This is a genomic window from Streptomyces sp. NPDC047974 (genome assembly GCF_040653375.1).
GTDB lineage: Bacteria > Actinomycetota > Actinomycetes > Streptomycetales > Streptomycetaceae > Streptomyces.
Window position 1 is genome coordinate 6,326 of the sequence record NZ_JBEZNU010000015.1, and the last position, 54,876, is coordinate 61,201.

Sequence of the window (54,876 nt, forward strand, 5' to 3'; positions counted from 1 at the left end):
GCCTCCGGGCGGTCGAACTCGGACGGCTCATGAGCCAGAATGACGGACGTGCCTTTTCTGTTGCTGATCGAGGACGACGACGCCATCCGCACGGCTCTCGAACTCTCCCTGTCCCGGCAGGGCCACCGGGTGGCCACCGCCGCGTCGGGCGAGGACGGCCTGCAGTTGCTCAAGGAGCAGCGCCCCGACCTGGTGGTGCTCGACGTCATGCTGCCCGGCATCGACGGCTTCGAGGTGTGCCGGCGCATCCGCCGCACCGACCAGCTGCCGATCATCCTGCTCACCGCGCGCAGCGATGACATCGACGTCGTCGTGGGCCTGGAGTCCGGCGCCGACGACTACGTCGTGAAGCCGGTGCAGGGGCGGGTCCTCGACGCCCGGATCCGGGCGGTGCTGCGGCGCGGCGAGCGGGAGTCGACGGATTCGGCGAGCTTCGGGTCGCTGGTCATCGACCGGGCCGCGATGACGGTGACGAAGAACGGCCAGGACCTGCAGCTGACCCCGACCGAGCTGCGCCTGCTGCTCGAACTGAGCCGGCGGCCCGGACAGGCGCTGTCCCGGCAGCAGTTGCTGCGCCTCGTGTGGGAGCACGACTACCTGGGCGACTCGCGCCTGGTGGACGCGTGCGTGCAGCGGCTGCGCGCGAAGGTGGAGGACGTGCCGTCCTCGCCGACCCTGATCCGTACCGTGCGGGGTGTCGGCTACCGGCTGGACGTCCCTGCGTGACCGGGGGGAACAGGGGGGTCTTCGCGCGGCTGCGGCTGTCCAGCCTGCGCCTGCGCCTCGTCGTGGTGTTCGCGCTCGTGGCGCTGACGGCGGCGGTGTCGGCTTCGGGGATCGCGTACTGGCTGAACCGGGAGGCGGTCCTCGGGCGCACCCAGGACAGCGCGCTGAACGACTTCCGGCAGGAGATGCAGAACCGGGTGGCGACGCTGCCGCTGCGGCCGACCCAGGAGGATCTGCGGCGCACGGCCGAGGACATGACGGCGGGCAGCGCCGGCTACCAGGTGCTGCTGCTCGGTGAGCGGGCCGTGGGCAAGCCGATCGTGGCGGCCTCGGACCCGGACGTGTTCACGCTGGCCGACGTGCCGGTGTCGCTGCGGGAGGCGGTGGACACCCGGCGCCCGGTGACGGACGCGAACCCGTATCCGTACCACCTGTTCTGGCAGCGGATCGAGCGCGGCGGGACGCCGTACCTGGTGGGCGGGACGCGGATCGACGGCGGCGGGCCCGCCGGTTACATGTTCAAGTCGCTGGCGGCGGAGAAGGCGGACCTCAACTCGCTCGCGTGGTCGCTGGGGATCGCGACCGGGCTCGCGGTGATCGGTTCGGTGCTGCTCGCGCAGGTGGCGGCGACGACCGTGCTGCGGCCGGTGCGCAGGCTGGGCGAGGCGGCCCGGCAGCTCGGCGAGGGCAAGCTGGACACCCGGCTTCGGGTCTCCGGCGCGGACGAACTGTCCGATCTGTCGCGGACGTTCAACAGCGCGGCGGAGAACCTGCAGAAGAAGGTGGCGGACATGAGCGCCCGGGAGGAGTCCTCCCGGCGGTTCGTCGCCGACATGTCGCACGAGCTGCGGACCCCGCTGACCGCGCTGACGGCGGTGACGGAGGTCCTGGAGGACGAGCAGGACTCCCTGGACCCGATGATCGCCCCTGCGGTGGCGCTCGTGGTGTCCGAGACCCGGCGGCTCAACAACCTGGTGGAGAACCTGATGGAGGTGACCCGCTTCGACGCGGGCACCGCCCGGCTCGTCCTGGACGACGTGGACATCGCCGACCAGATCACCGCGTGCATCGACGCGCGGGCCTGGCTGGACGCGGTGGACCTGGACGCGGAGCGCGGCGTCGTGTGCCGGCTCGACCCGCGCCGGCTCGACGTGATCCTGGCGAACCTGATCGGGAACGCGCTGAAGCACGGCGGTTCCCCGGTGCGGGTCTCGGTCCGCACCGAACCGGCCGCCGAGGGCGAGGAGGACCTGGTCATCGCGGTGCGCGACCACGGTCCCGGCATCCCCGAGGAGGTGCTGCCGCACGTCTTCGACCGCTTCTACAAGGCGAGCGCGCAGCGGCCCCGCTCCGACGGCTCCGGTCTCGGCCTGTCGATCGCCATGGAGAACGCGCTCATCCACGGCGGGACGATCTCGGCCGCCAACTCGACGGACGAGGACGGCACGGTGGACGGCGCGGTGTTCGTGCTGCGGCTGCCCCGGGACGCGTCGGCGGTCGCCCGCGACCTGGGCACCGGCACCCGGCAGGGCGAAGGGGTGGACGAGTGAGGCTGCGTACGGTGGCGGTGGCGGCGCTCGCGGTGTTCGTCACGGGGTGCGGGATCCGGACGACCTCGGTGCCGGTGGACGCGGGCGCGGCCCCGTCCCGGGTGCCGTGCAACGTGGCGGAGGCGGCGGCGCCCGCGACGGGGGTGCCGGTACGGGCCTTCCTGGTGTGCGGTTCGCAGCTGGAGCCGGTGGACCGCAGGTCGCCGCAGCCGGAGGACAAGGCGAGCGGCGATCCGGTGCGGACGGCGTCGGCGCTGCTCGCGCAGCTCCTCGCGGAGCCCTCGGAGGCCGAGCGGCAGGCCGGTTTCACCACGGCGGTACGGGCTCCGCTGTCGGTGGCGGGCGGCCGGGCGGGCGACCCGGAGGGGACGCTGCGGCTGAGCCGGCAGCCGGAGGACCTGGCGCCGGCGGCGCTGTCGCAGCTGGTGTGCACCTTCGCGGAGAGCTCGGCGGGCGTGGGCGGGCACACCGTGCTCCTCGCGGGCCCGGGGGCGTACCCGCCGAAGCGCTACCGCTGTACGACGGAGCTGCGGGAGCGGCCGGAGTCGGCCCCGCCGACGGCGCCCGCTCCGACGCCCGCGGGCTGAACCGGAACCGTTCGCGGCGCGGGCGGCGTCTTGGGGGGCGTGCAGCGTCAAGGTTCGGGCGGGAACGCCGCCGTGGTCGTCCGCGTGATCGGGTCCGTGCTCCTGGTCGCGCATCTGCTGCTCGTCGCCTGGGGCGGTCTGCTCCCACGGGACGTGGCCTGGGTGACCGCCCCGAACACGGTGCCGCTGGCCGGGCTCCGGGCCGATCTGGCCCTGGGACCGGCCGAGGCGGCCCGGCTGATCGCCGAGGGACTGCTGCTGCTCGCCCCGCTGGGGGTGCTGCTCCCGATGTGCGAGGGGCGGCTCGACGTCTCGGGGTGGGGTTCGCTGACCCGGACGACGGCCGCGGGGGCGCTGGTGTCGCTGGCCCTGGAGCTGCTGCAGACGGCGGTGCCGGGGCAGGTCGTGGACGTGGACTCGGTGCTTCTGAACACCCTCGGGGTGGCGCTCGCGCATGTCCTGGTGGTGCCGGTGGCGCGGCGGCGGATGCGGCGCCGGCAGGCGTCCCGGGAGCGGCGCCCTCAGGGTCGGGTCGTGACCGGGAACGAGCGGGCTCAGGGTCGCACCCCGAGGATTCCCAGGGTTCCGATCGCCCGGTAGACCGACGTCGAAGGGCGGGTACGGGCGGCACCATGGAGTCATCGGGAGGCCCGTCGGAGCGGCCGCCCGGATCCGACGAAGGAGCCCACCATGGCCGCACTTGTCCGCCCGCGTGAAGGCCGGATGATCGGCGGAGTGTGCGCGGCGCTCGCCCGGCGCTTCGGCACCTCCGCCCTGACGATGCGGGTGATCTTCCTGGCCTCGTGCCTGCTGCCCGGCCCGCAGTTCCTCCTCTACCTGGCGCTCTGGCTGCTGCTGCCGAGCGAGTCGCGGACGAAGGCGGCGGCCTGGTAGCCGTCACGACCCCGCCGTACGCCGAAGGGGCGCGGACCCGGATGGACCGGGTGCGCGCCCCTTCGGCGTGGGGTGGTGCGGGTCAGCCGATCGGCAGGCCGCCGGCGCCGAGCGGGAGGCCGCCGAGGAGTCCGGTGGCCGCACCGAGCGGGGTGGCGCCGAGGGCGCCGGTGGCGGCGTCGGTCGGCAGGTTCTGGGTGGCCTGGCCGGCCGCCTCGGGGAGGGTCTTCACACCCTGGTCGAGGCCCTGGCCGAGGGCGCCCTGACCGGCGGCGAGGGACTCTCCGGCGCCGTCGGGGAGCTGGGTGAGACCGCTGCCCAGCGGGGCGACCTGGCCCACGGTGGACAGGGCGTCCACGCCGTCCAGCGGGGCCGCGGAGGCCGTGCCGGCGGCGGCAGCGGCGAAAGCGGCACCGAGGGCGGCGACACCGAGCTTCTTGGCGGCAGACTGCTTCATCTGAAAATCATCCTTGGCTTGGAGGGCTGAGCTTCGGGCCATCAGGAGAACAAATCCGGAACAGGGGAATCCGGACATGCAGAGCAGCTCCGCAAACTAACCGCCCCGCCTCCGCTCCGCAAACACCGGAAAGCCGCCGGGTGTCGTGCTCCCCGGCGGCCTCCGACCCCTCCCTTGCGCCCTTCTCAGCCCTCCTGGCCGGAAGAACCGCTGGTCGTGGCGGTCTGACGGAAAAGCCACTCGGATTTCAGTTCGGCATATCCGGGCTTGATCACGTCGTTGATCATGGCCAGTCGTTCATCGAAAGGAATGAACGCTGATTTCATCGCATTGACAGTGAACCACTGGAGGTCGTCGAGTGTGTAGTCGAATGCGTCGACCAGGAGCTCGAATTCCCGGCTCATGCTGGTGCCGCTCATCAACCGGTTGTCGGTGTTCACCGTCGCACGGAAGTGGAGCTTGCGGAGCAGCCCGATGGGGTGCTCGGCGTACGAGGCGGCGGCGCCGGTCTGGAGGTTGGAGGTGGGGCACATCTCCAGCGGGATCCGCTTGTCGCGGACGTACGCGGCGAGGCGGCCGAGCCGCACCGAGCCGTCCTCGCCCACCTCGATGTCGTCGATGATCCGGACGCCGTGGCCCAGCCGGTCGGCGCCGCACCACTGGAGCGCCTGCCAGATCGAGGGCAGGCCGAAGGCCTCGCCCGCGTGGATGGTGAAGTGGTTGTTCTCCCGCTTGAGGTACTCGAAGGCGTCGAGGTGGCGGGTGGGCGGGAAGCCGGCCTCGGCGCCCGCGATGTCGAAGCCGACGACGCCGTCGTCCCGGTAGCGGTTGGCGAGCTCGGCGATCTCCAGGGCGCGGGCCGCGTGCCGCATCGCGGTCAGCAGGGCGCCGACCCGGATCCGGTGACCGGCCTCGCGGGCCCGCCGCTCGCCCTCGCGGAAGCCCTCGTTGACCGCCTCGACGACCTCCTCCAGGGTCAGGCCGGCCTCCAGGTGCTGCTCGGGGGCGTACCGCACCTCGGCGTAGACGACGCCGTCCTCGGCGAGGTCCACGGCGCACTCGGCGGCGACGCGGAAGAGCGCCTCCCGGGTCTGCATGACGGCGCAGGTGTGCGCGAAGGTCTCCAGGTACCGCTCCAGGGAGCCGGAGTCGGCGGCCTCGCGGAACCAGATGCCGAGCTTGTCGGGTTCGGTCTCGGGCAGCCTCGAATAGCCCTGCTCACGGGCGAGTTCGATGATCGTGCCGGGGCGCAGGCCGCCGTCGAGGTGGTCGTGGAGCAGCACCTTCGGGGCACGGCGGATCTGGTCCGCGGTGGGGACGTGGGATGTCTGGCTCGTCATTGCCGCACTCTAGCCCCTACGCGCGTAGAACGCCCCCTGTCGGCGCCGGAGATGACGCGGCTTTCTCGGGTGCGCGACCGGGCCCCGGCTGCCTACGCTGGCCGCATGAGCACCCCGTCCGGCCCGGTCGCCGACCCCGCCACGCCCTCCGCCGACCCCGCCGCGCCCTCCGTCGTCGACCCCGCCGAACTCCGGCGCATCCACGGCTTCGTGTCCGCCTTCACCCGCCGGCAGGCCGCCCGGACCGTCGACTTCCCCGGCGGATTCGCCGCGCTCGACGACGCCTACGCCCTGTCCCACGGCAACAACCACCTCCTCGTGGACGGCCCGACCGACCCCGAGGCCCTGCCCGGCCGCGCCGACGAACTCCTCGCGCACCTGCCCCACCGGACGGTGTACGTCCTCGACGGACCGACCGCGGCGGCGTGCGCGCAGCCGCTGACCCGGGCCGGGTACACCTGCGCGACCGTCCTCCTCATGCGCCACGAAGGACCGGTGCCCGAGCTCGGCGGCGCGCGCGAGGTGGACCTCCCGGCCCTCAGGGGGCCCGTCGCCGAGAGCTGGCGCCGCTTCGTTCCGGAGGCCGCCGACGAGGTGATCCGGGACCTGGTCGAACGCCGGGCGGCCCGCCTCCGGGGCGCGCCCGACGTACGCTTCCTCGCCTCGCACGACGAGTGGGGCGAGGTGGCCGCCTGGGGCGACCTCTACCTGGACCCGGCCACGGGCGTGGCCCAGATCGAGGACCTGGTGACGGCCGCCTCCCACCTGCGGCAGGGCCATGCCGGAGTGGTGCTCGACACGGCACTGCGCGGCGCCGCCGACGCCGGCTGCGAAACCGTCTTCCTCACCGCGCTCGCGGACGACTGGCCGCGCCGCTGGTACGAGCGGCGCGGCTTCGTCCCGGTCGGTTCCGTGCACTGCTTCGAACGGGCATAGACCGGAGGGAAGTTCGCCCCGGGGACGATACGTAACAGAGACCGCGCGTACGACTGCCGTACACCTCCGCTTCTGAGACTGTTCTGTCATGGCGCAGTACGCACTCGTGGGGACTGCCGACGGCCGGAGACCCCGGCTCGGTCGGCCTGTCGGGGTTTCTCGGTCCGCGGCGGCGGTGGGGGGCGTGGCGCTGCTCCTCCCGGACGGCGAACCGGTCTCGGGCCGCCGGGCGTCGGCCCGGGCGCACGCGGCCGTGCTGCCGCTCGGGCGTGAACTCGCCCGCGCGGGACGGTCGGAGGGACTGGTCCCGCAGGTGGTGCGCTACCGGGGGCGGGGCTGGAACGGCACCGACGCCGAGCTCGCGGCGGACGCCTCCTGGGCGGTCGCCGAGGCGGTGCGCCGCTACGGGGACGTCCCGGTCTGCCTGATCGGCCACGGCATGGGCGCCCGGGCGGCGCTGCGGGCGGCCGGGCACCCGGCGGTCGGCGCGGTCCTGGCGCTCGCCCCCTGGCTGCCCGAGGACGACGTGGCCGCCGAACCCGAGCCCGTGCGGCAGCTGGTGGGGCGGCGGGTGCTCATCGTGCACGGCACGAACGACGCCCGCACCGACCCCGAACTGTCCTTCCGCTTCGCGGTCCGCGCCAAGAAGGCGAACCGCGAGACCTGCCGCTTCGAGGTGCACACGGACGGGCACGGGCTGCGCCAGTACGCCGACGAGGTGCGGGCGCTCGCCGCCGACTTCGTCCTCGGCGCGCTCTTCGCCCGCCCGGTCACCCGGCCGCTGACGGACGCGATGGCCGCCCCGCCGCCGATCGGGCTCCGGATGCCGCTGGCGGCCGGCTTCGGGTCCGGCTCACGCCGGGCCTGAGTCCTCCGGCGGCGGCTGGGACCCCTTCGGGAGGAGGTGGCCCCGGCGGCTCAGGAGGAACTTCTTGAAGGCGGCCACCGGGGGCGTGTCCGGATGGCCGTCCAGCCAGGCCACCCCGACCTCGCGGACCGCGCGCGGCGCGGTCACGGTCAGTTCGACGACGCCGGGGCGGGCCACGGCCGGCGGCGGCAGGAGCGCCACCCCGAGCCCCGCGGCGACCAGGCCGCGCAGGGTCTCGGCCTCCTCGCCCTCGAAGGCGACGCGGGGCGTGAAGCCGGCCTCCGCGCACAGGTCGTCGGTGATGCGGCGGAGCCCGTAGCCCGGTTCGAGGGTCACGAAGGTCTCCTCGGCGGCCTCGGCGAGCCGGATCCGGCGACGGCCGGCGAGCCGGTGGTCGTCGGGGACGACGAGCCGCAGCCGCTGCTCGTCGAGCCGGCGCCCGACCAGGTCGGGGGCGTCCGGCACCGGCGAGGTCAGACAGAGGTCGAGCTCGCCGGCGCGGAGCCGTTCGATCATCGCCTCGCCGTAGTTCTGGACGAGGGTGAAGCGGACCCGGGGGTGGTCCACCCGGAAGGCCCGGATCAGCGCCGGGACGGTCTCCGAACCCATGGTGTGCAGGAAGCCGAAGGCGACCCGCCCCGCGGCGGGGTCCGCGTCGGCCCGTACGGTGTCGGCGGCCCGCTCGACCTCGGCGAGGGCCCGCTCCGCGGCGGTGAGGAAGCGGCGGCCGGCCGGGGTGAGCGCCACGGTCCGGCCGCGCCGGGCGAACAGCGCGACGCCCAGGTCCGCTTCGAGCCGGACCATCGCCCGCGACAGCGTCGACTGGGGCACGCCCAGCTCGGCCGCCGCCCGGGTCACGTGCTCGTGCCGGGCGACCGCGGCGAAGTACGCGAGCCGCGGAGCCAGTACCGGCCCCATGTCTTCTTCGTTACTGTTCGGTGACAGCCACGGCTGTGACCTGTACTCATGCGCCACGGGAACGATTACAGCAGATCCATGCATTGGACGCATGAAACGGAGCGTCCTACGTTCGTGGCATGCCTTCCGCCAGTACCAAGGCGGACGCCGCCACCCCCGCGTCCGCCGACACCGCAGCCGACACCCGCCTCGCGCCCGGCGCCCCCGGCCACCGCCGGATGAGCCTCGCGCTCTTCGCCGCCGGACTCGCCGCCTTCGCGCTCCTCTACTCCACCCAGGCCCTCCTCCCGGCGATCTCCGCCGAGTTCGGCGCGACCGCCTCGGCCGCCTCCTGGACGGTCTCCGCCGCGACCGGCGCGCTCGCCCTGTGCGTGCTGCCGCTCAGCGCGCTGTCGGAGCGCTTCGGCCGGCGCACGATGATGACCGCCTCCCTGACGGTCGCGGTCGGCGTGGCGCTCCTGGTGCCCCTCGCGCCGAGCCTGGAGGTGCTGATCGCGCTGCGGGCGCTGCAGGGCGCGGCGCTGGCCGGACTGCCGGCCTCGGCGATGGCGTACCTGGCCGAGGAGGTGCGGCCCCGGGCGCTGATCGGCGCCATCGGCCTCTTCGTCGCGGGCAACTCGATCGGCGGCATGAGCGGCCGGATCGTCACCGGCTGGATCGCCCAGCTGTGGGGCTGGCGGGCCGGGCTCGCCGCGGTGGGCCTGACCTCGCTGCTGTGCGTGCTCGCCTTCCGGGCGCTGCTGCCGAAGGCCCGCCACTTCACCCCGGGCACCCTGAACCCGAAGGCGCTCGCGGCCACGGTGAAGGGGCACCTGGCGGACCCGCTGCTGATGCGTCTGTACGGGATCGGCGCGCTGTTCATGACGGTCTTCGGCGCGGTGTACACGGTGATCGGCTACCGGCTCGCGGAGGCGCCGTTCTCGCTGCCGCAGGGCGTGATCGGCTCGATCTTCCTGGTCTACCTGGTGGGCACGGTCTCCTCGGCGGCGGCCGGGAAGCTGGTCGGCCGGCTCGGCCGGCGCGGGGCGCTGTACCTGGCGGTCTCCACGACCGCGGCGGGGCTGCTGCTCTCGCTCTCCGACTCCCTCGCGTCGGTCCTCGCGGGCCTGGTCCTCATCACGGCCGGCTTCTTCGCGGGCCACGCGGTGGCGTCCTCCGCGGTGAGCCGGACGGCGAAGACGGGCCGCGCGCAGGCCTCGGCGCTGTACCAGTCCGCCTACTACCTGGGCTCCAGCGCCGGCGGCACGCTCGGCGCGATCGCCTTCCACGCGGGCGGCTGGGCCGGGACCGTCGGCATCGGTCTGGTGGCGGTGCTCGGCGTCGTCTCGATCACCCTGTACGGCTCGCACAGCGCGCGCGTCGAGTCCCGCCGGATCCGTCCGGTGACGGCCTGAGCACGCCGGTGTGACCGTACGGTCACAGGGCCGGTCCGGGTGCAACCGACCCGCTCCCCCGCCCGTCCCCTATGTCAGGACTCTAGGGGGAGTTGACGATCATGAACCGATTCGCGCACCGGGCGGGGAAGAGAGCCGGCATAGCCGCCGGCCTCACCTCGCTGCTCGTGCCCGCCGCCCTCGTGCTGGGGGCCTCGCCGGCCCAGGCCGCGTCGTGCAACGTGACGACGGGGCCGTACCAGAAGCAGGTCGAGAAGTTCCTCGGCCGCACCGTCGACGGGCGCCAGTCGTCCGCCGACTGCAAGGCCATCCAGGACTTCCAGCGCAAGCACGGCATCACCCCGACCGTGGGGTACGCCGGCCCGCTGACCTGGCGCACCATGAACACGATGATCCAGCAGAAGGCGGCCGGGACCAACCCGAACAAGGACCGCAAGTGCCCGACCAACAAGGGTCGGATCGCCTGCGTGGACCTCACCCGCCAGCTCAGCTGGATCCAGGACGGCTCCCGCCTGAAGTACGGCCCGGTGCCCGTGCGCACCGGCAAGGACGGCACCGAGACCCGTACCGGCCTGAAGAAGATCTACTGGCGGAACATCAACCACTGGTCGACGATCTACCACGTCTCCATGCCGTACTCGCAGTTCTTCGACGGCGGACAGGCCTTCCACTCGACGACCAAGTCCATGTGGAACCCGCCCGGTTCGGGCGGCTGCGTCAACATGCGCTCGGCCGACGCCAAGGCGTACTGGAACCTCCTGCGCAACGGCGACGACGTCTACGTCTACGGCCGCAAGCCGGGAACCTGACCCGGCTGTCGGCGCGCTGCGGTAGCTTCGCTCTCACCGGTGCCGAACGCCGGCGCCGGTGAGGGGTGAGTGGGGACGCGATGGGCGAGACCGCCGTGGTGACGACCGATGAACTCGACAAGTACCGGCGCGAGCTGACCGGTTACTGCTACCGGATGCTGGGCTCCTCCTTCGAGGCGGAGGACGCGGTGCAGGACACGATGGTGCGGGCCTGGAAGGCGCTCGACTCCTTCGAGGGGCGGTCGTCGCTGCGGTCCTGGCTCTACCGGATCGCCACCAACGTCTGCCTCGACGCGCTCAGCGCGGGCAACAAGCGGGCGCGGCCGATGGACCTGTCCGGACCGACGCCGGTCGCGCAGGCGCAGCTCGTGAAGCAGCCGGAGATCACCTGGCTGGAGCCGATCCCGGACGGGCGCGTGCTGCCGGCCGCCGGCGACCCGGCGGAGGCGGCGCTGCACCGGGAGACGGTGCGGCTCGCGTTCGTCGCCGCGCTCCAGCACCTGGCGCCGAAGCAGCGGGCCGTCCTGATCCTGCGCGAGGTCCTCGCGTGGAAGGCCGCCGAGGTCGCCGAGCTGCTCGACACCTCGGTCGCCTCGGTGAACAGCGCGCTCCAGCGGGCCCGGGCGACCATCGCCGAGCAGGCCCCCGCCGAGTCCGACGCGGCGAACCCGCTCGACGAGGAGCAGCAGGCCCTCCTGGAGCGTTACGTGGCGGCGTTCGAGGGCTACGACATGCGGGCCCTGACCGCGCTCCTCCACGAGGACGCGACCATGACGATGCCGCCGTTCGACCTCTGGCTCCGGGGCCACGACGACATCGTGGGCTGGATGCTCGGCGTCGGCGACGTGTGCCGGGGCTCGAAGCTGGTGCCGACGGTCGCCAACGGCTCACCGGCCTTCGCGCACTACCACCCGGACCCGGAGGGCGGCTACAGCCCGTGGGCGCTGATCGTCCTGGAGCTGCGGGACGGCAAGGTGGCCGGGATGGACTTCTTCCTGGACACCCCGCGCTGGTTCCCGCTCTTCGACCTGCCGGAGCGGCTGGACGCCTGACGGTCCTCGCCCTCGGGACAGCGCCGGTGGGCCGTCGTACCCTGAACCCATGCCGACGGTGCGGGTCGAGGGGCTGAGGGTCGCTTACGACCGCGCGGGCGAGGGTCCGCCGGTCGTGTTCCTCCACGGTGCGGCCTCGGACGCCCGCCTCTGGCGGCCGCAGCTCGACTCCCTGGCGGACGCGTTCACGGTCGTGGCCTGGGACGAGCCGGGAGCGGGCCGCTCCTCCGACCTGCCGGAGTCCTACGGGCTCGCGGACTACGCGCACTGTCTGGCCGCGGTCGTGGAGTCCCTGCGGCTCGGTCCGGCGCACATCGCCGGTCTGTCCTGGGGCGGCACCCTCGCCCTGGAGTTCTACCGCCGGCACGCGGACCTCGTGAGGACGCTGGTGCTCGCCGACACCTACGCGGGCTGGAAGGGGTCCTTGTCGGCGCAGGAAGTGCGGGCCCGGGTCGAGGGCGCGCGCCGGATGCTGGACGCTCCGCGCGGTGCGTTCGATCCGACGCTGCCCGGACTGTTCGCCGGCGAGCGGCCCGCCGCCTACGTACCGCTGTTGGACGCGATGGGGGCCGACGTCCGCCCGGACACCATGCGGGCGCAGTTGCTCCTCATGGCCGAGACGGACCAGCGGGATCTCCTGCCCGCCGTCTCCGTGCCCACCCTGCTGATCTGGGGAGAGCAGGACGTGCGCTCGCCACTGGCCGTGGCGCGGCAGTTCCGGGAGTCGATCCCGGGTGCCGAGCTGGTGGTGATCCCGGGCGCGGGACACGTCAGCAACATGGAACGGCCCCAGGAGTTCGACCGGGCCGTGCGCGCCTTCTGCCACGCCCACTCCTGAGCCCGTACGGGGGCGTGCGAGGTCACCCACCACGTCGGATGATCTCGTCGAGGCCGGTGAGGCGGAGCAGGCCGGTGAGCTCGGGCCCCGCTCCGTCGAAGGTGAGCCGGTGGCCGTGGCGACGGGCCGTGAGCACGAGCCGCGCCAGGGCGTCGACGGCGGCGAGGCCGTGCGCCTCGGCGTCGACCAGGCACCGCACCTCGCCCGGCGGCGCGGCGGCGAGCCCCGCGCAGAGCCGGGCGACGTCCTCGCGGGTGGGCGCGGCGGGCAGGGTGACGACGAGGGGCTGACTGGTGTCCACGCCATGGTGACCGGCCCGAGGGCCGGAACTCATCGCGGCAGGCTCAGGCGGAGGGGAACTCGGCGGTGTCGAGGGTGAGGTCGAAGGGGGCGGGGAGGTGGATCTTCTCGCCGAACGGGGCCGCGCTCAGGACGCGGTAGACGTCACCCGTCGGCTCCCCGTAGAGGGTGACCGTCGGCCCGCCCGGCGCCCAGCGATCGACCAGAAGGTAGAACGGTACGCCGGCCGTCGCGTAGCCGGCGGCCTTCGCGATGCGGTCGTGGTTCGCGTTCGACTGAGAGGTGATCTCTACGACGAGCTCCGCTTCCGCGGCCGGGATCGAGTGGCCGTCGAACTCTCGCAGGGCCGCCTTGGGCGCGACCAGCAGGTCGGGGATGTACATACCCGCGCGTGCGGGAATCGCGACGGCCTGCGTCTGATAGACGCCCAGGTCATCCGGGATCACCCGGTACAGCCCGCGCTGGATCTCCTCCGCGATGCTGTTGTGCTGGTTGGCAGGTGACGGTGCCACGGTGATGATCCCCTCGATGATCTCCACCTTGCAGCCCTCGGGCCACTCCATCTCGTGCCAGAGGCGGACGACGTCGTCCCAGCCCTGCCCGGCCTCGACAGCGAGTGCGCTCATGGTGTGCTCCTCGTTCGGTCGTCACCGATCCCAGCATGCCGAACGGGACCGGCGGAGGTCCACCGGTCCCGTTCACCCGAAGGTGTCACCGGCACATGCCGGAGCCGTTACGCGATGCGGTCCAGGACGATCGGGGTCGGGGTGAAGGCGGTGCCCTCGGGGGCGATGTCCCAGGCGGCGTCCAGGGACTTCAGGGCGTAGTCGAACTTCTCCGGGGTGTCCGTGTGGAGGGTCAGCAGGGGCTGGCCCGCCGTCACCGTGTCGCCCGGCTTGGCGTGCAGCTCGACGCCCGCGCCCGCCTGCACCGGGTCCTCCTTGCGGGCGCGGCCGGCGCCCAGGCGCCAGGCGGCGATGCCGATGTCGTACGCGTCGAGGCGGGTCAGGACGCCGGAGGCGGGGGCCGTGACGACGTGCTGCTCGCGGGCGACCGGGAGGGTCGCGTCCGGGTCGCCGCCCTGGGCCGCGATCATCCGGCGCCAGACGTCCATCGCCGAGCCGTCCTTGAGGGCCTTCGCCGGGTCGGCGTCCTTGATGCCGGCCGCGGCGAGCATCTCGGCGGCGAGGGCGACCGTCAGGTCGACGACGTCCTTCGGGCCGCCGCCCGCGAGGACCTCGACGGACTCGCGGACCTCCAGGGCGTTGCCGGCCGTCAGGCCGAGCGGGGTCGACATGTCGGTGAGGAGCGCGACCGTCTTCACGCCGCTGTCGGTGCCGAGCGCGACCATGGTGGAGGCCAGCTCGCGGGCGTCCTCGATGGTCTTCATGAAGGCGCCGGTGCCGACCTTGACGTCGAGGACGAGGGAGCCGGTGCCCTCGGCGATCTTCTTCGACATGATCGAGGAGGCGATGAGCGGGATCGCCTCGACGGTGCCGGTCACGTCGCGGAGCGCGTACAGCTTCTTGTCCGCGGGGGCGAGGCCGTCGCCGGCCGCGCAGATGACCGCGCCGGTGGTGTCGAGGACGTGCAGCATCTCCTCGTTGGAGAGCAGGGCGCGCCAGCCGGGGATGGACTCCAGCTTGTCGAGGGTGCCGCCGGTGTGGCCGAGGCCGCGGCCGGAGAGCTGCGGGACGGCCGCGCCGCAGGCGGCGACGAGCGGGGCGAGCGGGAGGGTGATCTTGTCTCCGACGCCGCCGGTGGAGTGCTTGTCGGCGGTCGGGCGGGAGAGCGCGTCGAAGTTCATGCGCTCGCCGGAGGCGATCATGGCCGCCGTCCAGCGGGCGATCTCGTCGCGGTTCATGCCGTTGAGCAGGATCGCCATCGCCAGGGCGGACATCTGCTCGTCGGCGACCGCGCCGCGGGTGTAGGCGTCGATGACCCAGTCGATCTGCTCGGGGCTCAGCTCGCCCTTGTCCCGCTTGGTGCGGATGACGGAGATGACGTCCATGTCGTGGTGCCTCTTTCTACGCGCATAGAGGGGGGAACGGAAGGAGCGGCCCTTCCATCGTGCCGGAAGGGCCGCTCCGGTGTGCTACTTGGCGAGGTGATCGGGGCCGAACGCCTGCGGCAGCATCTCCGCCAGGGTGAGGAACCCGGCGGGCGTCTCCAGGACGAGCTCGGGTCCGCCGAACTCGTACAGGAGCTGCCGGCACCGGCCGCAGGGGACGAGCGACTCGCCCCGGCCGTCCACGCACACGAAGTGGGTGAGCCGGCCGCCGCCGGTGGCCTGGAGCTGCGAGACCAGGCCGCACTCGGCGCAGAGGCCGAGGCCGAAGGAGGCGTTCTCGACGTTGCAGCCGGAGACCGTCCGGCCGTCGTCGACCCGGGCGGCCGCGCCGACCGGGTAGCCCGAGTACGGGGCGTAGGCGCGGGCCATCGCGGCCCGGGCCTCCGTCCGCAGGGCCTCCCAGTCGGGCTCGGCGGCGGGCGTCGTCACTTGCCCTGGCCCTTCCGATAGGGCAGGCCGTCCGCCTTGGGCATCCTCAGCCGCTGTGCCGACAGGGCGAGCACGAGCAGGGTGGTGACGTACGGGGCGGCGTCGACGAACTGGCTCGGGACCTCGTCGGTCAGCGCGTACCAGAGGAAGAAGCCGACCGCGAAGACGGCGGAGACCACGGCGGGCACGTACTTCTTCTTGTACAGCTGCCAGGCGGCGGCGAGCACCAGGAGCAGGGCGACGAGCAGCAGCAGCGCGTGGACGTTCTCGGCGCCACCGCGCAGCTTGAGGCTGTCGGTGAAGCCGAAGAGGCCGGCGCCGAGCGCCATGCCGCCGGGCATCCAGTTGCCGAAGATCATCGCGGCGAGGCCAATGTAGCCGCGGCCGCCGGTCTGGCCCTCCTGGTAGATGCCGGTGGCGACGATCGCGAGGAAGGCGCCGCCGAGGCCGGCGAGGGCGCCGGAGGCGGTGACCGCGATGTACTTGTACTTGTAGACGTTGACGCCGAGGGACTCGGCGGCGACCGGGTTCTCGCCGCAGGAGCGGAGCCGCAGGCCGAAGGCCGTGCGCCACAGCACCCACCAGGTGGCCGGGATCAGGAGGATCGCGACGACGGTGAGCAGCGAGAGGTTGGTGACCAGGCCGCCGAGGATGCCGGCGATGTCGGAGATCAGGAACCAGTGCTTCTGCTGGAGGTCCTGGAGCCAGTCCGAGAGCCCCGGGATGGTGATCTGGGTGATCTGGTCGATGCGCGGGGACTGCTTGGAGGAGCCGCCCTCGGCCTCGCCGAACGTGAAGTTCGACAGGTACATCGTGAAGCCGGCCGCGAGGATGTTGATCGCCACGCCGGAGACGATGTGGTTCACGTTGAAGGTGACCGTGATGATCGCGTGCAGCAGACCGCCGATGGCGCCGCCGATCAGGCCGAAGAGGACGCCCACCCAGGGGCCCCACTGGTAGCCGGCCCAGGCACCGAACCAGGTGCCGAGGATCATCATGCCTTCGAGGCCGATGTTGACGACGCCCGCGCGCTCGGACCACAGGCCGCCGAGGCCGGCGAGGCCGATCGGGACGGCGAGCTGGAGCGCGCCGGAGACCTGGCCGACGGAGGTCAGGTCGTCGGCGCCGGAGATGACGCGGACGAGCGAGAAGAGGACGAGGCCGGCCGCGACGATCAGCAGGATCCACGGCCAGGTGAGCTTGCGGCGCCCGGTCTTCTTCGGTGCGGCGCTCGGCTTGGCGGCGGTGGCGGTGCTCATGCCGAGACCTCCTTGTCGGTCTTGATGGCACCACCGGCGGCGAGCTCCTCGCCGACCTTCTGCTGCTGGCGGCGGGTGCCGTAACGGCGGACGAGTTCGTAGGAGACGACCACGGCGATCACGATGATGCCCTGCATGATCTGCGTGATCTCCTTCGGGTAGCCCGAGACGTCCAGGTTCGAGGACGCCTTGTCGAGGAACGCGAAGAGCAGGGCCGCGAAGAGGATGCCGACCGGGTGGTTGCGGCCGAGCAGCGCGATCGTGATCGCGGTGAAGCCGACGCCGACCGGGAAGGAGAGGCTGTACGTGTGGGTGTCGCCGAGCAGCGTCGGCATGCCGGAGAGGCCGGCGAGCCCGCCCGAGATGAGCATCGAGGTGAGGATCATCCGCTTGGCGTCGACGCCGCTGGCCTGGGCCGCCGACTCGCTCTCGCCGGTGGCGCGCAGGTCGAAGCCGAAGCGGGTGCGGTTGAGGACGAACCAGTAGACGACGCCGAGGGCGAGGGCGACGAAGGTGAAGCCGTAGATCACGCCGTTGCCCTGGCCCATGTCGATGCCGGGGAACCAGCCGGACTCGGCGATCTCACCGGTGGTGAGGTCGTTGGAGCCCTCCGGCTGGACGCCGAAGTTGTCCGGCAGGATCAGCCAGGCGATCAGGGAGGTCGCGATGGCGTTCAGCATGATCGTCGAGACGACCTCGGAGACGCCGCGGGTGGTCTTCAGGATGCCGGCGATGCCGGCCCAGAAGGCACCGGTGAGGATCGCGACGACCACGATCAGCAGGATGTGCAGCGGGCCGGGCAGCTCGACCGCGGCGCCGACCACGGCCGAGACCATCGCGGCGAGGCGGTACTGGCCGTCGACGCCGATGTTGAAGAGGTTCATCCGGAAGCCGATGGCGACGGCCAGGGCTGCCAGGTAGTAGATCCCCGTCTGGTTGACGATCAGGACCTGGATGTCCGAGTAGCCGGCGTTCTCGATCATCAGCTGGATCGGCTCGATCGGGTCGAGACCCGTGGCGAGCAGCACCAGCATGGTGAGCACGAACGAGGAGACGAGCGCGAGCACCGGGCCGGCGGCCCCGATGATCAGCTTGTCCTTGTCGATCTTCATCATCGGGCGTCACCGTCTTCGGACTGCTCGGACTGCTCGGGCTGCTCTTCGCCGCCTTCGAGGTGGCCGCTGGCGGCGCCGGTCATGGCGGAGCCCAGCTGCTCGGGCGTGATGGTGGCGGGGTCCGCGTCCGCGACGAGCTTGCCGCGGTACATGACCCGGAGGGTGTCGGAGAGGCCGATCAGCTCGTCGAGGTCGGCCGAGATCAGCAGGACGGCCAGGCCCTCGCGGCGGGCGTCGCGGATCGCGTCCCAGATCTGCGCCTGCGCGCCGACGTCCACACCGCGGGTGGGGTGGGCGGCGATCAGGAACTTGGGGTTGTGGCTCATCTCGCGGCCGACGATCAGCTTCTGCTGGTTGCCGCCGGAGAGGGAGGCCGCGGTCACGTCGATGCCCGGGGTGCGGACGTCGTACTCGCGGACGATCCGCTCGGTGTCCTGGCGGGCGGCCTTCGGGTCGAGGATGCCGCGCTTGGAGTTGGGCGCCTCGGTGACGTGGCCGAGGATCCGGTTCTCCCAGAGGGGGGCCTCCAGGAGCAGGCCGTGGCGGTGGCGGTCCTCGGGGATGTAGCCGATGCCGCCCTCGCGGCGCTTGCGCACCGGGAGCGCCGAGATGTCCGCGCCGTCCAGGCTGATGGCGCCGGCGTCGGGCGAGCGCAGGCCCATCAGGGCCTCGATCAGCTCGGTCTGGCCGTTGCCCTCCACGCCCGCGATGCCGAGGATCTCGCCCTTGTGGATGGTGAGCGAGACGTCGTCGAGGAGCTTGCGGCCGACCGCGACCTCCTCGTGCACCGTCACGGCGGCGGCCGGGTCGGCCGGGGCGGCGGTGGTCAGCGGGGCGCCGGTGGCGCCGCCCTCCAGGAGGGTCAGCCCCTTCACCTGGAGCATGGCGACGTCGGTGACGGTCGACTCGCGGGTCTCCGGGGAGGGCAGCTCGCTGCCGACCATCAGCTCGGCGAGCTGCTTGGTGGTGGCGGTCCTGGGGTCGGCGGTGCCGACGGTGGTGCCGCGCCGGATGACGGTGATGTCGTCGGCGACCTTCAGGACCTCGCCCAGCTTGTGCGAGATGAAGATGACGGTGAGGCCCTCGGCCTTGAGCTCGCGCAGGTTGTCGAAGAGCGCGTCGACCTCCTGCGGGACGAGCACGGCGGTCGGCTCGTCGAGGATGAGGATCTTGGCGCCGCGGTAGAGCACCTTGAGGATCTCGACGCGCTGCCGGTCGGCGACGCCGAGGTCCTCGACGAGCGCGTCGGGGCGGACGCCGAGGCCGTACGCGTCGGAGATCTCCTGGATCTTCCTGCGGGCCTTGGCGCCGATCCCGTACAGCTTCTCGCCGCCGAGGACGACGTTCTCCAGGACGGTGAGGTTGTCGGCGAGCATGAAGTGCTGGTGCACCATGCCGATGCCGCGCGCGATGGCGTCACCGGGGCTGGCGAAGCCGACCTGCTCCCCGTCGATGGCGATGGTGCCCTCGTCCGGCTTCTGCATGCCGTAGAGGATCTTCATGAGGGTCGACTTGCCGGCGCCGTTCTCGCCGATCAGAGCATGGACCGTGCCCTTGCGGACGGTGATCGCGATGTCCTTGTTGGCGACGACGCCGGGGAAGCGCTTGGTGATGCCGTGGAGTTCCACGGCAGGGGGGCTGGACGCGTTGATGACGCACTCTCCTTGGCCGAAAGGAGTGGGAGCGGAGGGCAGGGCGGGGCGAAGTTATCGTGCCGGTGCGACATCTACACGCGTAGCGCTGCCGAAAAGTGAAAACCCGTACGGGAATGGGCCCGGGGCCCGGTCCTGGTGGGAGTCCCACCGGGGCCGGGCCCGCGGGCAACTGGTCTGGAGCCGCGCGCCTTACGGGGCGGTCTTGACCGTGATCTTGCCGTCGATGATGTCCTGCTTCGCCTTGTTGACCGCGGCGATGAGGTCCGTCATCTCCTTGTACTTCGGGTTCGAGTCGGCGAGGCCGACACCGTCGGTGGCGAGGCCGTAGCGGACCTCACCGGTCTGCGGCTTGCCGTCCTTGACCGACTTGATCAGGTTGTAGACGGAGTCGGAGACGTCCTTGGTGACCGAGGTCAGGATCGAGTCCTTGTACGCGGCGAGACCGGCCTGGTTGTACTGGTCGGAGTCGACGCCGATGGACCACTTGCCGGCCTTGGAGGCGGCCTCGATCGCACCGGAGCCGGCGAGACCGGCGGCGGCGTAGACCACGTCGGCGCCCTTGTCGAGCTGGCCCTGGGCGGCGGCCTTGCCGAGGTCGGGCTTGGCGAAGCCGTCGAAGTTCGGCGGCTGGGTCAGGTACTGGGTGAGCACCTTCGCCTTGGGGTTGGTGTCCTTGACGCCCTGGACGTAGCCCGCCTCGAACTTCTTGATCAGCGGGACCTCGACGCCGCCGATGAAGCCGACCGTGCCGCTCTTGGACGCCTTGGCGGCGGCGACGCCGGCCAGGTAGGAGCCCTGCTCCTCGTTGAAGACGAGGTTGGCGACGTTCTCGCCGGTCACCGAGGTGTCGTCGATGATGCCGAAGGTGGTCTTCGGGAACTGCGCGGCGACCTTCTTGATGGCCGGGGCGTAGGCGAAGCCGACGCCGATGACCGGGTTGTTGCCGGCGCGGGCCAGCGAGGTGAGGCGCTGCACCTTGTCGGCGTCGCTCTCGCCGGACGACGGCTCGGCCTCGGCGCCCTTGACGCCCAGGTCGTCCTCGGCCTTCTTCAGACCCGCGTAGGCGGCGTCGTTGAAGGACTGGTCGCCGCGGCCGCCGATGTCGTACGCGATGGCGGCCTTGGCCGTCTCCGGGTCGGAGCCGGAGCCGCCCTCGGAAGAGGACTTGCCACAGGCGGTGACGGAAAGCGCGAGCGCCGCGGAGGCGATGCCCACGGTGGTGATCCTGGTGATCCGGCGCAAGAGGAGGGTCCCTTCAAGACTGACCGAAAGCGCCTCTTCCGGCGCTGGCTTTGCGGCGATCGTAACGCGCGTAGATGTCAGTTAAAGACCCGTTCATGAGTCGTTACCGTATCGACGCGAACCCACGGGTCACAGTACCCGTACACACTTCGCGATCAAGGCGCAACCCCGTGTCATCAGCCGAGATGGGGGCGCCGCCCCCTCGCACGGCGGGAGGGGGCGGCGCAGGGCCGGGCCGGTGTCAGCGCGTGCCGTCGGCGTCGATCAGGGCGGCGGCGGTGAAGAGCTCCACGGCGGTCTGGACGCACCGCTCGTCGACGTCGAAGTCGCCCGCGTGCAGGTCGCGGACGCGGGGGTCGCCGGGGGTGCGGACGCCGAGCCGGGCCATCGCGCCGGGCACGTGCTCCAGGTACCAGGAGAAGTCCTCGCCGCCCAGGCTCTGCTCGGTGTCCTCGACCGAGTCGAGGCCGCGGCGGGCGGTCATGGCGTCCCGGAGCAGCTCCACGATCACCGGGTCGTTGACGACCGGGGGGACGCCGCGGACGTAGTTCACCGTGGACTTGGCCCGGTGCAGGGCCGCGACCTCGTCGACGGCGGCGTGCACCAGGTCGGGCGCGTCGTGCCAGGCGGGCAGGTCGAGGCAGCGGACGGTGCCGGAGAGCTCGGCGTGCTGCGGGATGACGTTGGGCGCGTGGCCGGCCTCGATCCGGCCCCAGGTGACCGAGAGGCCGGAGCGGGCGTCGACCCGGCGGGCGAGGACGGCGGGCACGTCGGTGGCGATCCGGGCGGCGGCCGTGACCAGGTCGGTGGTGAGGTGCGGGCGGGCGGTGTGGCCGCCGGGGCCGTCGAGGGTGATCTCCAGGCGGTCGCAGGCCGAGGTGATGGGGCCGGTGCGGATGCCGATCTTCCCGACGTCGACCTTCGGGTCGCAGTGGACGGCGATGATCCGGCCGACGCCGTCGAGGACGCCGGCCGCGACCGCGTCGGCCGCGCCTCCGGGCAGCACCTCCTCGGCGGGCTGGAAGATCAGCCGCACCGGGCGCGGCAGCCGGCCCTCGCGCGCCAGTTCGGCGAGGACGAGCCCGGCGCCGAGGACGGTGGTGGTGTGCACGTCGTGGCCGCAGGCGTGGGCGCGGTTGGGCACGGTGGAGCGGTACGCGACGGTCTTGGCGTCCGGGATCGGCAGGGCGTCGAGGTCGGCGCGGACGGCGAGCATGGGGCGCCCGCCGTCCCAGGTGCCGATGTCACACATGAGTCCCGTGCCGCCCGGGAGGACGCGCGGCGCCAGGCCGGCCGCCTCCAGGCGGGCCTTGAGCGCGGCGGTGGTACGGAACTCCTGGTTGCCGAGCTCGGGGTGCATGTGCAAATCCCTGCGGAAGGCGATGAGTTCGCCACGCAGGGAGGAGGACAGCGTTCCGGGCAGGGTGACGGATCCGGGCTCACGGGACTTCAACTGGTTCACCCTTTGAAGCGTAGGCCCATCCGGTGATCAACTGCCTGTCGATCACGAAAAGTTCAGCCCGTTAGGGTAAAGAATCTCGGTTTACCGCGCATGGGACACACTCCGTATGGGTATGGTCACCCGAATTCGAGCCGGTCGACCGCGGAAGCGTTCCGCGGAGTGAGACGGTCCGCCCCCGACGCCGTGCTGGCGACGCCCGCCAGGAAGCCCTGCGCGCGCGGCGACGCGGTGGCCTTCAGCCACTCCGGCGCGATCTCGCAGACCGCGACCTTCACCCCGGTGCCCGCCAGGGCGAGCGGCAGGGTGTGCACGACCGTGGACGGGAAGCTGACGATGGTGGCGCCGATCGGTCCGCGCCGGGCGATCAGCTCCAGCGGCAGCTCGGGGCGGACCACCTGGAGCCCGGCCTCGACCGCGATCCGGTGCAGCTTCTCCGGGGTCTCGCGGCGGTGCGCGAAGTAGCGGGTGGCGCCGTGGGCGCGGGCGAGCTCCCCGACGACCCGCAGATAGTGGTCCGCGTCGACCACGCCGGTCTCGACGAGCGAGGTGCCCACGAGGTCGGCGCCGCGGGCGAGCGGCGGCGGGCCGAACCGCTCCCGCGTCCACGCGTACGCGTTCTCGGTGACCTCGGTGCCGGGCGGCGCCTGCACGGGCAGCGAGGTGAAGATCTCGACGGTCCTTCCGGGGCCCGGGGCGAGCCGACGCCGGGCCAGCGAGGTGACCGGGGCGAGCAGCAGCTCGCGCGGCCCCAGGTCTCCCTTGCGGTGCCAGCGCACCAGCCGCTCCCCGCCCGCGAGCTGGGCGGCGAACTCCATGGTCGCGGTGCCGTCGTCGACGACCGTGACGTGCCGCGGACCGAAGAGCGTCAGCAGCAGCTGGACGTAGCGGGAGAAGGGATCGCCGACGATCACCCGCTCGGCGGCACGCAGCGGCCCGCCCAGCTCCCGCAGGGTGCGCACCAGCGCGCCGCGGCCGGCCCGCGCCTCCTGCCAGTGCACCTCGAAGCCCTCGTCCCGGGCGAGCTGGGCCATCCGGCGCAGCTGACCGCGCGACATGGGGTCGTTCGGCGAGAGGACGACGATCCTGAGGTCGTCGGAGGTGCCGGGGTCCGGCGCCGGGACGGTGCCCGGCGCCGGGGAAGGAGCGGGCGCGGGGGCGGCGGCCGGGGCGGTGCCCCGGCCGCGCGCGTGCGCCCACTCCAGGACGTTCAGGAGCTGGACGGGGCTCTCGACGAACGCCAGGCGGCCGGTCATGCGGAGACGGGCTCCAGGACGCGGCGGAGCTTCTTCATCGGGCCGAGCTCCGACTCGTACACCTTCTTCACGCCGTCGCCGAGGGCGGTCTCGATGGTGCGGATGTCGCGGACGAGGCGCTCCAGGCCCTGCGGCTCGACGGAGGCGGCCTGGTCCGAGCCCCACATGGCGCGGTCGAGGGTGATGTGGCGCTCGACGAAGGTGGCGCCCAGGGCGACGGCGGCGAGGGTGGTCTGGAGGCCGGTCTCGTGGCCGGAGTAGCCGATCGGGACGTTCGGGTACTCCTCCTGCAGCGTCTGGATGACGCGCAGGTTCAGCTCCTCGGCCTTGGCCGGGTAGGTGGAGGTGGCGTGGCAGAGCAGGATGTTCTCGCTGCCCAGGACCTCGACGGCGTGGCGGATCTGCTTCGGCGTCGACATGCCGGTGGAGAGGATGACGGTGCGGCCGGTGGCGCGCAGCTCGCGCAGCAGCTCGTCGTCGGTGAGGGAGGCGGAGGCGACCTTGTGGGCGGGGACGTCGAACTTCTCCAGGAAGGCGACGGCCTCGGTGTCCCACGGGGAGGCGAACCAGTCGATGCCGCGCTTCTTGCAGTGCTCGTCGATCCGGCGGTACTCGTCCTCGCCGAACTCCACGCGGTGGCGGTAGTCGATGTACGTCATCCGGCCCCAGGGGGTGTCGCGCTCGATGTCCCACTGGTCGCGCGGGGTGCAGATCTCCGGGGTGCGCTTCTGGAACTTGACGGCGTCACAGCCGGCCTCGGCGGCCACGTCGATCAGCTTGAAGGCGTTGTCGAGGTCGCCGTTGTGGTTGATGCCGATCTCGCCGCAGATGTAGACGGGCTGACCGGGACCGGCGGTCTTCGGGCCGAGGGTGCGCAGACGGGAGTTCATGGTGGTGCTTCCTTCAGTTCGGGAGAGGGGTGGGGGTGTTCAGCTCGGGTCCGAGGAGCCAGGCGGCGATCTCGCGGATCGCTCCGAAGCCGCCCGGGGTGGCGGTGACCGCGCGGGCGGCCGCCCGGACGGAGTCGTGGGCGCTGCTCACCGCGACGGGCCAGCCGACGAGGTGGAAGCAGGGCAGGTCGTTGACGTCGTTGCCGGCGTAGAGGACGCGCGCCGGGTCGATCCCCTCGGCCTCGCACCACTCCTTGAGGGCGAGGTCCTTGCGGTCGATGCCGTGCAGGACGGGGATCTTCAGCTTCCGGGCGCGGGCGGCGACGACGGGGTTCTGCTCGGTGGAGAGGATGAGGACGGGCAGTCCGGCGCGGCGCAGGGCCGCGATGCCGAGGCCGTCGCCGCGGTGGGCGGAGACGAACTCCCGGCCCTCCGCGTCGAGGTGGACCCGGTCGTCGGTCTGGGTGCCGTCGAAGTCGAGGACGACCGCGTCGACGTCGGCGAAGGACGGGGTGGCCGGCTCGTCGAGGAGCGGGGCCAGGGCCTTCGCGCGGGCCAGGTCGTGCGGGTCGTCGATCTCCAGGACGCGGGCCGGGTCGGTGACGACGAGCGCGGTGCGGCCGAAGAAGCGGTGCCCGTGGGTACGGAACCCGGCCGCGTCCATCGCGTAGACGGCGCCGGTCTCCAGGTACTCGGCCTCGCGGTCCTGGCGGCGCGGGCGGTGCGCCTTGTCGTGGTTGACGCCGGTGGCGCCCGTCGCGCCGTCGGCGCTGTCGGAGGGCTCGCGCCAGAGGAAGCCGTGCGAGGGGGCGGCGGTGAAGGCCGTGTCGGCCTCCCCGTCGACGATCCGGGCGACCGCCTCGGCGACCTCGGCGGAGGTCAGGAAGGGGCTGGTGCACTGGACGAGGAGGACCACGTCGGCGGTGCGGCCCGCGGTGGCCTCGAAGGCGTCCAGGGCGTGCAGCACGGCGGACTCGCTGGTGGCGGTGTCGCCGGCGATGGCCGCGGGGCGCCGCACCGCCTCGGCGCCGAAGGAGCGGGCGGCGGCGGCGATGGCGTGGTCGTCGGTGGAGACGACGACGTCGGTGACGCCGACGGCGCCGAGGCAGGCCCGGACGGCCCGGCCGACCAGCGGGATCCCGGCGACCGGGGCGAGGTTCTTGGCGGGGACGCCCTTGGAGCCGCCGCGCGCGGGGATGACGGCGAGCACGGTGGGGCTCGGCTTCTTCGTGGGCATCACAGTTCTCCCAGGCGTCGGACGACGGGGGCCACGCGCTGCACGCCGTGGCGGTAGGCGCCGCGCGCCGCCTCGCGGACGATCCGGCGCAGCCCGCTGTCGCGGGCCGGCGGCGCGGTGACGTCCAGGCGGTGGCGGGCGAGGAGCCCGGGCAGGTACCCGGGGGCCGTCTCCGCGGTGTAGTAGGGGCTGATCGGGGGCAGTGCCGGCAGGGCGAGCAGCTTCGCGACCCGCTCGCGGGCGGCGTCGAAGGCGGAGTCGTACCCGCCGTCGGAGGCCACGCCCTGCCGGGACAGCCACTCCTCGTCGGGCTCGGGGACCTCGCCCCGGTCGAGCCGGTCGAAGGAGCTGAGGAGGCCGGAGCCGATGAAGTGGTGGTTGCCGTTCACCTCGCGGACCCCGCAGTCGGTCAGGATCGCGGTGGGGATCCGCCGGTGCAGGGCCTCCAGGGCGGCCGTGGAGGAGACGGTGACCAGCAGGTCGGTGCGGTCCAGGACCTCGCCCATGTGCCCGTACACCAGACGGAAGTTGGCGGGCGGATCGAGGTCGCGCACCAGCCGCTGGTACGGGTGCTCCTCCAGGTGCGTGGTGTGCTCGCCGGGCTTGGAGCGGAGCTTGAGGAGGACCTCGCGCTCCGGGTGCAGCCGGGCGTGCCGGACCAGGCGCTCCAGGACGTACGCCCGCTCGTTCCGGGTGACCGGGACGGAGGGCTGGGCGGCGAACACCAGGGTGTCGCGGCCCTCCTCGCGGCGGTGCGGGGCGCCGCCGAGGAACGGCAGGGCGGCCTCGACGACCGACTCGGCGCCCGCGCCGACCCCTTCGTACACGGCGCGGAAGCGCTCCGCGTCGTGACGGGAGTTGGCGAGGACCACGTCGGCGCCGTGGCGCAGGAGCAGTCCGTCGGCCAGCTTCTCGTAGACGACGCCGACGTAGCCGGTGACGATCACCGGCCGGCGGTCGAGACCGAGGTCGGCGAGGCCCTGGAGGACGGCCCTGACGGTGCCGCCGACCAGCGCGAGGACCACGACGTCGTACCGCTCGCCGCGCGCCTCCGCGTCCCGCACCTCGCGCAGGAACTCCGCGCCGGTCACCTCGCGCGGGGCGGCCGTGGAGGCCCCCGTCTCGGCGAGCTGGCGGGCGGTGGGGGTGGCCCGGCCGCGGAGGACGAAACCGGTCGGCTCCCGCTCGGAACCTGAGGCGTCCGCCGGGGTGATGCGGCGCGCGGTGAGCGCACCCCATTTCCACCGGGTGTCGGAATCCGCGAGTACGGCGACCCGTACCGCTTCACTGGAACTTGCTGGCACGTCGAGGACGCTAGAAGTCCATTCCGGTCAGCGGCCCAACTGGGCCACAACAAACGGTGAACAGCACCTCTCCGTGAACTGAAGCGGCCCGGGATTCAGCCGTTGGACGGCCCGAAATCCCCTCGGGTAAAGGCGGTTAATGAGCCCGCCGCTTCGTGTTCACCGAAAATCCCCCGGCCGGTCGGCGAAGCGGCCGGGGCGGCGCCTAGCGTCGGCCGCGTGGTCAAGCTCTCCGTCGTCGTGCCGTTCTACAACGTGCAGACATACGCCCCCGACACCCTCGCCAGTCTGCGCGCCAACGCCCGCGAGGACGTCGAGTTCCTCCTCGTCGACGACTGCTCGTCCGACGACACCCCCGACATCCTCGAACGGGCCGCCCGGACCCTGCCCGGCGCCGTCCTGATCCGGCACGAGCGGAACGAGGGCCTGGCGACCGCCCGCAACACCGGCCTGGACGCCGCCCGCGGCGAGTACATCGCCTTCCTCGACGGGGACGACTGGCTCTCCCCCGGCTACTACGGGCGGCTGCTCGCCGCCGCCGAAGGCCTCGGCTGCGACTTCCTGCGCACCGACCACACCTCCGTCACCGGCCGCGCCCGCTCGGTCCGCCGGGTGCCCGTCCCGCGCCGGGGCGAGGTCCTCGACCCGCGCGAGGCGATCCTCCCCGCCCACCGCACCACCTCCGTCGACTACCCCTTCGCCTGGGCGGGCGTCTACCACCGCCGGCTCCTCGACCAGGGCCTGCTGCACTTCCCGCACGGGCTGCGCACGGCCGAGGACCGGCCCTGGATCTGGCGGCTGCACCGCGAGGCGAAATCCTTCGCCGCCATAGGCGAACTCGGCGTGTTCTACCGGCGCGGAGTGGCGACTTCCCTCACCCAGATCGGCGACGTCCGGCAATTGGATTTCATCCGCGCCTTCGACCTCGTCGTCGAGGAGACCGCCAGGGACAAGGACGCGGACCGCTTTCTCCCGAAAGCCGTCCGCACCTATTGCGCGGTGATCGCCCACCACATCGGCTCCCTCGAGAAGTTCGAGCCCGACGTGGCCCGGCAGCTGAAGGCGATGAGCGCGGGCGCGCTGCGCAGGATGCCGCAGGACGTCCTCGACGCGGCGCTGACCGCGATGGGCGGCGACCGGGCCGCCGTCCTGCGCAAGCTGCGCCGCCGGCGCCCCGCACCACCGCCGCCGGCCCCGCCGGGCGGCCGGGGCCCCTCGACCGGCCCGACCCCCTCGGAGGTGGCCGCGTGAGCACGGCCCGCACGACCCAGATCTTCGCCGCGTCCACCCTGTACGGCGCGGTCACCCTGGCCGCCGCGATAGACAGCGGCTGCTTCGGCGCCGCCGCCCGGCGGATCCTCCTCGTCACCAACAACGCGCCCATCCCGGAGACCACCCCCGCCTTCGTCGAGGCCGAGGGCTTCGACCGCATCCGCGGCCGCTTCGACGAGGTGATCTCCTGGAACGAGACCGTCTCCCCGCTCCACCCCGGCGGCTGGACCCCGCGCGGCCAGGACGTGCCGATGCTCCAGCGCCACCTCCACAAGCTGTGGGGGCTCGGCGACGACCGGATCGAACTCGTCCTGGAGTCCATCCAGGTCACCCCGGCGCTCGCCATCGCCACCCTCCTCCCGGAGGCGGCGATCACCGTCTACGCCGACGGCCTGATGAGCTACGGCCCCACCCGCAACAAGATCGACCCGCTGATCGGCGGACGGGCCGCCCGCCTCCTCCACCTCGACCTGGTGCCGGGCCTGCGGCCGCTGCTGCTCGGCGAGTTCGGCGCGGTGGCGGAGACCGTACCGGTGGAGGCCTTCACCAAGGCCGTCGAGGAGCTGGCTGGCACCGACGCGCCCCCCGGCGACGGCGAGGGACCCGCCCTCCTCCTCGGCCAGTACCTCGCGGCCATCAACCTGATGACGGCCGCCGAGGAGGAGGAACTGCACCTGAGCATGGTGCGCGGCACGATCGCCCGCGGCCACCGGCGGCTCGTCTTCAAGCCGCACCCCAACGCCCCCGACTCCTGGACGGCCTCGCTCACCGAGGAGGCGGCCCGGCTCGGCGCCGAGCTGACCGTCGAGACCCGCCCGGTCCTCGCCGAGGTGCTCTACCGCGAGCTGCGGCCCGCGCTGGTCGTCGGCTGCTTCTCCACGGCGCTGATGACCGCCCGCACCTTCTACGGCCTGCCGGTCGCCCGGGTCGGCACCCGGGAGCTGCTCCAGCGGCTCACCCCGTTCCAGAACAGCAACCGGATCCCGCTGACGGTCGTCGACGCGGTCCTGCCGCCGCTGGTGCCGGGCCCGGACGACGCGGAGCCGGTGACCGACCCGGCCCGCCTCGACGACCTGGTCGCCGCCGTCGGCTTCGCGATGCAGCCGAACATAAGGGCGGACCTGCGGGAGGCGGCGGTACGCCACCTGTCCGGGCCGTACGCCGAGCGCACCCGGCACCACTTCACCCGCCGCCGGCTCACCGTCCTGGACCTCCCGGGCGGCCTCCCGGTCCCCCGCCACCCGAGGGTCCGCCGCCTGGCCCGCCGGGCCCTGCGCCTGCGCAAGGCCCTGAAGAAGTAGGCGCACGGGACGGGCCCGGGACCCGTGCGGAGGTCCCGGGCCCCCCGGGTCACGGGCGGCTGATCGGCTCCTGGATCTCGGTCACCCACCCGGCCGGGTCCTCCGGGCACTCCAGGTACAGCTCACGGGCGTAGCCGGCGGAGGCGTACCCGTTGGTGTCGATCCAGGCGGCGAGCGCCTGCGAGGTCGCCAGGACGTCGTCCATCGCACCGCGGTGGACGATCGTCGCGGCCTCCTCCAGGCCGGCCAGCACGTGCACGAGCACGCCCTCCGCCTCGGTGCCCTCCGGCACGGTCGTGCCGGCGTGCACGACGATCGAGCCGTCGCCCTTCCCGGCGTCCTCGTAGTACGCGATCCCCGGCCCGAAGCCGGTGACCCCGGCCGCTTCGAGCCGGCCGCACAGCTCCTCGTACAGCGGCCCGATCACGGGCGTGATGTCCTCCGGCTCGAACCCGGCGGCCGACGCGCTCAGCTCGGCGATCCGGACGGCCGGGATCTTCTTGACGACGACGTCCTGCGTGGACATGCGTCCCTCGCTCTCGATGGCTCGGAGCCGCGCACCGACCTGGGCGAGCCGTGCCCGCGCCGCCTCCAGGGCCGCTTCGAGGTCGGCCTGGCGCAGCCGCAGCATCCCCCGCAGCTCCTCCGCGCCGATCTCGTCGTCGAGGATGGCCCCCACCTGTTCCAGCGTGAAGCCGAGGTCCTTGAGCGCGATGACGCGATTGAGCCGCGTGAGCTGGCCGGCCGTGTAGAAGCGGTAACCGCTGTGCGGGTCGACGTGGGCCGGGCGCAGCAGTCCGATGGCGTCGTAGTGACGCAGCATCCGGACCGACACCCGCCCGTGCCGGGCGAAGTCTCCGATGGCAAACATGACGCCCCCTACGGAACGGCCTCACACGGTGTGAGGGTCAAGCGGCGTCAGGCGGCGCTGCTCAGGGAGAGCTTCACGGCGAAGCCGAGGAAGAGGGCGCCGGCGGCGGAGGTGGCGCCGGCGGAGAGGCGCTTGCGGCGGCGGAAGGCGGCGGAGAGGCGGGTGCCGCTGAAGATCAGGGTCGTCAGGTAGAGGAAGCTGCCGAGCTGGAGCAGGGTGCCGAGGACCAGGAAGGAGAGCGCCGGGTAGGCGTAGGAGGGGTCCACGAACTGCACGAAGAAGGAGATCAGGAAGAGGATCGCCTTCGGGTTGAAGAGGCTGATGACGAGCGCCCGGCGGTACGGGTGTTCGGAGGGCCCGGTCTCGGCCGCCTCGGCCATGGCCTCGGTGGGTTCGCGGCGGGAGCGCCACATGGCGAGGGCGGCGCGGAGCATGCCGTACGCCATCCAGGCCAGGTAGCCGGCGCCCGCGTACTTGACGATGGTGAAGAGCACCGGGGTGGTCTGGAGCAGGGAGGCCGCGCCGAGGGCGGCCAGGGTCATCAGGATCGTGTCGCCGGTGAAGACGCCGGCGGCGGCCTTGTATCCGGTCCGGGTGCCCTTGCGGGCGGCGACGGACAGCACGTAGAGCGAGTTCGGCCCCGGGAGGAGGATGATGAGGACGAGCCCGGCGAGATAGGTCGGCAGATCGGTGACACCCAGCATGAAGCGGAGTGTCGCACACCGGTACGACACTCCGCTTGAAATTTCAACGGGTGGACGATCAGAAGACGTCGCTGGGCGTGTAGGTGCCCCAGACCTCGCGCAGCGCGTCGCAGACCTCGCCGACGGTGGCGCGGGCCTTGAGGGCGTCCTTCATCGGGTAGAGGACGTTGTCGGTGCCCTCGGCGGCCTTCTTCAGGGCGGCGAGGGCGGCGTCGACGGCCGGCTGGTCGCGCTCGGCGCGCAGCTTGGCGAGGCGGTCGGCCTGCTGGGCCTCGATCGCCGGGTCGACGCGCAGCGGCTCGTACGGCTCCTCGACGTCGATCGTGTAGCGGTTGACGCCGACGACGACCCGCTCGCCGGAGTCGGTGTCCTGCGCGATCCGGTACGCCGAGCGCTCGATCTCGCTCTTCTGGAAGCCGCGCTCGATGGCGTTGACCGCGCCGCCCAGCTCCTCGACCTTCGCCATCAGTTCGAGGGTGGCCGCCTCGACGTCGTCGGTCATCTTCTCGACCACGTACGAGCCGGCGAAGGGGTCGACCGTGGCCGTCACGTCGGTCTCGTACGCCAGGACCTGCTGGGTGCGCAGCGCCAGGCGGGCGGACTTGTCCGTCGGCAGCGCGATGGCCTCGTCGAAGGAGTTGGTGTGCAGCGACTGCGTGCCGCCGAGGACCGCCGCCAGGCCCTGGACGGCGACGCGGACGAGGTTGACCTCGGGCTGCTGGGCCGTCAGCTGCACGCCGGCGGTCTGGGTGTGGAAGCGGAGCATCAGCGACTTGGGGTTCTTCGCGCCGAACTCCTCCTTCATCACCCGCGCCCAGATCCGGCGGGCGGCGCGGAACTTCGCCACCTCCTCCAGGATCGTGGTGCGGGCCACGAAGAAGAAGGAGAGCCGGGGGGCGAAGTCGTCGACGTCCATGCCGGCCGCGACGGCGGTGCGGACGTACTCGATGCCGTCGGCGAGGGTGAACGCGATCTCCTGCGCGGGCGAGGCGCCGGCCTCGGCCATGTGGTAGCCGGAGATCGAGATCGTGTTCCACTTCGGGATCTCGGCCTTGCAGTACTTGAAGATGTCCGCGATCAGCCGGAGGGAGGGCTTCGGGGGGAAGATGTACGTCCCGCGCGCGATGTACTCCTTCAGCACGTCGTTCTGGATCGTGCCGGTGAGCTTCTCGGCCGGCACGCCCTGCTCCTCGCCGACCAGCTGGTACATCAGGAGGAGGAGGGAGGCGGGGGCGTTGATCGTCATCGACGTCGACACCTTGTCGAGCGGGATGCCGTCGAAGAGGACCCGCATGTCGTCGACGGAGTCGATCGCCACGCCGACCTTGCCGACCTCGCCGCCGGCGATCGCCGCGTCGGAGTCGTGGCCCATCTGGGTCGGCAGGTCGAAGGCGACCGAGAGGCCCATCGTGCCGTTGTCGATCAGCTGCTTGTACCGGGCGTTGGACTCCACGGCGGTGCCGAAGCCGGCGTACTGCCGCATGGTCCACGGCCGTCCGGTGTACATCGACGGGTACACGCCTCGCGTGAAGGGGTAAGCACCCGGTTCGCCCAGCTTCTCCGCCGGGTCCCAGCCCTCCAGGGCGTCCGCGCCGTAGACCGGCTCGATGGGCAGTCCCGACTCCGACTCGCGTGCCATGTGCTGTGCCTCCCGTTTGTTGTGCTGCCGCGCTCCTGTACCGACCCTCGCGACGGACTGTAGCGGCGGGTGCGCGGTCCGGTGGAGGTCAGCAGGCTGGGACCTTCCTCACAGCCTCTGCGCTTCGCCCGACCGGGTGCGCGACCAAGGGCGGACGGGAAGCATCCCGTGCGCAACCAAGGGCGGACGGGAAGCATCCCTATGGACACAGTCGAGTTCCCGGGGGGCCACCATGAAGCGTTCGTCCGTCATACGCAGAGCCGTGCTCGCGACCGCCGCCGTCGCGCTCGTCGCGACGGGCTGTACGGCCCAGGCGGCCGGGTCCGGCAGCGGGGGGCGGGGCTCCACGGCCCCGGTCACGGGCGCTCCGGTGACCACGGCGCCCTCCGCGTCCGGCGGGTCCGACGCGTCCGGCGGGTCCGACGCCAAGCCGTCGTCTCCCGCACCCGCGTCCACCCCCGCGTCCACCCCCTCGTCCACGCCCACGTCCACCCCCACGCCTGCCTCGAAGGTCCTCATGAAGGACGGCGACGAGAACGAGCAGGTGCGGGAGCTCCAGGCGCGGCTGCGGCAGCTGGACTACTTCGACCGGGCGCCCACCGGCTTCTACGGCTCGATCACGGGGAAGGCGGTCGCGGCCTTCCAGAAGAAGCGGGGCCTGCCCGCGACGGGCTCGGTGGACGAGACGACCTGGCAGCGGCTGCTCGGCATGTCGAGGAAGCCGACGGCGGACGAGCTGAAGCCGTCCACCACCAACAAGCTGGACACCCCGGACGCGCGCTGCATGAAGGGCCGGGTGCTCTGCATCAGCAAGGAGAGCCGGACGCTGGCCTGGATGATCGACGGCCGGGTGGTGTCGTCGATGGACGTGCGCTTCGGTTCGGAGAACACGCCGACGCGCGAGGGCACCTTCGCGGTGGGCTGGAAGGCGAAGGACTGGACGTCGACGATCTACCACACGCCCATGCCGTACGCGATGTTCTTCAGCGGCGGCCAGGCGGTGCACTACTCGTCGGACTTCGCGGCCCGCGGCTACAACGGGGCCTCGCACGGCTGCGTGAACGTCCGGGACCGGGCGAAGATCGCGGCCCTCTTCGACCAGGTGAAGGTCGGCGACAAGGTCGTCGTCCACTGGTAGCGGACGGGAAGGGAAGAAGGGGCGCGGGTGGGGCCGGGGGAACGTGCCCCACCCGCGCCGGGTGCGCGGAGCCGTAGGTACGGGGGGAACCCCGGCTCTCTGCGCGGCCGATGACCAGTCGGCTCACTCAGTACTGCGCCGACGGGCCCGAAAGTGTCACACCCGCGTCGCCGGAGTGGCCGCGGGACGCTGCGGAACCGCTGTGACCTGCGATTTCACCTTCTGCTTGGCCTTGGGCCGGTCCTTCGGGTCGGGCCTGTCCGCGCCGCCGCCGCTCCGGCCGCGCTTGCGGCTGGGGTCGGAGGGGGTGGGGACGGTGCCGTGGCCGAGGTCCGTGCCGGCGTCCCGGCTCTCCTCGTCCCCGTCCTTGCCCTGGTCGCCGTTCTCCGCGCCCTCGCCGCTCCCTCCGTCGCGCCCGTCCCCGTCCCCGTCCTTGTCCGTGGCGGAGCCGAGGAGCGCGTCGCAGTAGGCGCGCAGGGACTCGCCGGTGCGCAGGGCGGCGGCGAGCCGGCGGCGGTCGGCGTCGTCGAGGCTGCCGTCGCGGTAGGCGCGGCAGGCCTTGGTCCTGATCTCGCGGGTGTCGGCGTCCCGGTCCCCGGTGGCGTCGTCGTCCCCGTCGTGGCCGGTGCGCTTGCCGGAGGGGGTGACGCCGGGGCGGGGGGTCGCGGGGGTGCCGTCCTCGGGTCCGGCGGTGGGGCTGGTGCCGGGGGCGGGCGTGGTGGTGGGCCGGCCCGGGTCCGCGTTCCCGGACGGGTCCGGGTGGCCTTCGATTCCGGAGGTGGGTCCGCCCGGTTCTCCGGTCGGGACCGCGGGGTCGGCGGCGGTGACCGTACGTGACGGTTCCTTGTCGACCAGCGGGAGGACTCCGGTCCCGGCGGCGACGGCGACCCCGCCGACGGTGACGGCGGCGAGCGCGGCGGCGAGCCCGTACCGCAGGGAGCGTCCCCAGCGGCGGGCCGCGCCGGGCGCGGCCGCGCGGGCGGCGGCCGCCGTGCGGGCGGTGGTGGCGGTGCGGAAGGCGGCGAGGGCGGCCTCCTCCCCGGCGAGCGGTACGCCGGGGGCGGGGGCGGCGGGGACGCGGACCGTGTCGAGGGCGTCGGCGAGGGCTGCGGCGCCGGTGCGGGCGGCGGGGTCCGCGGGGTCGACGGGCTCACCCCGGAGCAGCCGCTCCGCGGCGTCGGGATCGAGCCACTGGTACCGCTCGTCGGCCATCACATGTCCTTCTGCGTACGCGGACGCCAATGCGTCACACCGCCGGGCGCCGTGAACCCGGGATTCCGGCCGCGCTGGGGTGGTACTCCGTCGAGGCCCGGCGTCCCGCCGTCGGCCCCCTCGCCGTTGTCCGCCCCGGTCGCGGCCGGGTCGACGCCGAGGAGTTCGGCGAGCTTCTTCAGGCCGCGGTGCGCGGCGGTGCGGACCGCGCCGGGGCGCTTGCCGAGGGCGTCGGCGGCGGACTTGGCGTCGAGGCCGACGACGACGCGCAGGACGACGGCCTCGGCCTGGTCCTGCGGGAGGCGGGCGATGAGCCGCAGGGTGTCGCCGGTGGAGAGCGCCTCCAGGGCCTCGCCCGCGGTGTCGGAGTCGGCGGGCTTGTCGGTCAGCTCGGTCTCGTCGCCGCCGGAGGCGGGACGGCGGCCGCGCATCCGGATGTGGTCGAGGGCGCGGTTGCGGGCGATCCTGGCGGCCCAGCCGCGGAAGCGGTCCGCGTCGCCGCCGAAGCGGTCGAGGTCGCGGGCGATCTGGAGCCAGGCCTCCGAGGTGACGTCCTCGGCGTCGGCCTCTCCGACCAGCGTGCGCATGTAGCCCAGCAGACGGGGGTGCACGGCGCGGTACACAGTACGGAAGGCGTCTTCGTCCCCGTTCTGCGCAGCGAGCACCGCGGCCGTCAGCTCCGCGTCGTCCCCCAGCACTCCCCAAACCCTGTTCGTCGGTCGCGTCCTGCGCGCGCGTCAGCACGTCGCCGGCGGAGTCGGGGCTGGTCATCGCCGCCGGGTCCGCTTCGCGCTCCAGCACGCTACGTCGATTCCCGGTGTCACGTCCACGCGGTACGGGCACCTTGTGCAACTTGCAACCTTCGCCCCGGCGCGGACGGGGTGGCGAACGGTGTGACAGAAACCGCACGCCCGGCGCTGTATGGAGTACGGAGCCGTGCTGCGGCTCCGTGGACGACGACCGGGGCCTCTCCTGTGGGGGGTGGCGGCCCCGGTCGTCTCCCTTTTTCCGGAACCTTCCCAGGGCGCGACACGGCCCCAGCGGGTCGATTCATCCCACCTTCATGCGATATGACACGCCACCCGAAAGAAGTCGTCCCCGAAGAGGCCCCGACGGGTGTCAACCGATCGTTGACAGTCGGGGACTGTCAACCTAAGGTTGCCTCATGACGCAGCCCGTGGTTCCTCAGATCACCATCCGTCTCGACGAACTCATCGAAGCGATCAAGAAGGTCCACCCCGACACGCTGGACCAGCTCTCCGGCGCGGTCATCGCGGCGGACTACCTCGGCGAGGTCGCCGACCACCTCATCGGACACTTCGTCGACCAGGCCCGCCGCTCCGGCGCCTCCTGGACCGACATCGGCCGCAGCATGGGCGTCACCCGCCAGGCCGCGCAGAAGCGCTTCGTCCCCAAGGACCCCGACGCCGAGAAGATGGACCCGAACGCCGGCTTCGCCCGCTTCACCCCGCGCGCCCGCGCGGTCGTGGTCGCCGCGCAGAACGAGGCGATCGCCGCGCGCAACGCGGAGACCGTCCCCGGCCACCTCGCCCTCGGCCTGCTCGCCGAGCCCGAGGGGCTCGCCGTCCTGTGGATCACCTCGCAGGGCGTCACCGCCGAACAGCTGCGCGAGGCCGTGACGCCGACGCTGCCGCCGGCCGCCGAGGAGGTGCCCGCGCTCGTCCCCTACGACGCGGCGGCGAAGAAGGTGCTCGAACTGACCTTCCGCGAGGCGCTGCGGCTCGGGCACAACTACGTGGGCACCGAGCACATCCTCCTCGCGCTCCTGGAGCACGAGGACGGCAAGGGCGCGCTGAGCGGCCTCGGCCTGGAGAAGGCGGAGGCGGAGCGGCAGCTCGCCGAGCTGATCGCCTCCGCGACGGTCGAGGCCCCCGCCGAGGGCTGAGCTCAGGCGGTACGCGCCCGACGGGAGACCACCGCGCGCAGCACCCGGCCGCCCTCGACGGAGAGCTCGCGCGCCCGGCGCAGTCCGGTCGGACCGTGGGCGGCCGCGTCGAGGACGGCCAGCTGGCGGCGGAGCTCACCGGCGTGCAGCGGGCCGTCCTCGCCGACGTCGTACAGGCGGTGCACGGAGAGCGCGACGGTCGAGCACCGCTCGGCCCAGGCGCGGAGGGGCTCCTCGGCCCACTCGGCGGGCATCCCGTCGACCATCGCGCGCACCAGGGAGACGGCCCCGCCGTCGTCGGCGGCCTCGCCGCCCGCGCCGTCCAGCTCGACCCGCGCCTTGCCGACGGCCTCGGCCCAGGCGGCGGCGTCGGCGCGCGCGACCGCCGCCCAGACCGGCCGCAGCACCTCGGCACGGTCGGGCGCGAGCAGCGGCAGGCACCGGTCCAGGCAGGCGAGCCCGGAGGCGGCGAGGCCCCGCCCGTCGGTCCCGCCGATCAGTTCCACCAGACTCCGACCCGTACTCGACGTCATGGACGCCTCCTCGCCACCCGATGCGGACTCTCTACGTCCACTTCTGCGCCGAAGGGCGCTTTCTCGTCACTTGGCGGCCGAAAGCATGCCAGTGGCCTTGGTGTGCTGCATAGAGGTCAGACGGCGGACGAACAGGATGGCGAGGACGCCCGAGGCGACGATGAAGACGTACCCGGCCATGGACCAGGTCGCCGCGGTGGTCAGCGCGTCCAGCGTGTCGGCCTGCTTGTAGAGCCCGCTGGACAGCCGGTCGACGGCCACCCCCACCACGAAACACGTCCACCAGGAGTTGAGCAGCGTGAGCTCCCGGGCGCCGTCGGCGGCGTACGGGTCCGGGCGGCTGGCCCGCCAGACCTCCACGGCGATCTGCCGCGGGATCCACAGGTTGCCGATCGGGATGAACCAGGAGCCGATGGCCCAGCCGGGCGTCCGGCTCTGGAGGTCGGGCGCCCAGACGCCGGCGTTCGACCGGACCTGGTGGAACCAGATGATGAAGACGACGACGGTCGCCAGGTAGGCGAGGAAGCCGGCGGCCGTCAGCGTGTTGAGCGTGGCCTCGACGGTGGCGTACGACTCGGCGGCGGCCAGCGGGTCGGCGAGGATCCACGCCTCGGAGCCCGCGCCCAGCAGGAAGAGCAGGACGTCGACGCCCAGCAGGACGGTCAGGGCCGTGGCCAGACCGTTGGGATTGCGCAGCAAGAGAGTTCCCCCCAGGAACATGTGAACGGAAAACGCCCCTCCCCCAAGGGGCCGGGCGGGAACGTATGCCAGGCGGAGGCGTTCCGTCCAGGGAATAGCCGCGGCTCAGCCGCGCACCTTCGTCGCCAGCGCGCGGAACTCGGACCAGGTCTGCGCGGGTTTGCGGGGGTCCCAGACCTTCTGGGAGAGGGCCGCGAGCGGGAGGCGGATGCCGGCGGCGACCTGGGCCTGGGTCTGGGCGTCGGAGAGGTCGCACCAGACGGCGAACCGGGCGCCCTGGATCTGCGCGTCGTAGCGCGCCGGGACCGGGGTGGTGCCGCGGACGACCAGCGGGGTCCACTGCTCGTAGATGCGGCGGCCGGTCGGATAGGTGAACTGGTTGGGCTCGCCGAGCACGTAGTAGAGGTACTCGTCGTTGAGGTTGACCAGCCTGCGGCCCGCCTGGAGGTACGGGAGCGGCGGCCTGGCCCCGTACTCCTTGCCCGTCCAGTACTCGACCTCGATGTCCTTCGCCGCGCTCACCACCCCGCCGGCGAAGAAGCCGTCGTTCCACGCCTTGAGGGTCTTGCCGGTCGGACGGACGGTCGCGGCGCGGTCGTTGAGCCAGTCGGTCGCCAGGTCCTGGACGCGCCCCGAGGGGCCGTACGCCTCGCGCGCCGCGCGGGCGAGCTGCGGGTACGTCGCCTCGGGGTCCTTCGCCATCAGGGCGACGTACTCGTCGGCGCCGAGGTGCCAGTAGGCGCCGGGGAAGAGGGCGGTGTACTCGCGCAGCAGGTCGTCGACGATCCGGGCGGCGGCCGGGTCGGAGATGTCGACGGCGCCGCGCGGAGTGCGGCCGCTGACGCTGACCAGCTGGAGGTCCGGGTGGGCGTCGATGACCGCGCCGAGGTGTCCGGGCGAGTCGATCTCGGGGACGACGGTGACGTGCCGGCTCGCGGCGAGCGCGAGGATCCGGCGGACCTCCGCCTTGGTGAGGTGCTGCTTCGACACGACCTCGGGGTGCGAGTCGGACTCGATCCGGAAGCCCTGGTCGTCGGAGAAGTGCAGCCCCAGCTGGTTGAGCTTGAGGTCGCCCATCTCCCGGATCCGGTCCTCCAGCCAGGCGGCGGTGAAGTGCTTGCGGGCGATGTCGACGTTGAGCCCGCGCTGCGGCTTCGCCGGGCGGTCGGCGACCGTGCCCTCGGGCATCGCGCCGCTCCCCTTCACCGACTGCTTGAGGGTGCGGGTGCCGTAGAAGACGCCGGCCTCGTCGGGGCCGGTGATGCGGACCCGGTCGTCCTTCACGGTGAGCGTGTACGACTCGGCGGCGCCCTTCCCGCCGAGCGCCAGCTCGACGTCGCCCGGTCCGGCGGCGGCCTCGCCCCGGTAGCGCAGGCCCAGCTCCTCGGCCAGCAGCCGGCCCTCGTCGGCGAGGCCCGCGCTGTCCGCGCCGAGGACGACCCCGGCGCTCGCGGCGGGCTTCCAGCCGGGGCCGCGGGCGGGCTCGTGGGAGCGGACGGCGGGGACGGTGCGGGGGGCCCGGGAGAGCGGGTGGGTCCGGGTCGGCGTCGGGCTCGGGGTCGTCGTGGTGGGCTTCGCCGCCGAGGTCGTCGCGGCCGGGGCCGTACCGGAGGGTGACGGGGAGTCCGCGCCGGAGGGGGAGCCGTTCGAGCAGGCCGCCACGGTGGTCAACGCCACCGCGGCCGCCAGGAGAGCCGGGCCGCCCAGAGGGCCTCGTGAGGAGTACCGCATCCCCCGCATCCTCCCCCACCCGGGCCGACCCGGCCAATCGCCGGGCGCGCTCCCCCACCCGTCGGAACGGAACCTTCACGTCCATCACACGTTCCTAAACTCTCCCTTCCGGGTGAAATTCGCGCACTCGTCGGACACTTCCCCCGTCCCGTCGATAACGTTGCGTCACGTCCACCCCACTCGTCCCGCCGTCCCGGAGCCCACGCTGACCAGCGACACCCACGCCCCCTGCCGCAAGCCGGGTCCGGCGGACGCGCCTGCCATACCCGCCCAGAAGTCCACCGGCGCCCCGCACGGCCTGCTGCCGCTCAACGCCGCCGCCCCGGCCGAGGCCGTGGAGCTGCTGCTCGCCTGCTGCCACAGCCGCCGCTGGGCCGAGCGGATCGCCGCCCACCGGCCCTATCCCACGGTGGACGCCCTGCTCGCCGCCGCCGAGGAGGCCGGGTACGACCTGACCGGCGCCGACCTCGACGAGGCGCTGGCCGCCGAGACCTCCGCGCTGCCGCACCCGGACGCGCCGCCGGCCGCCCGGACCGCGCTGCGCGCCGCCCACGCCGCGTACGAGAGCCGCTTCGGCCACGCGTTCGTCATCAGCCTGGACGGGGTGCGGCCGGGCGAGCGACTTGACGTGGTCCTCGGCGGAATCCGGTCACGTCTCGGCAACGAACCGGAGGAGGAACGCGCCGTCGCGGCCGACGAACTGCGCCGGCTCGCCCGGTCGCGGCTCGCCTTCGCGCTCGCCCGCGGGCTCACCCACACCCGTTGGAACCTGTGATTCTCCCCGGAATCGCCCGAATCCGCCTCGGACGATAGCCCGTCCGTGCCTGTTTGATCACACTGAAGGACCCCGGGCGAGCGAACCGACAAGTCGTCGCTACGATGACCGGGGCCGGTGGACCGTACCCGGCCGGGCCAGACCGACAGAGAAGCCGGCCGGGCCCCGATCCCCGCTCCCGGAGGGTTTTTCCGTGCCGGCTGGAACGCTGTACCGCGGCCGGGAAGGAATGTGGTCCTGGGTGGCTCATCGAGTCACCGGCGTCCTCATCTTCTTCTTCCTGTTCGTACACGTGCTGGACACCGCTCTCGTCCGCGTCTCCCCCGAGGCGTACGACGAGGTCGTCGCGACCTACAAGACGCCGATCGTCGCTCTTCTGGAGTACGGCCTGGTCGCCGCCATCCTCTTCCACGCGCTGAACGGCCTGCGGGTCATCGCCGTGGACTTCTGGTCCAAGGGCCCCCGCTACCAGAAGCAGATGCTCTGGACCGTCGTGGGCGTCTGGGTCGTCCTGATGGCGGGTTCGATCTACCCCGTCCTCGGCCACGCCGCACGTGAACTGTTCGGGAGCTGACGCGCCTCATGTCCGCTGACACCACCTCCGCGATCGGTCCCGTCGAGGGCGCTTCCTTCGACGTGGACAACCCCGCCCCGTACATCGAGGCCCCCCGCAAGCGCACGGGCAAGACCCCGCGCGCGACCCGCGGCAACTTCGAGATGGCGGCATGGCTCTTCATGCGCCTCTCGGGCGTGGTCCTCGTGGTCCTCGTCCTCGGCCACCTGCTGATCCAGCTCTTCCTGGACGGCGGCGTCTCCAAGATCGGCTTCGCCTTCGTGGCCGGCCGCTGGGCGTCCCCGTTCTGGCAGGTCTGGGACCTGCTGATGCTGTGGCTGGCCATGCTCCACGGCGCCAACGGCCTCCGCACCGTCATCAACGACTACGCGGAGCGCGCCAACACGCGTCTGTGGCTCAAGGGCCTGCTGTACACCGCCACGGTGTTCACCATCCTTCTGGGCACGCTGGTGATCTTCACCTTCGACCCGAACATCCGCTAGGCACGGGGCTGAGGTAACCACGCCATGAAGATCCACAAGTACGACACCGTCATCGTCGGCGCCGGCGGCGCCGGCATGCGCGCCGCCATCGAGGCGACGAAGCGCAGCCGCACCGCCGTGCTGACGAAGCTCTACCCCACCCGCTCCCACACGGGCGCCGCGCAGGGCGGCATGGCCGCCGCGCTGGCCAACGTGGAGGAGGACAACTGGGAGTGGCACACCTTCGACACGGTCAAGGGCGGTGACTACCTGGTCGACCAGGACGCCGCCGAGATCCTGGCGAAGGAGGCCATCGACGCCGTCCTCGACCTGGAGAAGATGGGCCTGCCGTTCGGCCGTACGCCCAACGGCGACATCGACCAGCGCCGGTTCGGCGGGCACTCCCGCAACCACGGCGAGGCCCCGGTCCGCCGCGCCTGCTACTCGGGCGACCGCACCGGCCACATGATCCTCCAGACGCTGTACCAGAACTGCATCAAGGAGGGCGTGGAGTTCTTCAACGAGTTCTACGTCCTGGACCAGCTCATCGTCGAGGTCGACGGCGTCAAGCAGTCCGCCGGCGTCGTCGCGTACGAGCTGGCCACCGGCGAGATCCACATCTTCCAGGCGAAGGCGGTCGTCTACGCCTCCGGCGGCACCGGCAAGTTCTTCAAGGTGACCTCCAACGCCCACACCCTGACCGGTGACGGCCAGGCCGCCTGCTACCGCCGCGGCCTGCCCCTGGAGGACATGGAGTTCTTCCAGTTCCACCCGACGGGCATCTGGCGCATGGGCATCCTGCTGACGGAGGGCGCCCGCGGTGAGGGCGGCATCCTCCGCAACAAGGACGGCGAGCGCTTCATGGAGAAGTACGCGCCGGTCATGAAGGACCTCGCGTCCCGTGACGTCGTCTCCCGCTCCATCTACACGGAGATCCGCGAGGGCCGCGGCTGCGGTCCCGAGGGCGACCACGTCTACCTGGACCTGACGCACCTCCCGCCGGAGCAGCTCGACGCCAAGCTCCCGGACATCACCGAGTTCGCCCGTACGTACCTCGGCATCGAGCCGTACACGGACCCGATCCCGATCCAGCCCACCGCGCACTACGCCATGGGCGGCATCCCGACCAACGTCGAGGGTGAGGTCCTGTCGGACAACACCACCGTCGTCCCGGGCCTGTACGCGGCCGGCGAGGTCGCCTGCGTGTCGGTGCACGGCGCCAACCGCCTCGGCACCAACTCGCTGCTCGACATCAACGTCTTCGGGCGCCGCGCGGGCATCGCCGCCGCCGAGTACTCCCACAAGCACGACTACGTCGAGCTGCCGGAGAACCCGGAGGCCATGGTCGTCGCGCAGATCGAGAACCTGCGCAACTCCACGGGCACCGAGCGGGTCGCCGACCTGCGCCGCGAGCTCCAGGAGACGATGGACGCCAACGTGATGGTGTTCCGCACGGAGCAGACCATCAAGACGGCCGTCGAGAAGATCGCCGAGCTGCGCGAGCGCTACAAGAACGTGTCCATCCAGGACAAGGGCAAGCGCTTCAACACCGACCTCCTGGAGGCCATCGAGCTGGGCAACCTGCTCGAACTGGCCGAGGTCATGGCCGTCTCGGCCCTGGCGCGCAAGGAGTCCCGCGGCGGTCACTACCGCGAGGACTACCCGAACCGCGACGACGTCAACTTCATGCGCCACACGATGGCGTACCGCGAGGTCGGCGAGGACGGCTCCGAGACCGTGCGTCTCGACTACAAGCCGGTCGTGACGACCCGCTACCAGCCGATGGAGCGTAAGTACTGATGGCCACCCCCGTTCTGGACAAGGTCGAGGCGGAGTCCGCCGCCTCCCCGTACATCACGGTCACCTTCCGGGTCCGCCGCTTCAACCCCGAGATCTCGGACGCGGTGGTCTGGGAGGACTTCCAGGTCGAGATCGACCCGAAGGAGCGCGTGCTCGACGGTCTCCACAAGATCAAGTGGGACCTGGACGGCACGCTGACCTTCCGCCGCTCCTGCGCACACGGCATCTGCGGTTCCGACGCCATGCGGATCAACGGCAAGAACCGTCTGGCCTGCAAGACGCTGATCAAGGACCTCAGCCCCGAGAAGCCGATCACCATCGAGCCCATCAAGGGCCTCACGGTGCTGAAGGACCTCGTGGTCGACATGGAGCCCTTCTTCCAGGCGTACCGCGACGTCATGCCCTTCCTCATCACCAAGGGGAACGAGCCGACCCGCGAGCGCAAGCAGTCCCCCGAGGACCGCGAGCGCTACGACGACACCACCAAGTGCATCCTGTGCGCCGCGTGCACGTCGTCCTGCCCGGTCTTCTGGAACGACGGCCAGTACTTCGGTCCGGCCGCGATCGTCAACGCGCACCGCTTCATCTTCGACTCGCGCGACGAGGGCGGCGAGCAGCGCCTGGAGATCCTGAACGACAAGGACGGCGTGTGGCGCTGCCGCACCACGTTCAACTGCACCGACGCGTGCCCGCGTGGCATCGAGATCACCAAGGCGATCCAGGAGGTGAAGCGCGCGCTCATCACGCGTCGCTTCTGATCCCGGATCGCTTCCGATCCCGTCGCAGTGCCGTGGAAGGCCCCGTCTCCCCTGGGAGGCGGGGCCTTCCCGCGTGCGGAGCCACGCGGGAAGGGCGTCAGCCGCCGACCAGGGGGACGAGTCTGAGGAAGACCACCTCGGTGTCCGGGCCGAGCGCCACCGTCTCGTCCGGGTCCTCGATCTGGCGGTCGCCGACGAGGACGAGGAAGCCGTTGCGGGCGAAGGCGTCGAGGGCGCGGGCGAGCGCGGCCTCGTAGCCGTCCGGCCCGGTCTCCAGGGCGACCCGGCGGGCGATCAGCTCGCGCAGCGGCAGCCGCTCCTCGGGGACGGCCAGGGGCGCGGAGGCGGTGCGGTCGCCGAGGGTCGTCTCGTCGACGAAGGTCACTGTTCCCATGGCGCCGAGGGTAGGCACCGCCACTGACAGGCCGCTGACTGCGGGTCAGCGCGGCCAGTGGGAGTGGTCCGGGTCGGCCTCGGCGGCGAGCATGACGCGGCGAAGAAGGTCGTTGAGGGTGGCGCGCTCGGCGGGGTCGAGGACGCCGAGGAGGCGCTCCTCCTCGTGGCCGAGGACGTCCATGGCGCCGAGCCAGGTGGTGCGGCCGGACTCGGTGAGCTCGACGACGACCCGGCGGCGGTCGGCGGTGGAGGGGGTGCGGCGGACGAAGCCGCGCTTCTCCAGGGCGTCGAGGCGGCCGGTGACCGAGGCGGGGGCCAGGTCGAGGTCCTCGGCCAGCTCGGAGGGGGCGGCGGAGCCGCCCCGGCCGGCCAGCTTGTGCAGGGTGTCGAACTCGTGGCGCTCCACGTCGAAGTCGAGGAGCGACTGCTCGCGGACCCGCCGGAGGTGGACGGAGAGCTTCTTCATCCGGGTGACCGCGCCTTCGACGACGGGGTCGAGTCCGGGCAGGACGGGCAGCCAGCGGGCCACGTGTCCGTCGGTCCAGTCCTGTTCCTGGGGCGCTGCGGGGTCCGGCTGGTTCATGGGGCGATCGTACGTGCGGACACGGCTCCTCCCCCCGCTTGGATATTTCGTTGCCGAATTATTCGGTATCGAAATACCCTGCGGGCATGGCCGCTTCCGTCACCGCCCCGCCTCCCGTCCGCCACCCCCTGCGCACCCGCCCCTTCCGGCTGCTCTTCACCGGACGGGTCCTCTCCCTCACCGGCGACGCCGTCATCCCCGCCGCGCTCGCCCTCGCCGTCCTGGAGGCCACCGGCTCCACCGGCGCGCTCGCCCTGGTCCTCGCCTGCGCGATGGTCCCCAAGCTGGTCCTGCTGCCGGTCGGCGGGGTGCTCGCCGACCGCTTCGACGCCCGCGCCATCGCGCTCGTCACGGACCTCGTCCGGTGCGCCGCCCAACTCCTCGTCGGCGCCCAGCTCCTCGGCGGCAGCCCCGCGCTGTGGCTGATCGCCGCCGCCTCCGCCGCCGGCGGGGCGGCCGGCGCCTTCGCCATGCCGACCGGCGCCCCGCTGGTGCGCGGCACCGTCGCCGCGGAGGCCCTGCACCGGGCCAACGCCGCCCTGGGCATCGCCCAGAGCGCCGCCCGCGTCGGCGGGCCCGCGCTCGCCGGCGCGCTCGTCCTCACCGTCGGCCCCGGCTGGGCCTTCGTCCTCGACGCCGCCTCCTTCGCCCTCAGCGCCGCGCTCCTCGCCGTCCTGCGGATCGACCGGGTCCCGGTCCCCCACCGGTCCTTCCCGGCCGACCTGCGCGAGGGCTGGCGGGAGGTCAGGTCCCGCGACTGGTACTGGACCAGCCTCGTCGCGCACAGCGCCTGGAACGGCGCCGCCGCCGTCCTGATGACCCTCGGCCCCGCCCTCGCCCTCGACCGGCTCGGCGGGGCGGGCGCCTGGGTGCTGCTCCTCCAGGCGGGCGCGGTGGGGCTGCTCGCCGGCTCGCTCCTCGCCGACCGGCTCAGCCCCTCCCGGCCCGTCCTCGCCGCCAACCTCGCCCTCGCGAGCTACGCGCTGCCGCTGCTGCTGCTCGCCGCCGGGGCGCCCGCCTGGGCCGTCATCGCCGCGTACGGGCTCGCGCAGGCAGGCCTCGGCTTCCTCAACCCCCTGTGGGACACCGTCGTCCAGCGGACGATCCCGGAGCAGGTGCTGGCCCGGGTGGTCTCCTACGACTGGCTCCTCTCGCTGGCCGCGATGCCGGTCGGGTACGCGCTCGCGCCGCTCGCCGCCGATCTGTGGGGCCCGGGCGTCCCGCTGGCCGTGGCGGCCCTCCTGGTCGGCGGCTGCTGCCTGGCGACGGCGCTGGTCCCGGGGGTGCGGCGGGTGCGCTGAGGGCGTTGTCGGTGGGTGGCCCTACCGTGGTCGGCATGGTGGGGACGACGGGTGAGGCGGTGGCGCGCGCGGCGGCCGAAGGGCCGGACGCGCTGCGGGGGTTGCTGGACGGCCTGGAGGGGGCGGAGCTGCGGGAGGCCGCGCTCGCCGTGCACCGGTACGCCTGCCGCAGGAACGGCAAGGCAGCGGTGGCGGAGGCGCTCGACCGGCTCGCGCGCCGGGACCTGGGCTGGTCGGCCGAGGAGGCCGATCTGCTGCTGATCCGCCTCCTGGGCGGCGAGGCGGGTGTCGCCCCGCACGAACTCCAGCTGCACTTCACCGAACTGGTGCCGCTCGCGCTCGCGGCCTGCGAGCAGGCGGGGGACTTCTCGCGGACGCACGTCCGGGCCCTGCGCCGGATCGCCGAAGGCCTGCGCCACTACAGCCAGGACGAGTTCAGCCTGCTCCGCGACCGGATGGACGCCCTGCTGCTGCGCGAGGCGCGGGTGGACACCGGTCTGCTGCCCCGTCACGTCCTGGACGGGTTCGACGACTACGGCCCGGCGATGCGGTCCGCGCACGCGGAGCTGCTCGCGGGGGCGGGCGTGGCCGCCCTCCTGGCGCACTGCGCGCCGATGGACCGGCCGCGGGCGACCCTGGCCTGGCGGAAGCGGGCGGCCGCGCTGCTCGCCGCGGCGGAGTCCGGCCCGGAGGTCGTACGGCGGCTGCTGGAGGGGATCGCCGCACAGGAGGAGCACCGGGTCAACGACCCGGACCTCGTCGGGATGGGGCTCTCCACCCTGGCGAGCGCCGCCAACACCTCCCTCGTCCGGGGACTGCTGTGGGCGGCCCTCGGCGTCCGGGAGGAGTGGGTGGTGCCGCTGGTGGGGGCCGTGGCGCTGCACGCGGGGACGGGGCTCGGCGGGTCCGGGGGGATGTGCCGGAGCCAGCCGATCGCGACGGCGGCGGTCGCGGTGCTCGGGGAGTGCCCGGCCGACCGGGCCGAGGCGGCCGTCGCCGAGCTGGGGCGGCTGCCGAAGCGGGTGGTCAACCGCACGGTGGCGAAGGGGATCGCGCGCGCCACGGAGACGGTCTCCGCACGCGCCGGGATGACCGCGTCGATGCTCCGCGAGCGGGCCGTGCCGGCGCTCGGCCTGGACGGGCGCGGGGCGCGGGAGGTGGCGCTCGGGGCGTACACGGCGGAGCTGGCCGTACGGGAGCCGGGCACGGCGCTGCTCTCCTTCAGGGGCCCGGAGGGGAGGCTCCTGAAGACCGCGCCGAAGGAGGTGCGGGAGGCGCGCGCCGAGGAGTTGAAGGAGGTGCGGGCCGGGCTGCGGAAGCTGTCGGCGCTGCTCTCCGAGGAGCGGGCGCGCCTGGAGGAGCACCTGGCGGCGGGCACGGTCTGGCCGGCGGCGGACTGGCGGCGGTACTACGCGGACCATCCGGTGACGGGTGCGGTGGCGCGGGCGCTGGTCTGGGAGGCCGGGGACGGCGCCGGGGACTGGACGGCCGGGCGGCCGGAGCGGTCGGGGGACGGCTGGGCGCTGGCCGGGGCGGACGGCTCCGCGCGGCCGGTGGGGGCGGGCGACCTGCTGCGGCTGTGGCATCCGCTGCGGGCCGGGGACGAGGAGGTCGCCCGGTGGCGGGCGGCGCTGCTCGACCGGGAGCAGCGGCAGCCGTTCAAGCAGGTGTTCCGGGAGGTGTACCCGCTGACGCCGGCGGAGCGGGAGACCGCCACGTACTCGAACCGCTTCGCGGGGCACGTGCTGCGGTACGGGCAGGCGCGGGCGCTGATGACGGCCCGGGGCTGGGCGGGGCGGCACCTGGGGCACTTCTCCGAGGGGTACTCCTCCGAGATGGTGAAGGAGCTGCCCGCGCCGGGCGAGCTGCCGGCGGCGGAGGGGACGCGGTGGCGGGCACGCTTCTTCGTGGACCTGGCCGACGACGGGGCGTACGCGGACGGGGCGGCCCTGCTCTGCGCGACGGACCAGGTGCGGTTCGAGCGGCGGGCGGGGGCCGCGGGGCCGCGCGGGCCGTGGGAGCAGGCGCCGCTCGCGGAGGTGCCGGCGCTGGTCCTTTCGGAGGCGCTGCGGGACGTGGACCTGTTCACGGGGGTGGCGTCGGTCGGGGCGGATCCGGACTGGCGGGACCGGGGCGCGGACCGGGCCTACGGCGACTACTGGATGCGCTGGGGCTTCGGCGAGCTGGGCGAGGGGGCGCGGGTGCGGCGGGAGACGCTGGGCCGGCTGCTGCCGCGGACCCGGATCGCGGACCGGGTGGAGCTGACGGACCGGTTCCTGCGGGTGCGGGGGGAGCTGGGGGCGTACCGGATCCATCTGGGCTCGGGGAACGTGCTGATGGAGCCCTCGGACGCGTATCTGTGCGTGGTGGTGGACCGTTCGCGGGAGGCCGGGCGGGCGGCGGGGAAGGTGTTCCTGCCGTTCGAGGAGGACGGCGGGATGCTGTCGGTGATCCTGTCGAAGGCGTTCCTGCTGGCCGCCGACGACCGGATCACCGACCCGACGATCACCGCGCAGCTGCGGCGGGGGCGCTGAGTCCGGACAGGAAGCCGGTCAGCAGGGCCAGGGTCTCCTCGGGGCGCTCCAGTGCCGGGAGGTGACCGGCCCAGTCGAGTTCGACGCGGCGGGCGTCCTGGAGGAGGGCGGCGGTCTTCTCGCCGAGGACGCGGAAGTCGGGGACGTCGTGGGCGCCGGTGACGACGAGGGCGGGCACGGCGATGCCCGTGAGGTCGTCCTGGGTGACGCCGGACGGCTGGGCGTCGTGCTCGTCGGGGGCGGCGAGCTGGAGCTCGAAGGCGCGGCGCTGCATGGTGTGGACGAGGGCGCGGGCCTCGGGTCCCGCGTCGGGGCCGCACCACAGGTCGACGTTGAGGGCGGTGGCGGCCTCGACGTCGCCGGCTTCGAGGAGGGCGTCCTCCTGCTCGAAGAAGGCGCGGAGTCCGGCGCTCGCCTCGTGCTCGACGGGGGCGGCGGCGCAGAGCAGGGCGAGTGCGGCCGTGCGGCCGGGGTGGCGGACGGCGACCTCCAGGGCGACCTCGCCGCCGAAGGAGGAGCCGACGAGGACGGCCCGGTCGACGCCGAGGGCGTCGAGGAGGTCGCGCACGTCGTCCGCGTGGACGTGCGGCGCGTCGACGGGGGTCTCGCCGAAGCCCCTCAGGTCGCAGCGGACGACCCGGTACCCGGCGTCGGCGAGGGCCTGGAACTGTCCGTCCCACATCCGGCGGTCGCAGACCCCGGAGTGCAGCAGAACGACGGTGCGGGGGCCGGTTCCGGCCAGGTCGTGAGAGAGCGTCATCCGCGTGACTCTAGACGCTCCTGACGCGCCCGGCCATCCCTTTCCCCCACGACTTGAACACGTTCAAGAGGAGGTCTACAGTCATGCCTGCCAGCATTTGAACGCGTTCAAGGGAGCGTGGGGCATGGACCTCACTGTCGTCGCGTACATCGCCTACCTGCTGATCGGCGTGGCCCTCACCATCTGGGTCGCGCGCACCCTCAGCCGCAACGGAAGGATCTTCCTCGCCGACGTGCTGCACGGGAACGAGAAGCTCGCCGACGCCGTCAACCACCTCCTGGTGGTCGGCTTCTACCTCGTCAACCTCGGCTTCGTCGCCCTCTACCTGCGCCAGGACCAGACCGTCGCCGACGCCCGGGAACTCTTCGAGGCCCTCTCCGTCAAGCTCGGCGTCGTCCTGCTCGTCCTCGGCGTGATGCACCTCGGCAACGTCTACGTCCTCAACAAGATCCGCCGCCGCGGCGCCATGGAGCGGGAGCAGGTCCCGCCGGTCGCCCCGCAGGGCTGGACCACCGGCCCCAAGAGCGGCCCCTGGGCCCCGCCCGCCCCGCAGGCCTGAGCCGGGCGGCCCGGCCATGACGACCACCGCCGCCCACCGGGAAGCCCACGGGGCAGCCCGCCCGGAGACCCGCCGGGGCACCCCCGTCCGGCGCCTCACCGTGCTGTACGACGCCGCGTGCCCGCTCTGCGTGCACCTCAGGCACTGGCTGCTGCGCCAGCGGCAGCTCGTGCCGCTGGACCTCGTCCCGGCCGGCTCGCAGCGGGCCGCGGAGCTCTTCCCCGACCTCGACCACGCCGCCACCCTGCGGGAGATCACCGTGATCGGCGACCGGGGCCAGGTCTACACCGCCTCGGCCGCCTGGATCGTCTGCCTGTGGGCACTGGCCGAACACCGGCCCAGGGCCCACTGGCTCGCCACCCCCGCGGGACAGCCCCTCGCCCGCGCCGCGGTCCTCGCCGCCTCGAAGTGGCGGGAGGCGCTCAAGGGTCCGGGCGGCGGGGACGGGGACTGCTCCGACGGGCACTGCGAGGTGCCCGGCACGCCCGGTTAGGCTCGACCACGTGACGGAAGAGAAGAAGGCCCCGGACACCGCGAAGACCCCGGAGGCCCCGAAGGCCCCGGACACCGCGAAGACCCCGGACGCCCCGAAGGCCCCGAAGAGCGAGCAGACCCGGACGCTCATCCTGGAGACCGCGCTGCGGCTCTTCCGGGAGCGGGGGTACGACAAGACCACCATGCGGGCGATCGCCCAGGAGGCCGGGGTCTCGGTCGGGAACGCCTACTACTACTTCGCGTCCAAGGAGCACCTGGTCCAGGGCTTCTACGACCGGATCGCCGAGGAGCACCAGGCGGCCGTCGAAGCGGTCCTGGAGGGCGGCGAGAAGGAACTCGTCGCCCGCATCAGGGGCGTCCTGCTCGCCTGGCTCGACATCGCGGAGCCGTACCACGAGTTCGCGGCGCAGTTCTTCAAGAACGCCGCCGATCCGGACAGCCCGCTCTCGCCGTTCTCCCCCGAGTCGGAGGGGCCGCGCGAGGCGGCGATCGAGGTCCACCGGAGGGTGATCTCCGGCGCCTCGGTCAAGGTCGACCCCGAACTGTCCGAGGCCCTGCCCCAGCTGCTGTGGCTCCAGCAGATGGGGCTCGTCCTCTTCTGGGTGTACGACCGCTCCGAGGGCGCCGCCAACAGCCGGCGCCTGGTGGAGCGCCTGGCGCCGGTGACCGCGCGGGCGATCTCGCTCTCCCGCTTCCGGATCCTGCGCCCGCTGGTGAAGGAGACCCACGAGCTGCTCGCCGACTTCATGCCGACGGCGGCCGGGATGGCGGCGTCGGGGCGGCCCCGCAGGACCGCCCCGAAGAAGGACTGACCGGAAGGGCCGACCGGAGGACTGACCGGAGGGCCGACCGCTCGGGTCAGATCCAGGAGAGTTCCCACAGCCGCCAGATGCCGGTGCCGTCGGAGAGGTTCTGCGAGCCGCCGACGGCCTCGGTGGCGAGGACGTAGTCGTTCTTCTGCCAGAGCGGGACCAGCGGCACGTCCTCGGCGACCACGTCCTGGATCGCCTTGAAGTCGCGGGTGGCGCGGGAGCGTTCGCCGTACTGCTGGGTGTCGGCGATCAGCCTGTCGACGGTCTTGCTGGAGTAGCCGCTGGAGAGGGCGTTCCCGGTGCCGACGAGCGGGGCGGTGAAGCTGTCCGAGTCGGGGAAGTCGGGGAGCCAGCCGACGGTGTAGGCGTCGTAGGCGCCGCTGGTGTAGCCCTTCTGGAAGGCCTGCCAGTCCGCCTCCACCACCTTCACCTCGAAGAGGCCGGTCTTCTCCAGCTGCTTCTTGATCTCGGCGGTCTCCGCCTTGTACGTGGCGTCCTGGCGGTAGCCGAAGGTGAAGCGGACCGGCGTGGCCACGCCGGCGTCCTCCAGGAGCTTCGCCGCCTTCGCCTGGTCCGGCGCCGGGTAGCGGTCGTAGAAGGCCGTGCTGTGGCCGACGAAGCCCTGCGGGATCAGCGAGTACAGCGGCTCGACCGTGCCCTTGTAGGCGCCGGTGGTGATGGCCGGGCGGTCGAGGACGGCCGCGATCGCCTGGCGCACCGCCTTCTCCGCCATCACCGAGCCGGGCCGGGTGTTGAAGTTGATGTTGCGGATCTCGGCGCTCTCCGCCTGGGTGAGCCGGGTGCCGCCGTTGGTGTCGAGGCCCTCCACGAAGGACGGCGGGAGCTGGCGGTGCGTCACCTGCACGGCACCGGACTTCCAGGCCTCCGCCAGGTCCTCGGACTGCTTGAAGTACTTCACGAGGACCGTGCGGCCCGTCCCCGCCAGCGCGCCCCGGTACTTCGGGTTGGGCTCCAGGAGGGCGCTCTCGCCGGGCTTGTACTCCTTGAGGAGGTACGGCCCGGTGCCGTCGACGGCGTTGTCCTGGCGGAGGGTGTCGGCCTGGTAGCGGTCGCGGTCGACGATCGACCCGGCGCCGGTGGCCAGCTTCAGCGGGAAGGTCGCGTCCCGGGCACCGAGGTTGAAGGTGACCGTGCGGCCGTCGGCCACGACGCTCTTCAGGGTGGGGAAGAGCGGGGCCGGACCGACCTCGGCCTTGATCTTCAGCATCCGGTCGAAGGAGTACTTGACGTCCTCGGCCGTCACCTTGCGCCCGCTGGAGAAGCTGAGGTCGTCACGGAGGGTGCACTGGTACGTGGTGAGCCTGTCGCCCACGAACTTGCAGCTCTCGGCGGCGTCCGGGGTCGGCGTGGTGAAGCCGGGCTTGAAGGTCAGCAGCGACTGGTAGACGTTGCCGTAGAGGGCCCAGGAGCCGGCGTCGTACGCGCCGGCCGGGTCGAGCGAGGTGACCTCGTCGGTGGTGCCCACGGGGATGGGGTCGGTGCGTCCCTCGTCGGAGGGCAGGAGTTGCCAGCCCCCCACCCCCGCGGCCACCAGTACTCCACAAGTGATGAGGATCCGGAGACGGACCGTCGACCGCATTGCCGTGCTTCCTTTTTTTCGTGCAAACGCCCCAAAGAGCGACGGCCCCCGAATCGTCGCGTTTGCGCCACCCAATCACACGGGTTTCACATGGGGAAGAGGAAATCTTCACACGGCATGCATATGTCCGGGAAATGCGAATTTAAGTCGATGAGCAGCACGTATCGACCCCGGCGCACGGAGTGACAATCTCCGATTACGCCTGTTTCGAGGCGAGTTGGACGACGGTGATGTCGGACGGCGCGCCCACCCGGACCGGGGGTCCCCAGGCGCCCGCGCCCCGGGAGACGTACAGCTGGGTGTCGCCGTACCGCTCCAGACCGGCCACGGTCGGGTTGGCGAGCTCGGCGAGGTAGTTGCCGGGCCAGAGCTGACCGCCGTGGGTGTGGCCGGAGAGCTGCAGGTCGACGCCGTGGGCGACGGCGTCGTCGATCACGATCGGCTGGTGGGCGAGGAGGACCGCCGCGCGCGAGCGATCGCGGTCCCCGAGCGCCCGGACGAAGTCCGGCCCCTGCCCCTCGGTCTCGCCGGCCACGTCGTCCACGCCGGCCAGGTCGAAGCCCGCGGCGATCTCCAGGCGCTCGTTGCGCAGCGGCCGCATGCCGAGCTCGCGGACGTGGTCGACCCAGGCGTCGGCGCCGGAGAAGTACTCGTGGTTGCCGGTGACGAAGAAGGAACCGTGCCGGGCGCGCAGCCCCGCGAGCGGCTCGGCGGCCGGCCCGAGGTCCGCCACGGTGCCGTCGACGAGGTCGCCGACGACGGCGATCAGATCGGGCTGGGTGGCGTTGATCGCGTCGACGATCCGCTGCGCGTGCGCCCGCCCGAGGATCGGCCCGAGGTGGATGTCGGAGACGACCGCGATCCGGTACCCGTGCGCGGCCCGCGGCAGCTTCGCCAGCGGCACGGTCACCCGCTTCACCCGGGGCCCGCGCAGCACCCCGTACGCCCCGTTGGCCACGGTCCCCGCGGCGACGGCGACGGCTGCCCCGCCGACGACCCGGGAGACGAAGAGCCGCCGCGACACGTCGGCGGCGGAGGCGACCACGGGCCGCTCGGACTCCGCCTCGGCCTCGGGCCGGACCTCGGCCTCTGCCTCGACCTCTGCCTCGGCCTCGGCCTCCGGCAGCCGCTCCGGTACGGGCACGGGCGCGGGCACGGGCGCCTGCGCGGGTGCGGGTGCGGGTGCGGCGGTCTCGGCACCCGCCGCCCGCCGCGCGAGCCACCGCGTCAGGAGCGGCCGCACCGCCTCCCCCACGACCAGCGCGAGCACCAGGTAGAGCAGCGTCGCGAGCCACAGGAAGCCGGGCCAGGCCACCACCTGCTGCACCGCGAAGGGCGCCCCCGCCCGCCCCGAGACGAGCGCCGCGACCGACAGCACGGGCAGCGCGATCACCACCCCCGTCCCGATCCGCCGCGCGGGACCGCCGGGCGCGGTGACGTCCCGGACGAGCCGGCGCCACACGTACCAGTGCACGAGGACGAGCAGGGCGAGAACCACGACCAGGAAGAAGGCGATCACGCCCGGAACCTCACTTGTGTCAGTCGGTGGAACGACGGGAGGCACATGGGGAACCCCCGCCACCGGACCGAGGGGACCGCGTCGGATACTGGCAGAGCCGACCCGCTCGCCTCTCGGAAGGGCACCCGTGAAACTCAACCGGCCCACGTCCTGGTTCCTGCTCGCGTTCGGCGCCTGGTCTTGGGTGATCTGGATCACCTTCGCTCGCAACCTCGTCAAGGACGCGAGCGGACTCGCCTTCGACGACGCGGGCGACCCGACCGCCTACTTCTGGGTCCACCTGACTCTGGCGATCACGTCCTTCGCCCTGGGAACCGCTGTCGGCGTGATCGGCCTGCGAGGCGTACGAGCGAACGC

General features: G+C 72.6%; 55 protein-coding genes (1 of these 55 running past the window's edge). 26 read left to right on the top strand and 29 right to left on the bottom strand.

All coding sequences use genetic code 11. From position 1 onward, the window contains the following. Positions 1 to 48 precede the first annotated feature (48 nt). From afsQ1 to AB0E19_RS21635, 5 genes are all read left to right on the top strand, one after another. On the top strand, positions 49 to 726 hold the full coding sequence (gene afsQ1 / locus AB0E19_RS21615; protein WP_346768298.1) for a two-component system response regulator AfsQ1: 678 nt from the start codon (positions 49 to 51) through the stop codon (positions 724 to 726). After that, entirely contained in the window at positions 723 to 2,276 is a 1,554-nt protein-coding gene (locus tag AB0E19_RS21620; protein ID WP_362182492.1) for an ATP-binding protein, read from the top strand. Before afsQ1 ends, AB0E19_RS21620 begins: the two co-directional genes overlap by 4 nt. Continuing rightward, positions 2,273 to 2,863 carry a hypothetical protein gene (locus AB0E19_RS21625; RefSeq protein ID WP_362182495.1) on the top strand — a complete coding sequence of 197 codons (591 nt, stop codon included), beginning with the start codon at positions 2,273 to 2,275 and terminating at the stop codon, positions 2,861 to 2,863. The genes AB0E19_RS21620 and AB0E19_RS21625 overlap by 4 nt, the downstream gene beginning before the upstream one ends. A 39-nt stretch (positions 2,864 to 2,902) precedes the next feature. Continuing rightward, positions 2,903 to 3,463, top strand: coding sequence for a VanZ family protein (locus AB0E19_RS21630; protein WP_362182498.1), 561 nt, complete (start codon positions 2,903 to 2,905; stop codon positions 3,461 to 3,463). Between the two features lie 90 nt (positions 3,464 to 3,553). Continuing rightward, positions 3,554 to 3,757, top strand: coding sequence for a PspC domain-containing protein (locus AB0E19_RS21635; RefSeq protein WP_360601528.1), 204 nt, complete (start codon positions 3,554 to 3,556; stop codon positions 3,755 to 3,757). 82 nt (positions 3,758 to 3,839) lie between these two features. Here AB0E19_RS21635 and AB0E19_RS21640 read toward each other — a convergent pair whose 3' ends face one another. Both AB0E19_RS21640 and AB0E19_RS21645 read right to left on the bottom strand, forming a co-directional pair. Next, a complete protein-coding gene (locus tag AB0E19_RS21640) occupies positions 3,840 to 4,214 on the bottom strand; it encodes a hypothetical protein (protein ID WP_362182501.1) in 375 nt (124 codons plus the stop codon). A 185-nt stretch (positions 4,215 to 4,399) separates the two neighbouring features. Beyond that, a complete protein-coding gene (locus AB0E19_RS21645) occupies positions 4,400 to 5,554 on the bottom strand; it encodes an adenosine deaminase (RefSeq protein ID WP_362182504.1) in 1,155 nt (384 codons plus the stop codon). A gap of 105 nt (positions 5,555 to 5,659) precedes the next feature. Between AB0E19_RS21645 and AB0E19_RS21650 the strand changes: the two genes are divergently transcribed. After that, positions 5,660 to 6,490, top strand: a complete 831-nt coding sequence (locus AB0E19_RS21650; protein ID WP_362182507.1) for a GNAT family N-acetyltransferase — start codon at positions 5,660 to 5,662, stop codon at positions 6,488 to 6,490. A gap of 88 nt (positions 6,491 to 6,578) precedes the next feature. Further along, positions 6,579 to 7,358 carry an alpha/beta hydrolase gene (locus AB0E19_RS21655; protein ID WP_362182510.1) on the top strand — a complete coding sequence of 260 codons (780 nt, stop codon included), beginning with the start codon at positions 6,579 to 6,581 and terminating at the stop codon, positions 7,356 to 7,358. On the opposite strand, the gene AB0E19_RS21660 is transcribed toward AB0E19_RS21655, so the two are convergent. Next, the gene (locus AB0E19_RS21660; RefSeq protein ID WP_362182512.1) at positions 7,344 to 8,333 is read right to left on the bottom strand and encodes a LysR family transcriptional regulator; all 990 of its coding nucleotides are present in this window, start codon (positions 8,331 to 8,333) and stop codon (positions 7,344 to 7,346) included. The two genes, AB0E19_RS21655 and AB0E19_RS21660, sit on opposite strands and share 15 nt — an antisense overlap. 62 nt (positions 8,334 to 8,395) lie before the next feature. Between AB0E19_RS21660 and AB0E19_RS21665 the strand changes: the two genes are divergently transcribed. The 4 genes from AB0E19_RS21665 (at position 8,396) to AB0E19_RS21680 (ending at position 12,369) form a co-directional block, all read left to right on the top strand. Further along, the gene (locus AB0E19_RS21665; protein ID WP_362182515.1) at positions 8,396 to 9,670 is read left to right on the top strand and encodes an MFS transporter; all 1,275 of its coding nucleotides are present in this window, start codon (positions 8,396 to 8,398) and stop codon (positions 9,668 to 9,670) included. A gap of 101 nt (positions 9,671 to 9,771) precedes the next feature. Continuing rightward, a complete protein-coding gene (locus AB0E19_RS21670) occupies positions 9,772 to 10,479 on the top strand; it encodes a L,D-transpeptidase (protein WP_362182518.1) in 708 nt (235 codons plus the stop codon). 80 nt (positions 10,480 to 10,559) lie between these two features. Continuing rightward, positions 10,560 to 11,531: a sigma-70 family RNA polymerase sigma factor gene (locus tag AB0E19_RS21675; RefSeq protein WP_362182521.1), complete on the top strand. Its 972-nt coding sequence runs from the start codon at positions 10,560 to 10,562 to the stop codon at positions 11,529 to 11,531. Between the two features lie 49 nt (positions 11,532 to 11,580). Beyond that, positions 11,581 to 12,369 (top strand): alpha/beta fold hydrolase, encoded by a 789-nt coding sequence (locus tag AB0E19_RS21680; RefSeq protein ID WP_362182524.1) that lies wholly within the window; start codon positions 11,581 to 11,583, stop codon positions 12,367 to 12,369. A gap of 22 nt (positions 12,370 to 12,391) precedes the next feature. Here the strand turns inward: AB0E19_RS21680 and AB0E19_RS21685 are convergent, their stop codons facing one another. From AB0E19_RS21685 to AB0E19_RS21745, 13 genes are all read right to left on the bottom strand, one after another. Beyond that, the gene (locus AB0E19_RS21685) at positions 12,392 to 12,670 is read right to left on the bottom strand and encodes an STAS domain-containing protein (RefSeq protein ID WP_362182528.1); all 279 of its coding nucleotides are present in this window, start codon (positions 12,668 to 12,670) and stop codon (positions 12,392 to 12,394) included. Between the two features lie 43 nt (positions 12,671 to 12,713). Then, positions 12,714 to 13,295 (bottom strand): Uma2 family endonuclease, encoded by a 582-nt coding sequence (locus tag AB0E19_RS21690; protein WP_362182531.1) that lies wholly within the window; start codon positions 13,293 to 13,295, stop codon positions 12,714 to 12,716. Between the two features lie 107 nt (positions 13,296 to 13,402). Continuing rightward, positions 13,403 to 14,680 carry a thymidine phosphorylase gene (locus tag AB0E19_RS21695; RefSeq protein WP_362182534.1) on the bottom strand — a complete coding sequence of 426 codons (1,278 nt, stop codon included), beginning with the start codon at positions 14,678 to 14,680 and terminating at the stop codon, positions 13,403 to 13,405. 84 nt (positions 14,681 to 14,764) lie between these two features. Beyond that, a complete protein-coding gene (locus AB0E19_RS21700) occupies positions 14,765 to 15,169 on the bottom strand; it encodes a cytidine deaminase (RefSeq protein ID WP_362182537.1) in 405 nt (134 codons plus the stop codon). Next, complete coding sequence (locus tag AB0E19_RS21705; RefSeq protein ID WP_362182540.1) at positions 15,166 to 16,428, bottom strand: ABC transporter permease; 1,263 nt, start codon at positions 16,426 to 16,428, stop codon at positions 15,166 to 15,168. The genes AB0E19_RS21700 and AB0E19_RS21705 overlap by 4 nt, the downstream gene beginning before the upstream one ends. After that, positions 16,425 to 17,543, bottom strand: a complete 1,119-nt coding sequence (locus tag AB0E19_RS21710; protein WP_362182543.1) for an ABC transporter permease — start codon at positions 17,541 to 17,543, stop codon at positions 16,425 to 16,427. The genes AB0E19_RS21705 and AB0E19_RS21710 overlap by 4 nt, the downstream gene beginning before the upstream one ends. Then, positions 17,540 to 19,195, bottom strand: coding sequence for an ABC transporter ATP-binding protein (locus AB0E19_RS21715; protein ID WP_362182936.1), 1,656 nt, complete (start codon positions 19,193 to 19,195; stop codon positions 17,540 to 17,542). Before AB0E19_RS21715 ends, AB0E19_RS21710 begins: the two co-directional genes overlap by 4 nt. Before the next feature lie 192 nt (positions 19,196 to 19,387). After that, entirely contained in the window at positions 19,388 to 20,440 is a 1,053-nt protein-coding gene (locus tag AB0E19_RS21720) for a BMP family ABC transporter substrate-binding protein (protein ID WP_362182546.1), read from the bottom strand. Between the two features lie 241 nt (positions 20,441 to 20,681). Further along, positions 20,682 to 21,902 carry an amidohydrolase gene (locus AB0E19_RS21725; RefSeq protein ID WP_362182549.1) on the bottom strand — a complete coding sequence of 407 codons (1,221 nt, stop codon included), beginning with the start codon at positions 21,900 to 21,902 and terminating at the stop codon, positions 20,682 to 20,684. 116 nt (positions 21,903 to 22,018) lie between these two features. Beyond that, entirely contained in the window at positions 22,019 to 23,155 is a 1,137-nt protein-coding gene (locus AB0E19_RS21730; protein WP_362182552.1) for a hypothetical protein, read from the bottom strand. Then, positions 23,152 to 24,045, bottom strand: a complete 894-nt coding sequence (locus AB0E19_RS21735; protein WP_362182555.1) for an N-acetylneuraminate synthase family protein — start codon at positions 24,043 to 24,045, stop codon at positions 23,152 to 23,154. Before AB0E19_RS21735 ends, AB0E19_RS21730 begins: the two co-directional genes overlap by 4 nt. Positions 24,046 to 24,058: 13 nt before the next feature. Then, the gene (locus AB0E19_RS21740; RefSeq protein WP_362182558.1) at positions 24,059 to 25,282 is read right to left on the bottom strand and encodes an acylneuraminate cytidylyltransferase; all 1,224 of its coding nucleotides are present in this window, start codon (positions 25,280 to 25,282) and stop codon (positions 24,059 to 24,061) included. Then, the gene (locus AB0E19_RS21745; protein WP_362182561.1) at positions 25,282 to 26,586 is read right to left on the bottom strand and encodes a DUF6716 putative glycosyltransferase; all 1,305 of its coding nucleotides are present in this window, start codon (positions 26,584 to 26,586) and stop codon (positions 25,282 to 25,284) included. The genes AB0E19_RS21740 and AB0E19_RS21745 overlap by 1 nt, the downstream gene beginning before the upstream one ends. A 219-nt stretch (positions 26,587 to 26,805) precedes the next feature. On the opposite strand from AB0E19_RS21745, the gene AB0E19_RS21750 reads away from it, so the two are divergent. Together AB0E19_RS21750 and AB0E19_RS21755 are read left to right on the top strand one after the other, a co-directional pair. Further along, entirely contained in the window at positions 26,806 to 27,837 is a 1,032-nt protein-coding gene (locus tag AB0E19_RS21750) for a glycosyltransferase family 2 protein (protein WP_362182564.1), read from the top strand. Further along, a complete protein-coding gene (locus AB0E19_RS21755; RefSeq protein ID WP_362182567.1) occupies positions 27,834 to 29,159 on the top strand; it encodes a polysialyltransferase family glycosyltransferase in 1,326 nt (441 codons plus the stop codon). Before AB0E19_RS21750 ends, AB0E19_RS21755 begins: the two co-directional genes overlap by 4 nt. 49 nt (positions 29,160 to 29,208) lie before the next feature. On the opposite strand, the gene AB0E19_RS21760 is transcribed toward AB0E19_RS21755, so the two are convergent. From AB0E19_RS21760 to AB0E19_RS21770, 3 genes are read right to left on the bottom strand one after another with little or no spacing between them, the layout of a single operon-like run. Next, on the bottom strand, positions 29,209 to 30,030 hold the full coding sequence (locus tag AB0E19_RS21760; protein ID WP_362182570.1) for a MerR family transcriptional regulator: 822 nt from the start codon (positions 30,028 to 30,030) through the stop codon (positions 29,209 to 29,211). Positions 30,031 to 30,077: 47 nt separating this feature from the next. Continuing rightward, the gene (leuE, locus tag AB0E19_RS21765) at positions 30,078 to 30,734 is read right to left on the bottom strand and encodes a leucine efflux protein LeuE (RefSeq protein WP_362182573.1); all 657 of its coding nucleotides are present in this window, start codon (positions 30,732 to 30,734) and stop codon (positions 30,078 to 30,080) included. A 58-nt stretch (positions 30,735 to 30,792) separates the two neighbouring features. Then, positions 30,793 to 32,373: a methylmalonyl-CoA mutase family protein gene (locus AB0E19_RS21770; RefSeq protein ID WP_362182576.1), complete on the bottom strand. Its 1,581-nt coding sequence runs from the start codon at positions 32,371 to 32,373 to the stop codon at positions 30,793 to 30,795. Positions 32,374 to 32,605: 232 nt separating this feature from the next. On the opposite strand from AB0E19_RS21770, the gene AB0E19_RS21775 reads away from it, so the two are divergent. Further along, the gene (locus AB0E19_RS21775) at positions 32,606 to 33,511 is read left to right on the top strand and encodes a L,D-transpeptidase family protein (protein WP_362182579.1); all 906 of its coding nucleotides are present in this window, start codon (positions 32,606 to 32,608) and stop codon (positions 33,509 to 33,511) included. Between the two features lie 156 nt (positions 33,512 to 33,667). On the opposite strand, the gene AB0E19_RS21780 is transcribed toward AB0E19_RS21775, so the two are convergent. Continuing rightward, positions 33,668 to 34,723, bottom strand: a complete 1,056-nt coding sequence (locus AB0E19_RS21780) for a hypothetical protein (RefSeq protein ID WP_362182583.1) — start codon at positions 34,721 to 34,723, stop codon at positions 33,668 to 33,670. Further along, positions 34,723 to 35,421: an RNA polymerase sigma factor gene (locus AB0E19_RS21785; RefSeq protein ID WP_362182585.1), complete on the bottom strand. Its 699-nt coding sequence runs from the start codon at positions 35,419 to 35,421 to the stop codon at positions 34,723 to 34,725. Before AB0E19_RS21785 ends, AB0E19_RS21780 begins: the two co-directional genes overlap by 1 nt. A 467-nt stretch (positions 35,422 to 35,888) precedes the next feature. Here AB0E19_RS21785 and AB0E19_RS21790 point away from each other — a divergent pair, with 467 nt between their 5' ends. Next, complete coding sequence (locus tag AB0E19_RS21790) at positions 35,889 to 36,629, top strand: Clp protease N-terminal domain-containing protein (protein ID WP_362182588.1); 741 nt, start codon at positions 35,889 to 35,891, stop codon at positions 36,627 to 36,629. A 2-nt stretch (positions 36,630 to 36,631) separates the two neighbouring features. Here the strand turns inward: AB0E19_RS21790 and AB0E19_RS21795 are convergent, their stop codons facing one another. The 3 genes from AB0E19_RS21795 to AB0E19_RS21805 form a co-directional block, all read right to left on the bottom strand. Further along, positions 36,632 to 37,162, bottom strand: coding sequence for a hypothetical protein (locus tag AB0E19_RS21795; RefSeq protein ID WP_362182591.1), 531 nt, complete (start codon positions 37,160 to 37,162; stop codon positions 36,632 to 36,634). 66 nt (positions 37,163 to 37,228) lie between these two features. After that, a complete protein-coding gene (locus tag AB0E19_RS21800) occupies positions 37,229 to 37,861 on the bottom strand; it encodes a DUF4328 domain-containing protein (protein WP_362182594.1) in 633 nt (210 codons plus the stop codon). Positions 37,862 to 37,966: 105 nt separating this feature from the next. After that, the gene (locus tag AB0E19_RS21805; RefSeq protein ID WP_362182597.1) at positions 37,967 to 39,592 is read right to left on the bottom strand and encodes a glycoside hydrolase family 20 protein; all 1,626 of its coding nucleotides are present in this window, start codon (positions 39,590 to 39,592) and stop codon (positions 37,967 to 37,969) included. A gap of 298 nt (positions 39,593 to 39,890) precedes the next feature. On the opposite strand from AB0E19_RS21805, the gene AB0E19_RS21810 reads away from it, so the two are divergent. The 5 genes from AB0E19_RS21810 to AB0E19_RS21830 all read left to right on the top strand — a co-directional run bounded on the left by AB0E19_RS21810 (position 39,891) and on the right by AB0E19_RS21830 (position 43,960). Continuing rightward, positions 39,891 to 40,367 (top strand): 2-oxo-4-hydroxy-4-carboxy-5-ureidoimidazoline decarboxylase, encoded by a 477-nt coding sequence (locus AB0E19_RS21810; RefSeq protein WP_362182939.1) that lies wholly within the window; start codon positions 39,891 to 39,893, stop codon positions 40,365 to 40,367. Between the two features lie 193 nt (positions 40,368 to 40,560). Then, positions 40,561 to 40,941 (top strand): succinate dehydrogenase, cytochrome b556 subunit, encoded by a 381-nt coding sequence (gene sdhC / locus AB0E19_RS21815; RefSeq protein WP_362182600.1) that lies wholly within the window; start codon positions 40,561 to 40,563, stop codon positions 40,939 to 40,941. 8 nt (positions 40,942 to 40,949) lie between these two features. Continuing rightward, positions 40,950 to 41,423 (top strand): succinate dehydrogenase hydrophobic membrane anchor subunit, encoded by a 474-nt coding sequence (locus AB0E19_RS21820; protein ID WP_169088711.1) that lies wholly within the window; start codon positions 40,950 to 40,952, stop codon positions 41,421 to 41,423. A 24-nt stretch (positions 41,424 to 41,447) separates the two neighbouring features. Then, a complete protein-coding gene (gene sdhA / locus AB0E19_RS21825) occupies positions 41,448 to 43,202 on the top strand; it encodes a succinate dehydrogenase flavoprotein subunit (protein WP_362182604.1) in 1,755 nt (584 codons plus the stop codon). Continuing rightward, entirely contained in the window at positions 43,202 to 43,960 is a 759-nt protein-coding gene (locus AB0E19_RS21830) for a succinate dehydrogenase iron-sulfur subunit (protein ID WP_362182607.1), read from the top strand. The genes sdhA and AB0E19_RS21830 overlap by 1 nt, the downstream gene beginning before the upstream one ends. Positions 43,961 to 44,057: 97 nt before the next feature. On the opposite strand, the gene AB0E19_RS21835 is transcribed toward AB0E19_RS21830, so the two are convergent. Continuing rightward, complete coding sequence (locus tag AB0E19_RS21835; RefSeq protein ID WP_360601449.1) at positions 44,058 to 44,354, bottom strand: hypothetical protein; 297 nt, start codon at positions 44,352 to 44,354, stop codon at positions 44,058 to 44,060. A 45-nt stretch (positions 44,355 to 44,399) separates the two neighbouring features. Further along, the gene (locus AB0E19_RS21840; RefSeq protein WP_362182610.1) at positions 44,400 to 44,939 is read right to left on the bottom strand and encodes a MarR family transcriptional regulator; all 540 of its coding nucleotides are present in this window, start codon (positions 44,937 to 44,939) and stop codon (positions 44,400 to 44,402) included. A gap of 86 nt (positions 44,940 to 45,025) precedes the next feature. Here AB0E19_RS21840 and AB0E19_RS21845 point away from each other — a divergent pair, with 86 nt between their 5' ends. Together AB0E19_RS21845 and AB0E19_RS21850 are read left to right on the top strand one after the other, a co-directional pair. Continuing rightward, positions 45,026 to 46,240, top strand: a complete 1,215-nt coding sequence (locus AB0E19_RS21845; RefSeq protein ID WP_362182613.1) for an MFS transporter — start codon at positions 45,026 to 45,028, stop codon at positions 46,238 to 46,240. A gap of 35 nt (positions 46,241 to 46,275) precedes the next feature. Beyond that, the gene (locus AB0E19_RS21850) at positions 46,276 to 48,774 is read left to right on the top strand and encodes a DUF4132 domain-containing protein (protein ID WP_362182616.1); all 2,499 of its coding nucleotides are present in this window, start codon (positions 46,276 to 46,278) and stop codon (positions 48,772 to 48,774) included. Here AB0E19_RS21850 and AB0E19_RS21855 read toward each other — a convergent pair. Continuing rightward, positions 48,746 to 49,534 carry an alpha/beta hydrolase gene (locus tag AB0E19_RS21855; protein WP_362182619.1) on the bottom strand — a complete coding sequence of 263 codons (789 nt, stop codon included), beginning with the start codon at positions 49,532 to 49,534 and terminating at the stop codon, positions 48,746 to 48,748. The two genes, AB0E19_RS21850 and AB0E19_RS21855, sit on opposite strands and share 29 nt — an antisense overlap. A gap of 124 nt (positions 49,535 to 49,658) precedes the next feature. On the opposite strand from AB0E19_RS21855, the gene AB0E19_RS21860 reads away from it, so the two are divergent. From AB0E19_RS21860 to AB0E19_RS21870, 3 genes are all read left to right on the top strand, one after another. Beyond that, positions 49,659 to 50,093 carry a hypothetical protein gene (locus AB0E19_RS21860; protein ID WP_360601439.1) on the top strand — a complete coding sequence of 145 codons (435 nt, stop codon included), beginning with the start codon at positions 49,659 to 49,661 and terminating at the stop codon, positions 50,091 to 50,093. Positions 50,094 to 50,109: 16 nt separating this feature from the next. Continuing rightward, positions 50,110 to 50,586: a DCC1-like thiol-disulfide oxidoreductase family protein gene (locus AB0E19_RS21865; protein WP_362182623.1), complete on the top strand. Its 477-nt coding sequence runs from the start codon at positions 50,110 to 50,112 to the stop codon at positions 50,584 to 50,586. Positions 50,587 to 50,716: 130 nt separating this feature from the next. Next, a complete protein-coding gene (locus AB0E19_RS21870; protein ID WP_362182942.1) occupies positions 50,717 to 51,400 on the top strand; it encodes a TetR family transcriptional regulator in 684 nt (227 codons plus the stop codon). A gap of 46 nt (positions 51,401 to 51,446) precedes the next feature. Here the strand turns inward: AB0E19_RS21870 and AB0E19_RS21875 are convergent, their stop codons facing one another. After that, positions 51,447 to 53,000: an ABC transporter substrate-binding protein gene (locus tag AB0E19_RS21875; protein ID WP_362182626.1), complete on the bottom strand. Its 1,554-nt coding sequence runs from the start codon at positions 52,998 to 53,000 to the stop codon at positions 51,447 to 51,449. A 196-nt stretch (positions 53,001 to 53,196) separates the two neighbouring features. Beyond that, positions 53,197 to 54,519: a metallophosphoesterase gene (locus tag AB0E19_RS21880; protein ID WP_362182629.1), complete on the bottom strand. Its 1,323-nt coding sequence runs from the start codon at positions 54,517 to 54,519 to the stop codon at positions 53,197 to 53,199. A 127-nt stretch (positions 54,520 to 54,646) separates the two neighbouring features. Between AB0E19_RS21880 and AB0E19_RS21885 the strand changes: the two genes are divergently transcribed. Beyond that, positions 54,647 to 54,876 carry the 5' portion of a hypothetical protein gene (locus tag AB0E19_RS21885; protein ID WP_362182632.1) on the top strand. It continues 10 nt past the right edge of the window, so the window shows 230 of its 240 coding nt (coding positions 1–230); the start codon lies at positions 54,647 to 54,649; its stop codon lies off the right edge, out of view.

Excerpts from the sequence above, each read along its gene's own strand:
- AB0E19_RS21830 (WP_362182607.1), top strand. The coding sequence starts at position 43,202 with ATGGCCACCCCCGTTCTGGACAAGGTCGAGGCGGAGTCCGCCGCCTCC.
- AB0E19_RS21710 (WP_362182543.1), bottom strand. The coding sequence starts at position 17,543 with ATGATGAAGATCGACAAGGACAAGCTGATCATCGGGGCCGCCGGCCCG.
- sdhA (WP_362182604.1), top strand. The coding sequence starts at position 41,448 with ATGAAGATCCACAAGTACGACACCGTCATCGTCGGCGCCGGCGGCGCC.
- AB0E19_RS21655 (WP_362182510.1), top strand. The coding sequence starts at position 6,579 with ATGGCGCAGTACGCACTCGTGGGGACTGCCGACGGCCGGAGACCCCGG.
- AB0E19_RS21820 (WP_169088711.1), top strand. The coding sequence starts at position 40,950 with ATGTCCGCTGACACCACCTCCGCGATCGGTCCCGTCGAGGGCGCTTCC.
- AB0E19_RS21695 (WP_362182534.1), bottom strand. The coding sequence starts at position 14,680 with ATGGACGTCATCTCCGTCATCCGCACCAAGCGGGACAAGGGCGAGCTG.
- AB0E19_RS21860 (WP_360601439.1), top strand. The coding sequence starts at position 49,659 with ATGGACCTCACTGTCGTCGCGTACATCGCCTACCTGCTGATCGGCGTG.
- AB0E19_RS21670 (WP_362182518.1), top strand. The coding sequence starts at position 9,772 with ATGAACCGATTCGCGCACCGGGCGGGGAAGAGAGCCGGCATAGCCGCC.
- AB0E19_RS21675 (WP_362182521.1), top strand. The coding sequence starts at position 10,560 with ATGGGCGAGACCGCCGTGGTGACGACCGATGAACTCGACAAGTACCGG.
- AB0E19_RS21790 (WP_362182588.1), top strand. The coding sequence starts at position 35,889 with ATGACGCAGCCCGTGGTTCCTCAGATCACCATCCGTCTCGACGAACTC.
- AB0E19_RS21780 (WP_362182583.1), bottom strand. The coding sequence starts at position 34,723 with ATGGCCGACGAGCGGTACCAGTGGCTCGATCCCGACGCCGCGGAGCGG.
- AB0E19_RS21635 (WP_360601528.1), top strand. The coding sequence starts at position 3,554 with ATGGCCGCACTTGTCCGCCCGCGTGAAGGCCGGATGATCGGCGGAGTG.
- AB0E19_RS21730 (WP_362182552.1), bottom strand. The coding sequence starts at position 23,155 with ATGACCGGCCGCCTGGCGTTCGTCGAGAGCCCCGTCCAGCTCCTGAAC.
- AB0E19_RS21855 (WP_362182619.1), bottom strand. The coding sequence starts at position 49,534 with ATGACGCTCTCTCACGACCTGGCCGGAACCGGCCCCCGCACCGTCGTT.
- AB0E19_RS21740 (WP_362182558.1), bottom strand. The coding sequence starts at position 25,282 with ATGCCCACGAAGAAGCCGAGCCCCACCGTGCTCGCCGTCATCCCCGCG.
- AB0E19_RS21865 (WP_362182623.1), top strand. The coding sequence starts at position 50,110 with ATGACGACCACCGCCGCCCACCGGGAAGCCCACGGGGCAGCCCGCCCG.
- AB0E19_RS21875 (WP_362182626.1), bottom strand. The coding sequence starts at position 53,000 with ATGCGGTCGACGGTCCGTCTCCGGATCCTCATCACTTGTGGAGTACTG.
- AB0E19_RS21840 (WP_362182610.1), bottom strand. The coding sequence starts at position 44,939 with ATGAACCAGCCGGACCCCGCAGCGCCCCAGGAACAGGACTGGACCGAC.
- AB0E19_RS21645 (WP_362182504.1), bottom strand. The coding sequence starts at position 5,554 with ATGACGAGCCAGACATCCCACGTCCCCACCGCGGACCAGATCCGCCGT.
- AB0E19_RS21775 (WP_362182579.1), top strand. The coding sequence starts at position 32,606 with ATGAAGCGTTCGTCCGTCATACGCAGAGCCGTGCTCGCGACCGCCGCC.
- AB0E19_RS21850 (WP_362182616.1), top strand. The coding sequence starts at position 46,276 with ATGGTGGGGACGACGGGTGAGGCGGTGGCGCGCGCGGCGGCCGAAGGG.
- AB0E19_RS21640 (WP_362182501.1), bottom strand. The coding sequence starts at position 4,214 with ATGAAGCAGTCTGCCGCCAAGAAGCTCGGTGTCGCCGCCCTCGGTGCC.
- AB0E19_RS21690 (WP_362182531.1), bottom strand. The coding sequence starts at position 13,295 with ATGAGCGCACTCGCTGTCGAGGCCGGGCAGGGCTGGGACGACGTCGTC.
- AB0E19_RS21760 (WP_362182570.1), bottom strand. The coding sequence starts at position 30,030 with ATGTTTGCCATCGGAGACTTCGCCCGGCACGGGCGGGTGTCGGTCCGG.
- AB0E19_RS21795 (WP_362182591.1), bottom strand. The coding sequence starts at position 37,162 with ATGACGTCGAGTACGGGTCGGAGTCTGGTGGAACTGATCGGCGGGACC.
- AB0E19_RS21665 (WP_362182515.1), top strand. The coding sequence starts at position 8,396 with ATGCCTTCCGCCAGTACCAAGGCGGACGCCGCCACCCCCGCGTCCGCC.
- AB0E19_RS21805 (WP_362182597.1), bottom strand. The coding sequence starts at position 39,592 with ATGCGGTACTCCTCACGAGGCCCTCTGGGCGGCCCGGCTCTCCTGGCG.
- AB0E19_RS21735 (WP_362182555.1), bottom strand. The coding sequence starts at position 24,045 with ATGAACTCCCGTCTGCGCACCCTCGGCCCGAAGACCGCCGGTCCCGGT.
- AB0E19_RS21705 (WP_362182540.1), bottom strand. The coding sequence starts at position 16,428 with ATGAGCACCGCCACCGCCGCCAAGCCGAGCGCCGCACCGAAGAAGACC.
- AB0E19_RS21845 (WP_362182613.1), top strand. The coding sequence starts at position 45,026 with ATGGCCGCTTCCGTCACCGCCCCGCCTCCCGTCCGCCACCCCCTGCGC.
- AB0E19_RS21680 (WP_362182524.1), top strand. The coding sequence starts at position 11,581 with ATGCCGACGGTGCGGGTCGAGGGGCTGAGGGTCGCTTACGACCGCGCG.
- AB0E19_RS21770 (WP_362182576.1), bottom strand. The coding sequence starts at position 32,373 with ATGGCACGCGAGTCGGAGTCGGGACTGCCCATCGAGCCGGTCTACGGC.
- AB0E19_RS21650 (WP_362182507.1), top strand. The coding sequence starts at position 5,660 with ATGAGCACCCCGTCCGGCCCGGTCGCCGACCCCGCCACGCCCTCCGCC.
- AB0E19_RS21835 (WP_360601449.1), bottom strand. The coding sequence starts at position 44,354 with ATGGGAACAGTGACCTTCGTCGACGAGACGACCCTCGGCGACCGCACC.
- leuE (WP_362182573.1), bottom strand. The coding sequence starts at position 30,734 with ATGCTGGGTGTCACCGATCTGCCGACCTATCTCGCCGGGCTCGTCCTC.